General features: G+C 41.1%; 44 protein-coding genes and 2 tRNA genes (2 of these 46 cut by a window edge). 33 read left to right on the top strand and 13 right to left on the bottom strand.

What is annotated here, in order from left to right; genetic code table 11:
* On the top strand, window positions 1–760 hold the 3' portion of the coding sequence (locus GTQ38_RS09855; RefSeq protein WP_161435344.1) for an amidohydrolase family protein. Its footprint begins 68 nt before the window's first position; only the last 760 of its 828 coding nucleotides appear in the window; its start codon lies beyond the left edge, outside the window; its stop codon occupies window positions 758–760.
* 29 nt (window positions 761–789) lie between these two features.
* Here GTQ38_RS09855 and GTQ38_RS09850 read toward each other — a convergent pair whose 3' ends face one another.
* On the bottom strand, window positions 790–2,124 hold the full coding sequence (locus GTQ38_RS09850; RefSeq protein ID WP_161435343.1) for a Gfo/Idh/MocA family protein: 1,335 nt from the start codon (window positions 2,122–2,124) through the stop codon (window positions 790–792).
* Window positions 2,125–2,450: 326 nt separating this feature from the next.
* Here GTQ38_RS09850 and GTQ38_RS09845 point away from each other — a divergent pair.
* Window positions 2,451–2,534 (top strand) — tRNA-Ser (locus tag GTQ38_RS09845).
* A gap of 307 nt (window positions 2,535–2,841) precedes the next feature.
* Window positions 2,842–2,916 (top strand) — tRNA-Pro (locus GTQ38_RS09840).
* Window positions 2,917–3,224: 308 nt separating this feature from the next.
* On the opposite strand, the gene GTQ38_RS09835 is transcribed toward GTQ38_RS09840, so the two are convergent.
* The 7 genes from GTQ38_RS09835 to GTQ38_RS09805 form a co-directional block, all read right to left on the bottom strand.
* Window positions 3,225–5,090: a glycoside hydrolase family 13 protein gene (locus tag GTQ38_RS09835; RefSeq protein WP_161435342.1), complete on the bottom strand. Its 1,866-nt coding sequence runs from the start codon at window positions 5,088–5,090 to the stop codon at window positions 3,225–3,227.
* A 160-nt stretch (window positions 5,091–5,250) separates the two neighbouring features.
* Window positions 5,251–7,116 (bottom strand): helix-turn-helix domain-containing protein, encoded by a 1,866-nt coding sequence (locus GTQ38_RS09830; protein ID WP_161435341.1) that lies wholly within the window; start codon window positions 7,114–7,116, stop codon window positions 5,251–5,253.
* 320 nt (window positions 7,117–7,436) lie between these two features.
* Entirely contained in the window at window positions 7,437–8,909 is a 1,473-nt protein-coding gene (locus GTQ38_RS09825; protein WP_238857888.1) for an alpha-amylase, read from the bottom strand.
* Window positions 8,910–8,972: 63 nt separating this feature from the next.
* Complete coding sequence (locus GTQ38_RS09820; protein WP_161435340.1) at window positions 8,973–10,112, bottom strand: SusE domain-containing protein; 1,140 nt, start codon at window positions 10,110–10,112, stop codon at window positions 8,973–8,975.
* A gap of 19 nt (window positions 10,113–10,131) precedes the next feature.
* Window positions 10,132–11,745 (bottom strand): RagB/SusD family nutrient uptake outer membrane protein, encoded by a 1,614-nt coding sequence (locus GTQ38_RS09815; protein WP_161435339.1) that lies wholly within the window; start codon window positions 11,743–11,745, stop codon window positions 10,132–10,134.
* A 12-nt stretch (window positions 11,746–11,757) separates the two neighbouring features.
* Window positions 11,758–14,736 (bottom strand): SusC/RagA family TonB-linked outer membrane protein, encoded by a 2,979-nt coding sequence (locus GTQ38_RS09810; protein ID WP_161435338.1) that lies wholly within the window; start codon window positions 14,734–14,736, stop codon window positions 11,758–11,760.
* 484 nt (window positions 14,737–15,220) lie between these two features.
* Complete coding sequence (locus GTQ38_RS09805) at window positions 15,221–15,805, bottom strand: RNA polymerase sigma factor (protein WP_238857887.1); 585 nt, start codon at window positions 15,803–15,805, stop codon at window positions 15,221–15,223.
* Window positions 15,806–15,996: 191 nt separating this feature from the next.
* On the opposite strand from GTQ38_RS09805, the gene GTQ38_RS09800 reads away from it, so the two are divergent.
* The 17 genes from GTQ38_RS09800 (at window position 15,997) to GTQ38_RS09720 (ending at window position 38,251) form a co-directional block, all read left to right on the top strand.
* On the top strand, window positions 15,997–17,076 hold the full coding sequence (locus GTQ38_RS09800; protein WP_161435336.1) for a FecR family protein: 1,080 nt from the start codon (window positions 15,997–15,999) through the stop codon (window positions 17,074–17,076).
* Window positions 17,077–17,248: 172 nt separating this feature from the next.
* Window positions 17,249–20,638 (top strand): SusC/RagA family TonB-linked outer membrane protein, encoded by a 3,390-nt coding sequence (locus GTQ38_RS09795; protein ID WP_161435335.1) that lies wholly within the window; start codon window positions 17,249–17,251, stop codon window positions 20,636–20,638.
* Between the two features lie 5 nt (window positions 20,639–20,643).
* On the top strand, window positions 20,644–22,230 hold the full coding sequence (locus tag GTQ38_RS09790; RefSeq protein ID WP_161435334.1) for a RagB/SusD family nutrient uptake outer membrane protein: 1,587 nt from the start codon (window positions 20,644–20,646) through the stop codon (window positions 22,228–22,230).
* 365 nt (window positions 22,231–22,595) lie between these two features.
* On the top strand, window positions 22,596–22,808 hold the full coding sequence (locus GTQ38_RS09785) for a glycoside hydrolase domain-containing protein (protein WP_161435333.1): 213 nt from the start codon (window positions 22,596–22,598) through the stop codon (window positions 22,806–22,808).
* Entirely contained in the window at window positions 22,801–25,170 is a 2,370-nt protein-coding gene (locus GTQ38_RS09780) for a GH92 family glycosyl hydrolase (protein WP_161435332.1), read from the top strand. Before GTQ38_RS09785 ends, GTQ38_RS09780 begins: the two co-directional genes overlap by 8 nt.
* Before the next feature lie 26 nt (window positions 25,171–25,196).
* A complete protein-coding gene (locus GTQ38_RS09775) occupies window positions 25,197–26,300 on the top strand; it encodes an ROK family protein (protein ID WP_161435331.1) in 1,104 nt (367 codons plus the stop codon).
* Between the two features lie 231 nt (window positions 26,301–26,531).
* Window positions 26,532–28,442, top strand: coding sequence for an ATP-binding protein (locus GTQ38_RS09770; protein WP_161435330.1), 1,911 nt, complete (start codon window positions 26,532–26,534; stop codon window positions 28,440–28,442).
* Window position 28,443: 1 nt separating this feature from the next.
* Complete coding sequence (locus tag GTQ38_RS09765; protein WP_161435329.1) at window positions 28,444–29,070, top strand: response regulator transcription factor; 627 nt, start codon at window positions 28,444–28,446, stop codon at window positions 29,068–29,070.
* A 99-nt stretch (window positions 29,071–29,169) separates the two neighbouring features.
* Window positions 29,170–29,610 (top strand): nuclear transport factor 2 family protein, encoded by a 441-nt coding sequence (locus GTQ38_RS09760; protein WP_161435328.1) that lies wholly within the window; start codon window positions 29,170–29,172, stop codon window positions 29,608–29,610.
* Window positions 29,611–29,740: 130 nt separating this feature from the next.
* Window positions 29,741–31,096 carry an amidohydrolase family protein gene (locus GTQ38_RS09755; protein WP_161435327.1) on the top strand — a complete coding sequence of 452 codons (1,356 nt, stop codon included), beginning with the start codon at window positions 29,741–29,743 and terminating at the stop codon, window positions 31,094–31,096.
* A gap of 142 nt (window positions 31,097–31,238) precedes the next feature.
* Window positions 31,239–31,400, top strand: a complete 162-nt coding sequence (locus tag GTQ38_RS09750; RefSeq protein ID WP_161435326.1) for a hypothetical protein — start codon at window positions 31,239–31,241, stop codon at window positions 31,398–31,400.
* 66 nt (window positions 31,401–31,466) lie between these two features.
* Window positions 31,467–32,099, top strand: a complete 633-nt coding sequence (locus GTQ38_RS09745; RefSeq protein ID WP_161435325.1) for a peroxiredoxin — start codon at window positions 31,467–31,469, stop codon at window positions 32,097–32,099.
* A 508-nt stretch (window positions 32,100–32,607) separates the two neighbouring features.
* Entirely contained in the window at window positions 32,608–33,546 is a 939-nt protein-coding gene (locus tag GTQ38_RS09740; protein WP_161435324.1) for an SLATT domain-containing protein, read from the top strand.
* 134 nt (window positions 33,547–33,680) lie between these two features.
* Window positions 33,681–34,055 (top strand): hypothetical protein, encoded by a 375-nt coding sequence (locus GTQ38_RS09735; RefSeq protein ID WP_161435323.1) that lies wholly within the window; start codon window positions 33,681–33,683, stop codon window positions 34,053–34,055.
* On the top strand, window positions 34,052–34,975 hold the full coding sequence (locus GTQ38_RS09730) for a hypothetical protein (RefSeq protein WP_161435322.1): 924 nt from the start codon (window positions 34,052–34,054) through the stop codon (window positions 34,973–34,975). The genes GTQ38_RS09735 and GTQ38_RS09730 overlap by 4 nt, the downstream gene beginning before the upstream one ends.
* Before the next feature lie 24 nt (window positions 34,976–34,999).
* A complete protein-coding gene (locus GTQ38_RS09725; protein WP_161435321.1) occupies window positions 35,000–36,685 on the top strand; it encodes a hypothetical protein in 1,686 nt (561 codons plus the stop codon).
* A 603-nt stretch (window positions 36,686–37,288) separates the two neighbouring features.
* Entirely contained in the window at window positions 37,289–38,251 is a 963-nt protein-coding gene (locus GTQ38_RS09720; RefSeq protein ID WP_161435320.1) for a sugar phosphate isomerase/epimerase family protein, read from the top strand.
* A gap of 483 nt (window positions 38,252–38,734) precedes the next feature.
* On the opposite strand, the gene GTQ38_RS09715 is transcribed toward GTQ38_RS09720, so the two are convergent.
* Window positions 38,735–40,072, bottom strand: a complete 1,338-nt coding sequence (locus tag GTQ38_RS09715; RefSeq protein WP_161435319.1) for an MBL fold metallo-hydrolase — start codon at window positions 40,070–40,072, stop codon at window positions 38,735–38,737.
* 939 nt (window positions 40,073–41,011) lie between these two features.
* Window positions 41,012–41,980, bottom strand: coding sequence for a calcium/sodium antiporter (locus tag GTQ38_RS09710; protein WP_161435318.1), 969 nt, complete (start codon window positions 41,978–41,980; stop codon window positions 41,012–41,014).
* A gap of 243 nt (window positions 41,981–42,223) precedes the next feature.
* On the opposite strand from GTQ38_RS09710, the gene GTQ38_RS09705 reads away from it, so the two are divergent.
* The 8 genes from GTQ38_RS09705 to GTQ38_RS09670 all read left to right on the top strand — a co-directional run bounded on the left by GTQ38_RS09705 (window position 42,224) and on the right by GTQ38_RS09670 (window position 52,472).
* Window positions 42,224–42,691 (top strand): Hsp20/alpha crystallin family protein, encoded by a 468-nt coding sequence (locus GTQ38_RS09705; protein ID WP_161435317.1) that lies wholly within the window; start codon window positions 42,224–42,226, stop codon window positions 42,689–42,691.
* Between the two features lie 83 nt (window positions 42,692–42,774).
* Window positions 42,775–45,462 (top strand): cation-translocating P-type ATPase, encoded by a 2,688-nt coding sequence (locus GTQ38_RS09700; RefSeq protein WP_238857886.1) that lies wholly within the window; start codon window positions 42,775–42,777, stop codon window positions 45,460–45,462.
* A 277-nt stretch (window positions 45,463–45,739) separates the two neighbouring features.
* Entirely contained in the window at window positions 45,740–48,304 is a 2,565-nt protein-coding gene (locus tag GTQ38_RS09695; protein WP_161435316.1) for a PAS domain S-box protein, read from the top strand.
* Window positions 48,301–49,374, top strand: coding sequence for a response regulator (locus tag GTQ38_RS09690; RefSeq protein ID WP_161435315.1), 1,074 nt, complete (start codon window positions 48,301–48,303; stop codon window positions 49,372–49,374). The genes GTQ38_RS09695 and GTQ38_RS09690 overlap by 4 nt, the downstream gene beginning before the upstream one ends.
* Window positions 49,375–49,963: 589 nt before the next feature.
* A complete protein-coding gene (locus tag GTQ38_RS09685; RefSeq protein ID WP_161435314.1) occupies window positions 49,964–50,365 on the top strand; it encodes a hypothetical protein in 402 nt (133 codons plus the stop codon).
* Window positions 50,366–50,389: 24 nt separating this feature from the next.
* Window positions 50,390–50,875, top strand: a complete 486-nt coding sequence (locus GTQ38_RS09680; protein WP_161435313.1) for a hypothetical protein — start codon at window positions 50,390–50,392, stop codon at window positions 50,873–50,875.
* 29 nt (window positions 50,876–50,904) lie between these two features.
* Window positions 50,905–51,864 carry a hypothetical protein gene (locus GTQ38_RS09675; RefSeq protein ID WP_161435312.1) on the top strand — a complete coding sequence of 320 codons (960 nt, stop codon included), beginning with the start codon at window positions 50,905–50,907 and terminating at the stop codon, window positions 51,862–51,864.
* A gap of 101 nt (window positions 51,865–51,965) precedes the next feature.
* Window positions 51,966–52,472: a hydrolase gene (locus GTQ38_RS09670; protein WP_161435311.1), complete on the top strand. Its 507-nt coding sequence runs from the start codon at window positions 51,966–51,968 to the stop codon at window positions 52,470–52,472.
* Between the two features lie 13 nt (window positions 52,473–52,485).
* Here GTQ38_RS09670 and GTQ38_RS09665 read toward each other — a convergent pair whose 3' ends face one another.
* A complete protein-coding gene (locus GTQ38_RS09665) occupies window positions 52,486–53,136 on the bottom strand; it encodes a hypothetical protein (RefSeq protein ID WP_161435310.1) in 651 nt (216 codons plus the stop codon).
* 295 nt (window positions 53,137–53,431) lie between these two features.
* On the opposite strand from GTQ38_RS09665, the gene GTQ38_RS09660 reads away from it, so the two are divergent.
* The 5 genes from GTQ38_RS09660 to GTQ38_RS09640 all read left to right on the top strand — a co-directional run bounded on the left by GTQ38_RS09660 (window position 53,432) and on the right by GTQ38_RS09640 (window position 56,770).
* The gene (locus GTQ38_RS09660; RefSeq protein WP_161435309.1) at window positions 53,432–53,941 is read left to right on the top strand and encodes a nicotinate-nucleotide adenylyltransferase; all 510 of its coding nucleotides are present in this window, start codon (window positions 53,432–53,434) and stop codon (window positions 53,939–53,941) included.
* A 27-nt stretch (window positions 53,942–53,968) separates the two neighbouring features.
* Entirely contained in the window at window positions 53,969–54,184 is a 216-nt protein-coding gene (locus tag GTQ38_RS09655; RefSeq protein ID WP_161435308.1) for a dodecin family protein, read from the top strand.
* Window positions 54,185–54,267: 83 nt separating this feature from the next.
* Window positions 54,268–54,906 (top strand): class I SAM-dependent methyltransferase, encoded by a 639-nt coding sequence (locus tag GTQ38_RS09650; protein ID WP_161435307.1) that lies wholly within the window; start codon window positions 54,268–54,270, stop codon window positions 54,904–54,906.
* Entirely contained in the window at window positions 54,903–55,316 is a 414-nt protein-coding gene (locus GTQ38_RS09645; RefSeq protein WP_161435306.1) for an archease, read from the top strand. Before GTQ38_RS09650 ends, GTQ38_RS09645 begins: the two co-directional genes overlap by 4 nt.
* A complete protein-coding gene (locus GTQ38_RS09640; protein WP_238857885.1) occupies window positions 55,316–56,770 on the top strand; it encodes an RtcB family protein in 1,455 nt (484 codons plus the stop codon). The genes GTQ38_RS09645 and GTQ38_RS09640 overlap by 1 nt, the downstream gene beginning before the upstream one ends.
* Before the next feature lie 55 nt (window positions 56,771–56,825).
* On the opposite strand, the gene GTQ38_RS09635 is transcribed toward GTQ38_RS09640, so the two are convergent.
* Window positions 56,826–57,314 carry an AraC family transcriptional regulator gene (locus GTQ38_RS09635; RefSeq protein ID WP_161435305.1) on the bottom strand — a complete coding sequence of 163 codons (489 nt, stop codon included), beginning with the start codon at window positions 57,312–57,314 and terminating at the stop codon, window positions 56,826–56,828.
* A 31-nt stretch (window positions 57,315–57,345) separates the two neighbouring features.
* Window positions 57,346–57,671, bottom strand: the 3' portion of a protein-coding gene (locus GTQ38_RS09630; RefSeq protein WP_161435304.1) for a phosphoribosyltransferase. 319 nt of this gene lie beyond the right edge of the window; the window shows 326 of its 645 coding nt (coding positions 320–645); its start codon lies off the right edge, out of view; it ends in the stop codon at window positions 57,346–57,348.

The raw sequence follows: 57,671 nt of genomic DNA, 5'->3' as shown, positions 1-57,671 counted from the left end.
AATGGCCGTCATCAGAAAGAGTTTTATGCCTGAGGACCTGAAATTGGTGTATGCGGAGAACGGGGTTGACGGATGTGTTGCGGTTCAGGCGGATCAAAGTCTGGATGAAACCGATTTTCTCCTGGGTCTTGCCAAGGAAAACGAATTTATAAGAGGAGTTGTGGGTTGGGTAGACTTCCGGTCCGGCGATGTAGAAGAACAACTGGAAAAATACAATTCAGAGGAAAAAATCAAGGGATACCGGCACATTGTACAGGGAGAACCGGACCACAATTTTTTATTGAGATCCGATTTTCTGAGGGGAATTGGTATGCTGGAAAAGTTTAACAGCACTTATGATATCCTGATCTTTCCACATCAACTGGGGGCTTCATTGGAATTTGTAAGACGCTTTCCAAAACAAAAGTTTGTGATAGACCACCTGGCCAAACCTTACATCAAAGATGGTTATTTTGACGGATGGGCCGTGCTGATGAAGGAATTGGCGAAACACGAGAATGTGTATTGCAAACTTTCAGGCATGATCACCGAGGCGGACTACCACTCCTGGACCGCACAGCAGATTGAACCTTATATGAATTTGGTGTTGGAAGCGTTTGGGACAGACCGATTGCTCTATGGTTCTGATTGGCCGGTATGCCTCGTCGCCGGAGATTATGCCCGGGTAAAAAGCCTGGTTACTGACTTCATAGGCGATTTAAGCCAGGACGAACAATCCGACATCATGGGAAACAATGCCCAGGAATTCTACAATTTATAATATAGTCTGCTTGTAATTTGACAAGAGACTTAGCTGTAGTCCCTGTTTTTTCTGCTTAGCAGGGCGTTGGCCTCAGCGTCTTCCTTAAATTTCTCTGCTACAGGGTCCCAATTCAATTCTCTGCCGAGTTGATAGGCAATATTGGCAAGATTGCAAATTGTCGCAGATCGATGTCCGGTTTGAACGTCACAAATGGGCTTGGTTTTGTTTTTGATGGCATCCAACCAATCCTGATAGTGATTGCCTTTAGCATCGTACAAATGGGTATCCGAGTCTTTCAGTTGTACGCTTAATATACTGGCTGGGTTAGTCTCCAGATAATTTCTGCTGATATCAAGACTTCCCTCAGACCCGATAAACCGAACTCCCCATCCCCTATCAAAGTCCTGGTGTACCATTTCTATACCGTTTTCATAGTACATTCTCAGGCCACGAACCGCGGCTGGATTTTCCGGTGGCAGGTATTTTACAGGTCCTGTCCGGTCCATTCCCAGGGCCCATTGGGCTATATCGAACATATGTGCGCCCCAATCGCATAGGATACCACCTCCTGTTTCCTTGAATTTTCTCCAATCCGGCCAGAATTTCACCTTGTTTTTGGATGGAGCTAACCTATGGTTATAGGCCAACATAGGTGCCGGGCCGCACCAAAGGTTCCAGTCTACCTTTTTGGGTAGTTTTTCAGGTAGCAGGTCGTAGTCACGAGCGGGGTCTCCTACATTTACAAGTACTTTTTGGATCTCTCCCAGGTAGCCGTTTCTGACCAGTTCTGAGGCCTTCCGGAAATTCTCCCAGGATCGCTGCATACTACCGGTTTGCACAACGGCCCCGGTTTCCGCAGCGGTCTTTACCATGGCTATACCTTCGGATACTCTATGGGACAGGGGTTTTTCACAAAAAAGGTGCTTTCCCGCTTTCATGGCATCTATTGACTGTATAGCGTGCCAATGATCCGGCGTAGCAACAACAACTGCATCAATATCCTTTCTTTCCAGCAGCTCTTTATATTGGGCATAGGTGGTCACTCCTTCATAGCTTCCTTTTCCATATTTTTCAGCATATTGTTTCTGAACCTGTTTGCGGAACCATTTGTTCTTGGTACTCCAGACATCACTTCCCGCAATGATCTGGGCTGAAGTCTCATTGATAAATCTTCTTGCAAGTCCTTCGCTTTGTCTTCCGAGGCCTATGAAGCCCAGGTTGATCTTGTCGCTCGGTGCTACAAATCCCATTCCCAATACGTGCCTGGGTACAATGGTTACCGCTCCTAGCGCTAGCGTAGTTTTGAGCATAAAGCCTCTTCGGCTTAGGGGGTTCTTTGGATTTTGAGATGGGTTTTCAGTTGTTGTTAGTTGTTCTTTCATTCTTATAGGATTAAAACGCTTATTGAGGCTATAAACCGGACGCATTTTTAAGCAGACCTCAATATTTGGCAGCTTAAAATCACGGCAATATTCGGAATGGTATTAAGCTCGGTAGTAAGAGGCTATTGAAGATAAAAAAATTAGCTAAGTTGACTTCAATAAGTTCAAAAAAACAACAAAAAAGTTGCGTTCCTTCGGATATAGAATTACATTTGCACCCGCCTTTGCAGAACTTGATAAATCAAGCTTGCACGGGCAGGTTGGCCCGCTCGTTAGGCGATCTCAAATGATCACGGGTTTTACGGCCTTTGTTCATTGAATTACTTGGAGAGGTGCCAGAGTGGTAATGGAGCAGATTGCTAATCTGTCAACGCGTAAGTGTTGCCCGGGTTCGAATCCCGGTCTCTCCGCCTTCGCCTTTTTCCTTAGCGGAAAAAAGGCTTCGGCGGACATGTCCGCCAGACGTTCTTAACACCGTTTGGGGTGTAGCCCGCCTATGCTAAAGCTACGGCGGATGGACTCCGCCCGGTATCGCGCCAAGGCGCTGCTGAATTCTGCTATTTAGGGTTTGGCATTTGAAATATGAAATTTACACCATCGGGGTGTAGCCCGCCTATGCTAAAGCTATGGCGGATAAACTCCGCCCGGTATCGCGCCAAGGCGCTGCTGAATTCTGCTATTTAGGGTTTGGCATTTGAAATATGAAATTTACACCATCGGGGTGTAGCGTAGCCCGGTTATCGCGCCTGCTTTGGGAGCAGGAGGTCGCAGGTTCGAATCCTGCCACCCCGACTTCGCCCTCCAAAACTCGAGATTTTCGAGAGTGCCGGAGGGCTTTTTATTTTCTGATATTTACAAACAATTCTTATCTCGCCGGGCTACGTCGGGTGACACCCGACCTTTCAGCTTTTATGAGCAACGACACCATTTCAGGATCACGCGAACTAAGTGAGCGTAATCCTGGGAAGTTCAAGTCTAAGTTTAAGTACAAGTTCAAAGAGCACTGAAGTAAAAAACTCAAGACAAGCAAGTGCTAGCCATTATTAGAATCAACTCCACAAGCTATTGCAAGGACCACCAGCAGTGTAAGAGTTAAGATTTTATTCTTCCAGCTCAATAATCAAAGCATTCTTAGCTTTTACAAAAAGCTCACTGGAATTCTCAAATTCAGTTTCCGACAGTACATCTCTGCCAGAAAAACTTTGGCCCAATATCTCTTCGTATTGATTCAAACCAATTGTTATATCCTTTTCATCCTTGTTTAAGACGATCATAATTTTATTAGAATCATCGTATCTGAAAAAGACATAAATTTCATTGTCGTTCTTTGGGGAAAAGTGCATCAAATTACCCTTATGTATGGTTTTCGCGTTTTTTCTCCAATTGAATAGTTTTTTTGTGAATAGTTGGACATCCTTTTGCTTGTCTGTAAGGCCATTTCCAGTGAATGCATCTACTTTATCACCTTCCCAACCTCCGGGAAAATCAGATCTTATTATACCATGGTCCTCTGTTCCCGGGTTTTTCATAAGTATTTCGGTTCCATAATAGATTTGTGGGATACCTCGCACTGTAGCCGTATGTACCAGAGCAAGTTTTAAGAGATCCACATCTTCATTCAGTTGGGTGTATATTCTACTCATGTCGTGGTTGTCAGGAAAAATTACCAGATTCAATGGATCAGGATACAGATAATCTTGTCCTAACTCTTCGTATAGGTAGGTCCAGGAAGAAGTCCATGTTTTTTCATTGTTCAAAGAATTAACCAAGGCATTCTGAAGTGGAAAATCCATTAAACTCTTTAGATAGGAATTGTAGCCATTGGGATTTTCTTTTCCTTCCTGCCAATATGAGACGATCGCAGGACGCGTTACCCATTCTTCTCCGACAATATTGAAATCGGGATATTCAGTCATAATGGCTTTTGTCCAATCACTCATGAAGTACATATCAGGATAAGGGTAAGTATCCATTCGGATACCTGAAATACCAGAATATTCTATCCACCAAATACTATTTTGAATCAGGTATTTGGCCATTGAGCTGTTTCGTTGGTTCAAATCTGGCATACTCGGCACAAACCAACCGTCAAAAAATTGCCGGTAATCTATCTTTGAGGCATAGGGGTCCAGAATTACGGTTTTCCTATGATTTGTTCCTGTATACTCCGGCCATTGATTTATCCAATCTTCAGAGGGCAAGTCCTTCATCCACCAATGTTCCAGACCACAGTGATTAGCAATCATATCCATAATAACCTTTATCCCCTTTTCGGCCGCATCCATACACATTTCCTTGAACAATTCATTAGATCCATACCGGGGGTCTACCTTGTAAAAATCGGTAGTGGCGTATCCATGATAGCTGTTTTTTGGCATATCATTTTCCAAAACGGGATTGAGCCAAATCGCGGTAAAGCCCAGATCTTTGATATAATCAAGATTTTTCATAATGCCTTCTATATCTCCCCCATGTCTACCTCCTTTGTCAGATCGATTGGCTTTATCCATTAATCCGCTAACATTATCATTTCTTGTATTGCCATTGACGAACCTATCCGGGGTTATCAAATAAATGGCATCTGAAGAATCAAATCCTTTGAGTTTTTTCCTTGCCTCGTCCCTTTGAAGGAGAGGATAGGAATATGAAAAAGGTTGCTGGTTGTCTCTTGAAAAAGTAAAATTTAGTGTGCCAGACTGCGCCTCATCCGCAATTTCTAAAGTCAGAAACAAATAGTTCTTGTTAAGAACCGTTTTAGTTCCTTTTAGTTTTACGCCGGAATAGGTCTCTAAACGAGCGGAATACATACCTATCTCTTCGCCGTACACCAATAATTCTATTTCGTTAAAAGACATCCCGACCCACCAATTGGGCGGTTCTATCCTACTAATATGCTGTTTCTGGGTATATCCTGAGTATACCATCAAAAAAGAAAAAACGGATATTAAAAAGGGAATTCGTATCATAGTGAAGGTCTTATGTGGAAGATTATCTAGTTCCTGCAGTTATTTGATCTAAAAGTCTAAGTCAGCGTTAATCTATTGATTTATAGAAATCATTTCGCCCCAACTTATAAACTGACATGTTATTTATTTGCAGGAAAGATAATAAGACAAGTATTTCTTCTTATTTGGGGCTATTGAAATATTCACTTGGAGTTTTCCCAACAACTTTTTTAAACGATCTATTGAAAGAGGATTTGGAGTTAAAACCAACGTCAAGGGCTATGCCGAGAAAAGTATGATTTTTGTATCCCTCCTGCTCAACCCTTTCAATAAAATCCTGTACGCGGTACTGATTTACAAAGTCACGGAAATTTTTACCAAACCCTTCATTAATAGTCCTCGACATGATATGAACACTAGAATTCAATCGATCTGCTAATTCAGGTAAATTCAAGGTTGGATTCAAATAGAGCTTTTCAGTATCCATAACGGTTTTTAGTTGACTCTGTAGATGGATAATTTCCCGGTCGTTTGGAACTGATTTTGCATTTTCGAGGATCTCTATGGGCTGAATTTTAAAGATCTCCGGCTGTTTAATCGCAAAATACCCAAGAATATATACGGTTAAAGAGAATAGAATCCAATTGAAGTCTACCATTGCGTTAGTTATGTTGATGGTGTCAAAATTGAAAAGTATTCCAATTGCCCCTACAAGGTAGATGAGTAACCAAAAGACTAAACAGACCCATTTTACCACCATAATATTTTTCAAGTATGTAATGTTTTGATAATTCGAAATAGTGTTACCCATATTGCTAAAATAGGTTTTGACTATGGACCTGATCTTAAACCAATAAATTGCATTGAATAAAAGTGCTGCCGCACTAACCGCAACATAAATAGGCGGGTGCGATAGTCGAATTATTCCTCTTTCCACAAAAATGTGTGTGGGCTCTAAAAAAAACTGAATGTAGATAATAAGCTGAACAAAAAAGGGAATGAAATGAAACCAGGTCTTACGAGATAGCTTTTCGGAGGAATTTAATAGTTGATTGATGTAAAACAAAAATATGGGGGCATAGAGAAAATAGACTATGTCCGGAAATAATGCAAGTCTTGGAAAAGCTTCATAAACACTGCGATCATAGATGGAAACACGAGAAGCCAGGGCAAAGGAAATAAGGAAAATAAGCACGCTAAGAAATCTATTGGCCCTTTTGTTATTGTTTTCGAAAGAATTGATGATCAATACGAGAAGCAGCCCCTGCACTGCTGACAGCAGCAACACCAGGGTGTAAGGGTTGAAAAGGCCAAAAGATTGGTCCTCCCAATGAGAAATGGAAGCCTCTATAGTGGAAGTTTTCGGTTCTATTTTGGTCTTTCTATTCAATCGTGGTCTTCCGTAAGCCTTTCCTTCGACAGTGGGCCAGTTTCCCCTGGTGAATTTATATTCCAAAAGATCAAAAATTACGGGAACCTGCGTTTGCCAATGACCATTTGAAGTCTTGAGTAATTCATAACGCTTATCTCCCGGAACCCATCCATTAAAATTTCCAGTAACATAAATAGGAGCTTCCGGAGGTGTTCCTTCAGGGATCTTCACCACATTTACGGTTACCATCCTCGCATTTTTTACCTTTCCGATTATATCTGCCCAACCTGAAACTGTAAGGAATATGGTATCTCTGGAAGTTTTCTTCGGGGAGAATTTCCGAACCAAAGTCGGGTGTCCTTCGTGACCGACTTCAACTTTTTCCCAACTCCCCCTGGTAATTTTATAGGCCAGGATAGACTGATCGATGTATTCAGGTATTGTAAGGCCATACTTTCCATCAGCGTTCAATTTAAAGCTATAGTCAGGGTCGGAGGCATTCCAATTATTAAAAGAACCGGCTACATACAAAATGTCTGATTTGGGGGTGCTTGGCGGAATATCCTGGATAATAATGGTGGTTTGAGCAGCTACGGGAATCAGCGCAAGGAATACAATAAACTGTAACGCCTTTAAAAGCACTGATTGTTCACCACAAATTCTATTGGACAGCATAATTCAAACGCAGGTAAAGTCTACAATCTGACAATAATTTATTGATTTTTTAGGAAATTTCACCGTGTACAGCTGATTTTATATTATTTGTCTAAGTAGAAATCACATATTTCCATTGTAGGAAACTGAAAGACAATTCTTTTGTATGACCGTATAAAAATGTCAAGACCCTAGCCAGAATCTGACTAGGGTTTAAAACTAAAATTAACTAAACTCAAAAAATTACTTATAACCCTATGATCACGGGTTATACGAAATAAGAATAACTTTGATATCGATGGAAGGGTGATTCCATCAATTTTATCCCTTATAGGAGTTATTTATTTTATTGACCAAACTGCATATCCGTTGGCCGGGGCTTTTAGCAATACTGTTCCACTGTCATCTGTGGAAAGTCCGGTGGTTATACCACCTATATAATCATGCAGTTCTTGACCAGCCCAATGCGTTGTAACCTCTCTGCTTAATTCAAGTCCGTTCCTGTTAATATAAATTACGAGGCCAGGATTATCTCCATCGCCACTTCTTGAGGCGATGTATTCATCTCCATCCGAGTACAAAACCTCTAAATCTCCGGTAGCGATAGTCCTATTAATTAAAATAAGTTGATTTAGCTTTTCTTTGAACTCTTCATTCTCATAATCCAGATAAAAAAGGGTCGGATATCCAGGGTGCGTCAGGATAAATGCATAAGCAAAAAGTTTATATTCTTCCTCGATTACGGGTTCTCTGTCCGTGTCGTGATTTGCAACAAAGGTCACGGCATCGCCGGGATTCGTCTTCCAGAGCATGTCTCCATTTTGCAGGATGCTCAGGTCGTTTCGTTCAAATGCGTCCCTCATTTGAAACAGGCAGGGGAAATCAAAGGCATTGACTCCGGCAGCGGCCACCCACTCCCTAACCAAATTGGCGTTGCCATCGAAGAATTCACCAACGGACCACCCACCAACTTCATCCACCCAAGCGGATACAAACTCTGGGCTAAAACTTTTTACATAATCAAATCGCCAACCATCAAAACCAACAGTATTTTTATAGTATTTGGCAACTGAGTTATCGAATTTCCATAACCAGTTTTGAACATTATCCTGAAGATGACACAGGTCCTGCTCTTCAAAAAAGAGGGCTTCCTCATCGTTGTTGTGTATGCTATTTGGATGATAATCCTCAAAACTTCTGTTGAACAATCCTGAGGCATTCCCGTTCGTTTCGTTGAAGAGGGTAAACGTTTCCTTGCCGCGATACGGATTGAACTCTGGACCTCCGCCACTGTTATGTCCCATGACGATATCCGCGACTACTTCGATATTGTTCTCATGGGCCCTGGCGATTAAATTGTCCAATTCTTCACGAGAACCAAACCTTGTTTCGGTGGTACCATGTTGAAAATATTCTCCCAGGTCATAATAATCTGAAGGGTCGTAACCCATTGAGAAACCACCGGACTGTCCTTTTGAAGCAGGTGGCAACCAAATTCTGTCAATACCGGCGGCAGCCCATTCATCAGTCTTGTCAGCGATAAGGTCCCACCAATCAAAGCGAGGTTCCACATCCCAATAAAAAGCCTGCATCATTACCCCGTTACCATTTAAAAAAGAAGTAAGATCCTGACCCTCTAAAGGAGGTACTTCGATATTGGAAGCCTCTACAAGACCTGAAGGCTGATCAAAAACATCGGAACAGGATATTAGAACTATAGGTCCTGCCAGTAAAAGCCCGATAATCAGGAATCGTTTTACGATAGAAAAATTCATTGGCAAAGCGAAAAGTGAATTATATAATTTTTTCATCATGTCATTTAAAGATTACCCTTTAGTTAGAAAAGGCCATATAGACCGTCTTCTAACCTTAAAGATTTAATTCGGTGTAACGGAATAACTGTATTGCCTGGCATTGCTAAGGTCAAGTACTACTCTGTAGTTTCCACCGTTATCCACGCTTAAATTTGCGCCGCCAAAGTTCATGGAACCGTCTCCGTTGTCGTCGGCACCTAAATTAATGTCCCATGCATCGTTTGCCCTGAACTTAAATTCTCCGGCAGTTAAGTTAACGTCTATATACCATATCCGGTTATCAGGGTCGTAGGTCATATCCTGATCCGCTGTACCTACTGGATCCGCATCATCGGGCCATCCATTGGGTGTAGCTGCTCCAGTTAAAGCCCAATCTGCTTTTTGAAGGGAATAGGTAAGGTCTTCAGTGTTCATACGAACCAGATAATAGCCTGCAGTACCATCAGGGGTTCCGCAGTTTACCTCTCCATCCTGTTCTATGGTACCCGAAAATGTTCCGTCAGAATCTCCAGTGTCTCCATAATCACCATCAAAACTTTCGTTGGTGGGCAAGAACTTGTATTGTGCACCATCCACGGCCATATTTACAAAACCTTCAAAATCTTCCGGGTCGTCCAGAGTAGCTGCAATACGGACTGCATCTGAAGGAGTCCAATCATTGCCGTAACCGCTTGCAGCGAGAAAGCTTCCGACTACAAAGAATTCTTCGGGTTCGATCGGTGCGGAAGGTTCAAACGGTACCACACTAAAGGAAATAACATCGGATTCAATGGACAGCGAGCTGCCTAATGAGGCTATAACTTTAGCTTCCATTTGTACCGGAATGATGTTATCATCCGCATCCCTTGTTACTGTTTGAAGAAAAACTTCTTCTAACAGGTCGTTGAGTTCATCTACAGTCATGGAAACAAAAGTATTGGCGGTGTTTCCAAAACTATGTGGTGTTGCAAAGTCATTCCCCGCTATTCCCATTAAAAGTTCATAGCTTTCCACGGTGGTGACATCAAAATCTGCCGGGGACCACGTAAAGGTAACAGCTATATTGGACGCAGTCGCTTCGGTAAGCACGATAGTAGTTCCATTCAATTGAGAGGACAAGATCGGTGCCGCTACTACTGATGCTACTTCCACAGTATCATCCTCATCACAGGCAAGTAATGAGAACACCAGTACGAATGCTAATAGTTTTCCTAAATATTTCATCTTCATTAACAATTTTAAATTAATATCCTGGGTTTTGGTCTAAGTTGGGATTGGCATTGAGATCTCCTGACGGTAAGGGGAAAATGCTTAAATGATCCGGTAAGGAGGTTCCGTTTTCCACTCCTCCTTTCCAGTCCCATAAATAGGTGTTTCCGGTATATTGCTGGAAACGTATCAAGTCTGTTCTACGATAGCCTTCCCAGCCGAGTTCCCGTCCTCTCTCATCCAATATGAACTGAAGGTCGATGGCGGTAACGTTTCCGGAGGCATCTCCATAAGCTCGCTGTCTAATATCGTTTACGTAGCCTAATGCGGTGGCCTCATCACCACCTCCTCCTCTAAGGAATGCTTCTGCGTACATCAAAAACACATCTGCCAGGCGGAATAGGGGCAAATCGATATCCGGATAGGTATTGTCTTGTCCAGGCGAACCGCCGGAAGTCAAGTTCCTGAATTTTGTATAGCCAAATCCTTCTTGAAAATCGCTTCCCGTGGGAGGAGAAGTAAGTTCCAGCGAATGTCCATCTTTAAAGAAGAAAGAAGCTCTTACATCCGGGCTATCCTGAAAGGGATCATCACCCGGAAATTCGAATAAGCGCACAAAGTTTTCTTTGCATGTAAGTGCTGCGAATCCACCCGTGTTCGCCCCGAAATCGCCAGAGGAGTTGATGTTGGCATCCAATGTGCCATTCACCATAATGAACATGTAGCCAAAGGACTGTGTTTCTATTCCGTCGTGGGTGATGGGGAATATGATTCCCTGGGCGGTATTGTTATCTGCCAGGAACAATTCGTTGTAATTCGGGTGAAGCGAATAGCCTGCACCAATTACCCGGTCGCAAAAACTTAAGCAGTCACTATAACGATCTTCTCCTATATACACCTGTGCATTGAGGTAAAGTCGTGCCAGGAGTGTCCATGCAGCGGCCTGATCGGCACGTCCATATCCGTTTTGTCTGGCTGGCACCAACAAATCCGCAATTTCAAGCAGTTCGGATTCTATGTAACTAAATAAGGCACTGGCATTTGTTTGTTCTGGTAAAACCGCACCAGGCAAGTTGTCTTCAGTCACAAAGGGAACGTTTCCTCCAAAAATCTCGAGCGCATGGTAATAACTTAGAGCTCTGAGGAATCTTGCTTCGGCTCGATAGAAAGCTACATCAGTTTGAACATCGGCCGGAACATTTCTGCTATCCAAAACCGATTGCGTGGTCTGTCTTAAAAACTCATTAGCCTGTGTTACCTGAAAAATGATCCGGTTATATACAACAGAAATCACGTCATTGTCAGGTGTCCAGGTATTGATCAAAAGTTCTCCGACCCCGGCATCATCGTATCGCCACTTCACCGCATCTGCAGTGAGTTCGTTCAAATAGAAATAGGTTCTGATATATTGTGAATTACCTTCATCAAAACCGATAAGGTCTCCCTGTCCGGATGGTCCCTGTTGTCCGGTGACTGAATACCCCGCATATATTTTGGCCAAAAACTGTAGATAACTTTCAGGGTCGTCAAAAGCATTTACGGAGTTGACGTTATTTGTATCAATGTCATCCAAATCATCCGTGCAACCTAAAAGAGCCAGGCTGAATACCAGGATAAAAAGGAATTTATATATTTTATTGATCTTCATCTCTCTTTGTTTTTAAAAGTCTAATGACAATCCTGCTTGTATTGTAAAAGGTCTTGGGTAAATATTATTATCAATTCCGTTCGTTATCTCCGGGTCAAGACCATCATAATCGGTAATTACGAATACGTTCTGAAGCGTACTAAAAATTCGCATTCTTGCGTCTTCTTTCCATAGATTGTTAAAAGTATAGCCCAGGGTCATATTATCCATTCGAATGAAAGAGGCATCCCGAACATAGTAGTCTGAAAATGTTATCTGATTACTGGTACCTTCAAAGTTGGATTGCAAAACCGAAGTGGCCACATTTCTTAAATCCTGACCAACGTTCAGATTCCTATAGTTACCTCTGTTAAGGTCTATACCATTATAATTGTAATTGCCGTAATTGGCGCGCGCGGAAAAACTGAAGTCAAATTGTTTATAAGTAAATCTACTATTCAGTCCAAAGACAGCCAAGGGAGCAGCCTGTTTATATGGTCTTCTATCCAAATCATTGATGACCCCATCATTATTTAAATCCCTCACTACGCCTTCAATGGGTCGGCCTTGTTCATCGTATATTTGTTCAAATACAAAGTAACTTCTGGTGGGTTGGCCCACTAAATGCCATTGCGCTCCATCATCGCCTCCAATTCCAATCAATGATGTCCCACTCACAGGAATACCACTCCCTGGATCATTTCCTGTTTGGAAGAGACGATCAATTTCGTTTTCGTTATATGCAAAGTTGAAACCAAGATTCCAATTGAAATCTTGAGTATCGAAAACCGCGGCATCCAGAAAAAACTCCACCCCTTTATTGGTAAGGCTTCCGATATTGGTAGGAAGACGGTTGGTAAGGTTACTTCCGGCAGCTACATTGACGGTACTCAAAAGATCTTCAGTTTCACGATAGTACAATTCAATGGCGCCACTTATCCGGTTATCAAAAAGACCAAAATCCATACCAATATTATAGGTTGTCGTTTCTTCCCATTTGATGTTGGCATCGAAAGGCTGGGCCCTTATAGTTGTAACGAAGATGGGGTTACCGTTGGCATCTTGCCCTAATTGAGTGGATGCTCCATTTTCGCTTGGTGCAAACTGTGGTAAAAAGGGTTGCGTATCGGTACCTTGCAATACGTCTTGCTGCCCGGTAATACCCCAACCCAACCTGAGCTTTAGATTGGAAAGCGTATTGGAATTAGCCAGGAAACTTTCATCGCTTATGTTCCAGGCCAATGCCGCGGCCGGAAAATTACCCCAACGGTTATCACCTCCGAAACGTGAGGAACCATCCCTTCTGTAGGTCAAGGTCAACAGATACCTATCTTTGAAGGTGTAGTTGAAGCGCCCAAAGAACGATTGTAAGTTGCTTTCTAAAATAGTGTTGATGACCAAAGGATCTCCAACACCGTCCCCTCTTAGATCTACGCTCATTCGGTCTTCATAAAAATTTTGATAGGAATAACCCGCGGTAAAGTCAAGACGAGAGTTAATTTTTTCAAATTCTTTGGCATACTTTAAATAAACATCCATCAATTTATTCTCTTCGTCCTGCTCAAAGGTCCTTATCCTTCCATCTACGATGGCCTGGGCCGCTAAGGTAGCCGGCTGATTGTCCGTACCGTCTCCTATAGATTTATCAATACCCAGATTCAATGTCGCTGTGATATCCGGAAAGAAGTGTAAATTGTAATCGAATTTTGCATTTCCCACAAACCTTCTTGCAATGGCATTGTTATCCCGAAGTTCCAATAAGGCGAGTGGGTTATTTATGGTGTTGGTAGTCGCTGAGCCATCTGCTTCATAGTAGTCAAAGAAACCACCTGGAAGATCCGAGGCAAAAACCGGTTGAGTGGGGTCAAACTCCAATGCACTGCCAATAGCTCCTGTATCCGCGAAATTGTTCTCCACATAAGAGCCCCTACCATTGATTTCTATCTTCAGTTTATCATCGAAGAGTCTTGGTGTGACGTTAAGTGCCAAAGTGGTACGCTCCAAAGCTTCAGTTTTAAGAATGCCATCCAGCTGGGTATAACCTATAGATGCCCTGAAGGGAATTCCCTTGATTCCGCCACTTACGCTAAAATTGGTGTCGGTTCCTGTGGCCGATGAAAAAATCTGCTCTTGCCAATTTGTATTTGCCTGGCCCAAATCTTCAACACGGCCAGGCAGGCGTTGCCCAATAAGTTCACGATAATCTTCAGCACTGAATACTCCTACAACCTCCTTTAACGTATTTACCGAGACAGAAGAATTCAGAGAGAACTTAAGATCTCCGGTGGTTCCCTTTTTTGTAGTGATGATTATAACACCATTTGAAGCTCTTGATCCATAGATTGCCGTTGCCGAAGCATCCTTAAGAATAGAAAAGGAAGAAATGTCATTTGGGTTCACAAAATCAAAAACGTTTCGTGATCCAGAATTCCGTTGTTCATCCAGCCCCGGACTGTCCAGTGGAACCCCGTCAATAATGATCAAGGGGTCATTGCTTGCGTCCAGTGAAGATCCACCCCGAATCCTAATTTGGCTACCGCTACCTGGCGCACCTCCATTGGTGGTGATGTTAACACCAGCTGCCTTACCTACCAAAAGGTCTTGAGGCGAAGCTATGAAACCCTGGTTCAATTCTTCCTCCGTAACACCGATTACGGAACCTGTGGCATCTTTCTTCGTAGTGGTACCATAACCTATTACCACTACTTCTTCCAACGCCGCGGCATCTTCCGTCAATGAAATATCCAAATTTCCTGAAGTTACAGTGACTTCAACGGTTCTAAATCCGATATAGGAAAAGATGAGTATGTCGCCAATATTTGCCGAAATTTGATAAACGCCATCAAAATCGGTGGTGGTTCCGGTGGTAGTTCCTTTAATAATTACATTGACGCCCGGAAGGGGCTCGTTAGTGCCTTCTTCTGTTACCGTACCTGTTACCCCATCTTGGCTCAATACCCAGAGCGGAATTAGAAAGAGCATCAACAATAACCTTGAAGTTTTCTCATTCATATCAAGTGTAGTTTGATGTTAGCTTTGATTTAGAAATTGTAAAAATTTTGTTAAAAATATTATCGAAGCCATAAAATTTCGCTTCATTTTATAAAATGACCTGAATTTGCTTTTTGATTTTTGAAATAAGAATACCCTCCCTCGAATAAAATCATGCACTGTTCTTGGCCTATTACTTAGCAATAGCCTTGTTCCAATGATGTGTGGTGTGTGCTTTCATTTTTATCGATAAAACACCTATGAATTTTTCCGCTAAATACATGAATTTGAAAAATGGTTTGGACTTCAATAATTCATCTGTTCGATCTAATCGATAGCAAAAACTTCGGCTCGCATGAGCGTCCTACCCCCTTTAGGATCATGCGAGCAAAGCGAGGTTAATCCTGGGAAAAGTTCAAGATTAAATTTAAGTACAAGTTCAAGGCACTTCGAAGTAAAAAAGAAACAAGGCTAGCCAATTTCAGCTTTGGTGAAGGGTCAATTTTTATTGAATCTGCCGCTTATATCTTGTTCCAAAAAGTAGGAACAGCATCGCTTTGTAATTGTTCCCTAAATTTTCTCTGAGGATGCTGAAAGCTTTTGTTATCTGGGCTTCCACTGTCTTGATTGAAATGTCTAGGTATTCGGATATTTCCAGGTTCGTCAGGCCCTCCTTTCTGCTCAAAAGAAAAACCTCCTGGCACCTTGGAGGTAGCTTTTGAATTTCCTCCATGATCTTGGTCATGATCTTTTCCCAGGAAGTTTCATCGTGCAATGCTACTGTTTTTTCCAGGGCTTTGAAATATTTTTGCTCCAGTATCATCGTGGACCTTTTCTTTTTGTACTGATTGATGAACTCGTTATACACAGATTTGAATAAATAATTCTGAAGAGAGGATTCTATCCGAAGTTTTTTACGTTTTTCCCATGTCTTAAGAAAAACATTTTGAACAATGTCTTGCGCCATTTCATGATGGTTAGTCAAAGTAAGGGCATAACCAAACAACCGCTGACTGTAAGAATCTACCAGATATATAAAGGAGTTTTCGTCACCCCTTTTTAAACTGGATATTAACGTTATTTCATCCATGTCCATTTTACGATAAACAAAAAAAAAGGGCTTAGCAATGCAAATATGAAAAAAAAATTATAAAAAAGTTAGGGTATTGAAAATCTGCCCTGTCTTTCTATCGAAGAACAATTCTTAAGCGCATATTGGAAATAATACAAATAATACACAAGTATTTATTAAACGAAGCTTCATCAGAAGATCTTGATTTTTTGTCCGATTGGATTCTTAAAGAAGGTAATGAAACCATTTTTGAGAATGAAGTAAAAATCCATCTTGAAACTACAATGGCCATGAACCAACCAAATAAGGATGAAATTAAAAAAGAACTGTTTAAGCGGATTAAAAGGGACAAAAGTAGACGGCTTGTCAATACGGTAATTAAATATGCCGCTGCACTCACACTTCTACTAACCATAGGATACTTTTTCAACAAACAGAACCAAACGGAAGACATAATATCCAATAGACTTGTTCCCAAAGTGGAACAGGTCACTATAACATTGGATGACGGGACAGTCAAGGAATTGACCCCTACAGAAAATAAAAAAATAAGAAAAGCAGATGGGACTGTAGTAGGCTCACAGGAACATTCTAAATTAACGTATTCCAAGGGTACAAAAACAGAAGAACTGGTCTATAATACGCTACATGTGCCTCATGGAAAAAGATTCGATGTTGTGCTGTCAGACGGTACGCATATCTTCTTGAATTCAGGAACCACTCTGCGTTATCCGATTGCATTTGTTGACAAGCAACCCCGAACCGTTTTTTTGAATGGTGAGGCCTATTTTGATGTAGCCAAGAACACAGAACACCCTTTTGTGGTTAACGCAAATGGGATAGACGTCCAGGTATTGGGCACAAAATTCAATGTGTCTAATTATGCCGAGGAAATGGGTATCAATACGGTTCTGGTTGAAGGCTCTGTGGAACTGCAAAGGAAGGACGAACTACATGCAAAAGAAAAAAAACCATTGCTGCTCACACCAGGGTTTATGGCACATTGGGATAGGGCCAGTAATGAAATAGGGGTCGAAAATGTGGATACCAGGTTATACACCGCATGGATTGAAGGTAAGCTGGTTTTCAGAAATACTTCCTTTCTAAAGATTAGACATACCCTGGAACGAAAATACAGTGTAACCATTAAGAACCGCAACAAAGAGCTGGATGAACAACTTTTTGATGCCACATTTGATATAGAGACCATTGATGAAGTATTGGAGTCCTTCAGCAAGAGCTTTGCCATTGATTATTCCATCATTGACAATGAAGTAATTATAGAATGAACATTCTTCTTAGAATTTGCTATTTGAATAATCCAAAAACATAAAAAATATGATGAAACCTTTGAATTGATTGTAGCAAATCATGCATAAAAAAGAATCGGAAAATGCGGACACATTCTCCGATTCGGTGCAATGATTTAAATGAATTTAAACCAAATAACACAACTAAAATATGAAAAAACTCAGTAATTCAAGAGGTACTGAGCGATACCTCTTTAAACTATCTCTGAAAATGAAGCTTACTGTATTATTAACTATGGTTTCCCTTTTTCAGATTCAGGCTCATACCTATTCACAGACCAAAAAGGTGTCACTTGATATGTCAGATGCTACAGTGGCAGCCGTAATCTATGAAATTGAATCCCTTTCCGACTTTAAGTTCTTGTTGAACAGAAGGGATGTTGATGTAGATAGAAAGGTATCCATAAAGGTTAAGAAAAAGTCCATTGCATTCATTTTAAATAGAATATTTAAAGGGACAGATGTTGAGTATGAAGTATTGCAAAAACAGATTATTTTAAGAAGTAAAAAGGGCAATCTGAACTCCTTGAATGGGGACAAAAGTGATGATTCATCAGATAAAACAGTCCAAATCCAGGTGACCGGAACCGTGACGGACGAAGCAGGAGAGCCACTTTTGGGAGCCAATGTAATAGAAAAAGGAACAACAAACGGAACTCAAACTGATTTTGAAGGAAAATTTGTCCTTACCCTTTCAGATGAAAATGCAACCTTGCAGGTATCCTATATTGGCTTTGCCACCAAGGAAGTACCTCTCAATGGAGCAACAACGATTAATATCACTTTGGAGGAGAGTACCGCCGGATTGGATGAGGTTGTATTGGTAGGTTATGGGGTACAACGAAAGTCTGATGTAACAGGTGCTGTGGCCAGTGTGGACGGGAATGCTATTTTGCAAAGACCGGTTGCCAATGCCATTCAGGGCCTTCAGGGTCGTGTGGCCGGAGCCAATGTATATTTGAATTCCGGAAGCCCAACGGCCCAGCCCAGAATCATTATCAGAGGACTGGGCACTATCAACTCCAGTTCCAATCCCTTGTTTGTGGTGGACGGAGTGGTTATGGAGGACTTTCAGTTTCTTAATCCTAACAATATTGAGAGTATAGAAGTACTCAAGGATGCCTCCTCAACTGCCATTTATGGTGCCCGTGGGGCAAATGGCGTTATTTTGGTTACCACTAAACGGGGCGGCAAAACGGAGGGTATCTCCGTGTCCTATGACAGTTTTTTAAGTATAGGACGCTTGCGAAAAAAATTAGACCTCTTAAACGCGGAAGAGTTCCTGGAGGTAGTGGAAACCGGTTTTGCCAATACCCCTAAGTATCGGGACGATGTAACTGTGGCGCCTATATTGACAAGAAGTGATCCTCTACTCTTTGATGCCCAGGGTAATCCCCTCTACGATACAGATTGGCAGGAGGAAGCAACCCGCACGGCCATTACACATAATCACCAATTGGCAATACAGCAAAGCAAAGGAAATTCTTCAGTGGGAGCTTTTTTCAATTTTTCTGACATTGAAGGGATTATGCTCAACAACGATTTGGAACGCTGGAATGCAAAATTGACCTATGACACACAAATAAAGGATTGGCTGTCCTTTGGGGCCAACCTGTTAGTGAACTATACCAAGGAGAACTCTTTTCAGGAAGATGGGGGCAACCAAAATCCCCGACGAACCATGATAGAAATGCCTCCCATATTTCCGGTACGTTTTCCAGACGGTAGCTGGTCTAACAGCCGTACAATTACTGATAACTTTAATTTGGAGGCCATGGCCAATCCCGTACATGTTTTAGAAACCGAGGTACGGCGCAGGTTGCGGAACCAGGTTTTTGGAAATGTTTTTTTCGATTTCAAAATTGCGGAAGGCCTGACATTCAGGACCCAGTTTGGTGTTGACAGGCAGGACCGTACCTTTCAAAATTTTGAACCCAATGATCTGATCAACATCTCCGCACCCTTGGGTGATGCCAGTGTCTTAGAGCAAAAAGTGACCTTTTGGCAACAGGAGAATTTTCTTACCTATAACAAGTCATTTGAGAATTCCCGTATCAATGCAGTCTTAGGGGCCAGTTGGCAGGCACGTGATTTTTTTAGTTTCCAGGCGAGATCCGAAGGGTTCCCGGATAATTCCCTCTCTTTTTATCGTCTCCAATCGGGTAGTATCCCGGATGAGCCCGAATCCGGATTTAATGATTGGACTATCAATTCCTACTTTACACGTGTAGGCTATACCTATAAGGACAAATATTTGGTGACCCTGACGGGCCGTTTGGATGGCTCATCCCGTTTTGGGGCCAACAATAAATACGGCTTCTTTCCGTCTCTGGGACTGGGCTGGGTACTGTCAGAAGAAGATTTCCTTTCGGAATCTTCCTTTGTAGATCGATTAAAGTTAAGGGCAAGTTACGGGGTTACAGGGAATACGGAAATAGCACCCTATTCCACCTTGTCCACAGTTAACACGGGTACGGCCTTGATTAACGGGCAACGCGTCAACGATAGTTTCGTAAGCCGTATTCCCAATCCTGATGTGGGCTGGGAGACCACCACTCAATTCGATGTAGGTGTGGAGTTGAGCACAAACACCAATCCCAGGATTAGCATGGAACTGGATTATTATTACAAGCTTACGGAAGATCTATTGCTCAACAGGCCCATCCCGCGCTCCACTGGATTTAGTTCGATTCGTGATAACATCGGCTCCATTTCCAATAGAGGTACAGACATCTCCATTAGTTCGCTTTACTCTAAGGAGGATTTCTTTTGGGAGGCGATATTTAACCTGAACTACAATAAAAACCGTATAGAGGAATTGGGGGCCAATGATGAGGATATCTTTCCCGGTCCTAATTTTGTTTCCGGGAGCAATACCATTCTCCGTGTAGGGGAACCGGTGGCCTCTTTCTGGGGACTGGAACGCTTGGGGATCTGGGGTACGGACCAGGCCGCAGAAGCGGCCGCAGTCGGTGCCCTGCCTGGCGAGGCCAGGCGTTCTGCTGAACGGACCATTATCGGTAATGGCTTACCCGTGTGGACTGGAAGTTTTATTAACACCTTCCGTTTGGGCCAGTTTGATTTTACTGCAGATCTCCAGTTCGTCTTTGATGTGGATATTCTACAGCAGGCCCTGCATTCTACGGAAGATCGTTCAGGTATTGCCAATGGCCTGCAGACCATCCTGACTGAGGGCTGGACCCCGGAGAACCAAAACACCCAGGTACAGGAGATTCGAAACCAGGGTACTTCTGGCCAGAACAGCCAGGTGGACAGCCGCTGGGTCGCAGACGGGTCCTATCTGAGGGGAAATTTATTCACATTGGGCTACACCTTCCCCGATACATTTGTGGATTCCATTGGCCTTAAAATGCTCAGGGTCTATGGAAGTGTGGATAACGCCTTTGTGATTCAGTCCGATGATTTTCAGGGATTTGACCCCGAAGGTTCATCGAATAATAGTCAATTTGGACAAAACATTTTCTTTTTCCAGTATCCAAGGCCCAGAACCTTTACCCTTGGTTTTAACCTTAAATTTTAACAACTATGAAAAATATAAAGATAATAGGCTTTTTAGGGTTACTGCTCTTTACAGTTTCCTGTGACGATTTTTTGGAGGAGGAGCCACGGGATCAGCAGAGTGTTGACCAGTTTTTTGCCGAGCCTGGACAGGCCGAGAGTGCGGTAAATTTCCTGTATCAAAACGGCGTTCCTGAGATGTTCCTTTCCCAGGGCGTATTCAGGGGTTCCGATGCCATGTACCTCCAATACCTTTCCGGTTTTTTTGATAATGAGTTCAATGGTCAGGAACGCCAGGTAGACCTGGCCCAGCAATTGGCTATTTCACCCACAGAGATAGACCGTGAGTTGAATCGTATATGGCAAAATCTTTATCAGGGTATTTCAGGAGCCAATCTTGCTATTGCAAATATTCCGGATACCCCGGGACTATCAGATGACGAACGTAATGATTTGACTGCCCAAGCCAGCTTCTTTAGGGCCTTTGCTTATTTTTATTTGGTGCGCATGTTTGGTGATGTACCTCTGATTATTCAGCCCGTGGATGGCCTGGATGAGGTTTTTGTTCCCCGCGCCCCGGTTTCCGAGGTGTACGCCCAAATTGTTGCCGATTTGAATGTGGCTACTACTGCTGGAAGCCTTCCTAGTGGCAACATGGTGGAAAATGGTTTCCGAATCACTACGGAAACCGCTCAGATGCTCCTGTCTGAGGTGTATTTGACAATGAGCGGCTTTCCGCTGTCGGATGACAACTACGCCAATTCGGCTACAGCCATCCGGGCCGTAATCAATAGCGGGGATTTTTCACTGGTTCCTCATGATTTAGACGGTGGTGGAAATGTTATTCCGGAGAGCAGTGCCTATAACAAAATGCGCCAGGCGAAGACTTTGGCCAACGATTATATCTACCAAATCGAATATGAGGCAGGTATCCGTTCATCCCCATATCCGCAGTGGTCTTTTCCAGCGTCAGTAAGCGGTTCGGTGGGTTCTGCTTACGCCAATATTCAGAACGCCTATGGCCCCAGACCAGCGCTCTACGACCAATACGATCAAAATCTGGATCTGAGGGTGCAGGAAAAGCAATACTTCCACACTACTTTTACCACAGCCGACAATGAGGAAATTACTTTTCCAGTAACCCCTTATATCTGGTTGGATGAGGAACCCTTCTTTAATTCGGCACAATCTTCCCAGAATTTAAGGGTATATAGCTATCCGGAGGCCTTGTTAATTGCAGCAGAGGCCATAGCCAGATCTGAAGGAGTAACCGCGGAGGCGGTTGACTATCTAACCCAAGTTCGGGCCAGGGCCTACTGGACCACTGATCCCGAAACAATTCGTGCAGGTTTGGCAGTTCTTTCCGTTGGCGATTTTGTTGAGGAGGTGTGGAAAGAGCGAAATCGGGAACTGATATTTGACCAAAAACTTTGGTTTGATATGGTACGTACCCGATTGTATCCAGCCGGAGCCAATGGGGATGTTACCTTCATCAATCTGGTTGGGGCGCAGAATACATTTGGACAGACCTTTCAGGAAAAGCACCTTTTATTGCCTATTTCGATTTCCGAAATGCAAAGGAATCCAGAGTTGGTTCAGAACCCTGGATATTAGGTTCACACAACCTACAGAAGATTTATGTCCAATTATACGTGAATGGAAAATACATACAAGTAATAATAGTTTGTTTTAAGTTAGAGTTAGTTTTAAAACCGGTATACATTTCGTTGCCGGTTTTTTTTAAGCCTTGATGGATTGTTAAGCCCAAGAGGCCTCTACTCTAGCAAAAAACGACACCCAATAAATAGATGAATGTATACGGTACTTCAAGATGGAAGCCATGAAATAAGTGTAGCTACCCGCTTACATATCAATAGAATCACAAAAAAAGTAAAGAAACCAATTGCTGGTTTTTAGAAGCTTATGGCAGAAAGGCTTCCTGCTTTGTATCACATAACCTACAAGACCTGGCGAGCTCAATGGGAAGAAATGAAGCAGTTGTTGCGAAATGGAACAGGCAATTTGAAGAAAACAAGTATATTAAGGAAGCAAGCCTGAACGGTGAGGATTTATTCAACTTGAATTTAACTCATACCCAGATAATTGACGGTGGCGAACTGGAACTGAAAATGTATAACAGAAAAGCTTCCAATACTCCAAAAAACACCCTTATAAACAAAAAAAATGAATAGATTAAATTCACACATTAAAAGACTGGAAATACAAAAAAGAGGAAAATTATTTAGCCTTCTGGTCGCATTTTTCTTATCATATAGTTCCATCACCTCTGCACAAAAAGTTGGTAATCAAGTACCCAAACAAAGCCTGATTCAGTATGTAAACCCATTGATGGGAACAGATTCAAAATACAGTTTGTCTAACGGCAATACGTATCCAGCCATTGCGACTCCCTGGGGTATGAATTTCTGGACGCCCATGACCAGTAAGATGGGAGATGGCTGGACCTATAAGTACAACGAGAACAAAATTAGAGGTATAAAGCAAACACATCAGCCCAGCCCCTGGATAAATGACTATGCAGCCTTCTCCCTAATGGCGGTAACAGGTGAATTAAAGTACCAGGAAGATGAACGGGAATCCTGGTTTTCTCACAAGGCAGAAGTATCTAAGCCTCATTATTACAGTGTTTATCTGGCAGACTATGATGTGACCATGGAAGTCTCCCCGACCGAAAGAGCGGCTCATTTCAGGTTTACCTTTCCTGAGGAAAATTCTTCCTATATCCTATTGGATGCTTTTGAAATGGGCTCTAAAGTTGAGATTATACCTGAGCAAAGAAGAATTGTGGGTTATTCACGCAACAACCACGGAGGTGTTCCGGAGAACTTTCACAATTATTGGGTGGCCGAATTTGATCGTGATTTTGAAATAACCCACAGTTGGAATAACAATTGGCAACTGCAAAAAGACAATCTAGAATCAGAAGGAAACCATGTAGGGGCAATCATTGGTTTCAAGACCCAAAAAGGTGAACAGGTACATGTGAAAGTAGCTTCATCATTCATCAGTGCTGAGCAGGCTCAGATCAACCTCAACAGGGAAATAGGGAATGATTCATTTGAAAAAACGAAACAAAAAGCCCTTGAGGAGTGGGAAAAAGAGTTGGGCAGGATCACCATAGAAGATGATAACATCGATCACATCAGAACCTTCTATTCCTGTCTTTACAGGGTATTGTTGTTCCCGAGAAAGTTCCATGAAATTGATGCCGATGGTCAGCTGGTTCACTATAGCCCTTATAATGGGAAAGTGCTTCCCGGGCGCATGTTCACAGATAATGGCTTTTGGGATACCTTTAGGGCAGTATTCCCCTTTTTCACCCTCATGTATCCGGAACTCAATGCCCGGATCATGGAAGGTCTGGCCAATACTTATAAAGAGTCTGGCTGGTTACCGGAGTGGGCAAGTCCCGGCCACCGTCGTTCGATGATCGGATCCAATTCAGCCGTAAACATAGCTGACTCCTACTTAAAGGGGATTACCGACTATGACGCAGAACTGCTCTATGAAGCAATGATCAAGAACGCCACTACTGAAGAGGGAAGGCCTACTGACAGCGGAGGGGTAATCGAATCCGTTGGACGTGAAGGAGTAGGCTATTACAATTCCTTGGGATATGTTCCTTATGATGTGGATATTAGGGAGAATGCTGCCCGTACCTTGGAATACGCCTTCGCAGATTTCAACATAGCCCAAATGGCCAAAAAATTAGGTAAACAAGAAGATGCCAAATTGTATTTCAAGAGGGCTCAGAACTACAAAATGGTCTTTGACAAGGAATCCGGCTGGATGCGCGGAAGAAACAAAGACGGCACTTTCCAATCACCCTTCAATTTGCTGAAATGGGGAGATGCCTTTACGGAAGGAAACAGTATGCATTACACCTGGTCTGTCTTTCATGATGTTCAGGGGCTCATCAATTTGATGGGCGGAGATGAGGCCTTTGTGTCAAAACTGGATAATGTATTCAGCATGCCTCCTGATTATGACGATTCCTACTATGGACATACCATACACGAGATCAGGGAAATGCAAATTGTGAATATGGGTAATTACGCCCATGGCAACCAGCCGATACAGCATATGATCTATCTCTATAACTATGCGAACCAACCCTGGAAAACTCAGCAGCGTGCACGAGAGGTTTTGACTAAACTATATTCCGCAACCCCTGATGGATATTGTGGAGACGAAGACAACGGACAGACTTCTGCATGGTACGTTTTCAGTTCGATGGGCTTTTATCCGGTAACTCCCGGCACAGATCAGTACGTATTCGGTAGTCCTTTGTTCAAAAAAGTGACGCTCAACTTTGAAAACGGCAATCAACTCACCATAGATGCGCCCAACAACAGCCCCACGAACTATTACATAAACGGAATAAGGCTAAACGGTCAAAGCCATGACCAAACCTGGATAAGCCACGTGCAACTGCAGGCCGGAGGAAGGTTGGAATTTGATATGGTCAATCAAGCGGACTCCGGATGGGGAACGACTAACGCTTCAGTACCTTTTTCAATGACTAAAAAATAAGGTAAATTATGGGATCTTAAGGAATAATGCAAAACCCGAATAGCATAGATAACCGTATTGTAATGACCTTGGATGCCGGAGGGACCAATTTCATTTTTTCTGCAATTAAGGAGAATGAACCAATAATTGACCCCATTCGGTTTGAGCCACATGCCAATAAGCTCGAGAAATGTCTCAAAACCATCATAAAGGGCTTTGAAGTTGTCAAAGAAAAGCTGATTGAAGCACCTGCGGCCATAAGTTTCGCTTTTCCGGGGCCGGCTGATTATCCCAATGGCATTATAGGTAATCTACCTAATTTCCCTGCATTTTCAGGAGGTGTTGCACTTGGTCCAATGCTTGAACATCATTTCAAGATCCCGGTATTTATCAATAATGACGGCAATCTCTTTGCCTATGGGGAATCTAAAAAAGGATTTCTTCGAGAGCTTAACCAGGATCTGGAAAGGGCGAAAAGTCTCAAAAAATTTAAAAATCTAATTGGTATTACTTTAGGAACCGGTTTTGGTGTTGGCATAATAAATAATGGCCAACTTATTATAGGAGATAATTCAAATGGCGGGGAAGGATGGCCAATGCGCGATATTCTTAACACAAATAGTTATGTAGAAGAACATATAAGCAGAGAAGGTATAAGAAGAAGCTATGCCAATAAATCGGGACTGGATTTAAAAGAGGTAGGTTCTCCGGTAGATATTTATCTCATTGCAAAAGGAGCACAGGAAGGTAACAAACAAGCTGCGCTTGAAACATTTGAGGATTTTGGAACCGTTTTAGGAGAGGCGATTGCCAATTTAATCGCGATTGTGGATGGTATAGTAGTGTTTGGAGGAGGCATTTCTAAAGCCTTTGATCTTTTTTCACCTTCTATGTTCAAACAGTTGAGGTCTTCTTATATCCTACCGAACGGGAATGCTATAGATCGATTACCTCAACAAATTTTCAACCTTCAAGATCCGAATGAAAGAAACTCTTTTTTAAAAGGAGTTAAAAAGGAAATAGAGGTGCCCGGGGCTGATAAAAAATTGACCTACGAACCCTATTTTAAAATAGGTATTGGCGTATCAAAATACGATACGGCCCAGATGATCGCTATTGGAGCATATAATTTGGCCTTAAATAGGCTGTAATGTATAAACACCATCAGGACGACTCGGCAGAGCAATGGCAATCCTGGGGAGGTTTAAGTCCATGATTAAGCTTAAGTCTAAAGTGGATTGGAAAAATTATACGGGTCTAAATGTCATCCATACATTATTTTAAACCATTTATACGGCATCTCCATTGGTCGCTACAGTTTTGTAAAAGCCTCACTTTCCTAGTAGCTATTTTTGCAAAATTATATTGTATTTTAAGAAGTTATGCACCAGCTTTTTCCCTATCTCTTCGCTGCCCTGTTAAGCTTACCACTGCAGTTAGTGCAACCCCAGCGTCAAGAACAGGTGGACAGCTTGAGAATAGCGCTCTCGAAAGCTAAAAGTCCGGAAAAAGTTGCCAGCTTAAACTTAACTCTCTACAAGAAGTTAAGAAAACAGGATTCAGATTTAGCTCAGTTACACCTTGATAAAGCCCTTTCCCTTAGCAATGGTACATTGTCTGATTCCCTATATGGAAGAATACTTTTAGCTCAGGTTGAACAGCATTTGATTGCCAATAACTACGACAGTGTATTCCACTATGCAAATAAGGTTGAAGATTTACGGAAACACCTAGATCCCAAGTTATTGGTGGACCTCTATTCCATGGTAGGTACCGCACACTATTACAAGAGTGGTTATGCCGAAGCAATTTTAGCACATAGAAGAGCCGAAAAGATCAGCGATGCTAACAATCTAGAAGCAGGAAAAGCCAAGGTGTTTAACAACATTGGGATTACTTATATTAAAATGGAAAATTGGCCTGAGGCCAAAAAGTATATGACCAAATCCTTTGACTTGTGTGAAAAATACGGTATTAAAAGAGGGATGGCCTTTACACTGGGCAATCTGGGAATTATTAATAAAAATCAGCATGACTATTATGCTTCTATTGAAGCCTACGAAAAATCCAATGTTCTACTGACTGAGTTGCGGGATGAAAGGGGCCTGGCAAGAAATTACGACAACTTGGGTGTGCTGTACCAAGAACTGGGTAATTATAACAAGGCTTTTTATTATTACGACAAAAGCCTTTCTAAAGCTAATGAAATCAATGATGAATCAACCGCCACCAGCGCGTTGCATAATCTTGCTGGCCTTTACATGGCAAAGGGTGAGTTTGCGTCCGCTTTAGCCAATTTTAAAAAAAGTCTCGCAATTGCGGTAAAGTTAGACAACAAGGATGTTATAAGGGACAATCACTTGGGGTTGTCCCAATTATACGAACAAATAGGCAAACCTTCACTCGCACTGCTACATCAAAAATCATATACCCATTGGAAAGACAGTATTATCAACCAAGAACATTTAAAGAATATAAGTGAACTTGAAATTAAATACGAATCGGAGAAAAAGGAAAAGGAAATCTTATTTCTCTCTAAGCAGAAATTGATAGCCGATGACAAACTTTCCAAGCAAAGAACAAGAATTAAGCGACTGTCATATAGCATATTAGGTATTACACTAGCCCTTAGTGCCGGGATTCTGCTCATCATTCAATATCTAAAAAATCGAAAGCAAAAGGAATTAATAGAAACTATGGTAGAGGCTCAAATGTCTGAAAGAGCTCGAATCGCAAGAGACCTTCATGACAGTGTAGGGGGTTCCTTGGCCATGACCAAGAATGTACTACAGGAGATCGGTGAAAAACTAAGGGAAGAGCATCCAAGCATTCAGAAATCTATTCGAACTATTTCTGAAACCTCAGATCAAGTAAGGCAAATTTCGCATAACTTAATGCCTGGTGAATTGGTCAAATTTGGGTTGGTAACGGCGATAAACGCTACGTTAGAACATCTGCCAAAAACCTCACTTGCTACTCAGCTCTATACCTTTAATATGGAAGAACGCATTCATCCTACTAAGGAAATTCATTTGTTCAGAATTGTTCAGGAGGCCATTCAAAATGTAATCAAACATGCTCAGGCCAGTAAATTAGACATTTCACTTAACAAACATCGCAAATATCTTAGTCTAATGGTCGAGGACAATGGTGTAGGTATAGATATAGACAGCTTACAGGCCGGCATTGGCCTCGAAAATATAAAATCCAGGGTCTCACAGCTTAAAGGAACCTTCAATATAGATACCAACAAGGGCAGAGGTACCGCAATAAGCATTCAAATACCAATTTAATATGATCAGAATTGCAATAGCAGATGACCATACCGTGTTCAGAGAAGGGCTGGTATCCTTGTTATCGGAGGACAACAATGTTTCAATCGTAGCCCAAGCCAAAAATGGCAAAGAGGTTTTGGAAATTCTAGAAAATGAGTCTATAGATGTCCTCATTCTTGATATTGAAATGCCGGAAATGGATGGTTTTGATACGATTCGTGAAATAAGACAATTAGATATAGAAGTTAGAGTTTTAGTCCTTACCATGCATTCTTCACTGCAGTTCATCAAGAACATTTTAAAGGCTGGAGCTCATGGCTATCTTCCAAAGGACGTAGGAAAAACTACTTTACTCAATGCTCTTGATACCATTCATAGAACAGGACAATTCCATTCTCCCGAAACTGCGAAAATGATTATGGATGACTTAAGGGAAGACACACATACAACGGCGATATCCCCAAGAGAAAAAGAGGTCATTCAACTTATTGCGGATGGTTACACCACTCAGGAAATTGCTGAAAAATTGTATTTAAGCAGGCATACCATAGAATCTCATCGCAAGAACATCTTACTTAAATTGGGCCTAAAAAATTCCGCTGGCCTGGTAAAGTACGCTATCCGTAAAGGAATAGTCTACTGTTAAAATAATTAGTCCGACTACCTGTTTTCTGCCAATTCGCCTAATGGCCTTTTTGGGTGATCCCTCCTAATTTCGGTGCAATTAGTTTTGTAAAAACAAATTATGGGATCTTTCAAGAGAACACTCTGCATTTTCATGATGGGAATTACCCCCTTAATTCATGCACAAACCGAAAGCCAGGAGCATACCAATCTGGTTAAAACACTTTCAGACGCTTATCACAGAGCCGTCATGGAAGAGAACACCAAAGAGCTTATCAGGATGTTACATCCGGAGGTGGTGTTCCATCCCCCATCAGGAGAACCCTATTCTGGAAAGGATATTGTCGGTCAGTTAATCAAATCATTTTTGGAAAAGAATGACGTCACCTCCTGGGCCGTGACTATTGATAGCTATACCGATCTAGGGAATAGTTTGGTGGAATTTGGTCGTTTCGAAATGGTTGAAAACAAAGAAACCACCAGTAAGCGAAAGTACATCAATATTTGGGTCAGGAATAAGGAGAACTACAGGCTTTTCTACAGGGGATGGTCCTCTTTATAATGCCCTGAGATTTAATTTTGATCAGATCAATTGTTTTCCTAACTGCTTTCAGGTATGCTGATTTTTGCAGATTCCAGGTTAAAATTTAAGGTGTCCGCAAGCCTAATTTTGCACTATAATTATTAAGAACATGAAAAAAACTCTGTCCATATGGATGCTCATGATTTTGGGGATGTCCTTTTTTTTCTGCACCTCAACCCCAATAGTGGAAGTAGATCTACTAATAAAGGCAGGGACTTTGTTTGATGCTCAAAGTGGTGAAGTTGTTCATAATAAAGCCATTATTGTGGATCAAGGAAGAATTATAGCCATAGAAGATCTAAATAAAGATCTCAGTGGCTATAAAGCTCTAAGCAAAATTGATGCAACTGACAAATTTGTAATGCCCGCGCTTTTTGACACTCACAGTCATGTTACCGCATTTGTCGATACAATAGGAACAAAATACCGGGTGCCAACGATAAAAGTGTTTGCTGATGAACAACTCTCAAAATGGCATCTTAGGGCAATGCTCTATCAGGGTATAACCAATATAAGAGAGCTTGGCGGATTTCCGAAGATTGCGGTTAACTTAAAAAAACAGGAAAGAATTGGAGAAATTAAGTCTCCAAGAATCCTGGCCTGTAGCAAGCTAATGTCGGAGTCTCCTTTAATATTTCCGGAAATCGTGGAGCAAATCCATGATGTTGAGGATGCCAGAAACTATGTAAAAGAAATGAAGAAGCTTGGAGTTGATTATATAAAACTACTCTTCAATTTAAGACCTGAATTCAGTAAGGCCGCCATAGACGAAGCGCACAAACTGAACTTAAAGGTCGCAGGCCATATTAAGGCTACAACCTGGCGTGAAGCCATTGATATGAAGATTGACGCCCTTGTACACACACCTTATGGAAACGATCCCATGATGGACTTGTCCTCAAAACATGTGAGCAAGGTTTTAAATGAAATGGCCAAAAAAGGCATACCGAATGATCCTACTTTGGCTATGAGGTACGGATACTTTGAAGACCCTTTTTTTGAACAACGTACCCAACTAAAGGAAGTTTATGATTCAGCACCTCAAAAATTAAAGGCAATGTGGCAGATGCTCTCATCCTATAAGAGTATTACATTTAGTAAAAATCCGGCTATGGCCGAATATCACTTCAGTTACGTCCAAAAAGCTCATGATGCGGGAGTTGTACTATCCACAAGCTCCGATACCTGGACCTCATGGGCAGATTACGGCAATACTATTCACAATGAAATGTTTCTCCTTTCAAAAGCTGGTATCCCGAATAAAGATGTCTTAATGATAGCGACCAAGAATGGAGCCTATCAACTTCATATTCAAAATGATTATGGCACTGTTGAAAAAGGTAAGGTTGCTGACTTGTTGATCCTTAGAAAGAATCCTTTAACAGCTATGGAAAATACAAGGACAATCGATGCTGTAATCAAGAATGGCAAAATTGTGGATAGGAAAAAACTACTCAAACCATAGGTTTAACTAAATGGGGTTGCCGAACCAGCCCAGAGCATAAAAATTTCCCTACCTGTTTTCCGGTATTTAGGCTTTTGCCGATTTCCGGTTAAAAATTCTGCTTATCACGGTCCTAGTTTTGCACTATAAAATTTTAGAAATCATGAAAAATGTATTAGTCCTTTCAGTTTCAGTGTTATTGAGTGCATTGCTGTATTCTTGTGACAAAGACGGCGACAATTGTTACGAAATCGGTGATCATAGTGAATTAGCAATTGACCTCGATATTACTGAAGATCAAGTTCAGAAAACATTGGCAAAGTAATGCCATGGGATTTGAAATGAAATTCAAATTATTTAAAACTTTTTTTTAATCTATAATTACATCAAAATGAATACAATAAGATTAGGTGACATAGCACCAAATTTTACGGCTGAGACAACTCAGGGACCAATTAATTTTCACGATTGGCTTGGAGATAGTTGGGGAATGTTGGTTTCACATCCCGCAGACTTTACTCCGGTTTGTACCACAGAACTAGGAACCATGGCCAATTATTCAGAAGCATTTACGAATCGAAATGTCAAGACAGCCGCTATTAGCGTTGATCCACTCTCCTCGCATACTGAATGGATCAAAGACATTGAAGAAACTCAAAATGCCGTGGTGAATTTCCCTTTAATAGCTGATGCTGACCGTAAGGTCTCTGAACTTTATGGGATGATTCATCCCAATGATTCTGCTACTATGACGGTAAGATCGGTATTTATTATCGCACCTGATAAGAAAGTGAAACTGATTTTGACCTATCCGGCGTCAACCGGGAGGAATTTCGATGAGCTTTTGCGGGTAATCGATTCTTTGCAATTAACTCAATATGAGATGTTAGCCACTCCCGCCAACTGGAGAAAGGGGGAAGAATGCGTCATATTGCCATCGGTCAGCAATCAGGAAGCAGAAAGAATGTTTCCGAAGGGGTTCACTGAAGTTAAGCCTTATCTCCGATTAACACCACAGGTTTAATCGACAGGCTCTTATGCTGTACCAGGTCGTCTTCCGACGATAAATCGACCTAATTGGTTTAGGGGTTTAACAGGGCTAAAGATGTCTTCCGGGCACCTTTGGTCCTGTTATTTGATTATTCAGGATCAAGTGAGTAATTTGAGAGTAATCTTGAGGAAGTTAAAGTCTAACTGAATAAAGTAAGAGGTATGCCAAAACAATGGCTAATTGAGCTTCCGACCTTTTACAACAGTAGATGAAACAATTTCTAAAATAGTCTCGAGTAATAACTAAAGGGCATTTTCCACAAAAAAATTTCCATTATCTACAATTCCGGGTCATTAAAATTGCTTAAAACCCCTAGTTTTTTTAAGGTTTTTATGCAATCAATTGTCTGTCGTTTATCTTAAATTTCTAAACAAATATCTCCCCAAAAATATTTACCTGTTTTTGTTTTTGTGTCTCAATGCTTTGGAATACAAGCTATACTTATCGCTGTTTTAATTCTTAATAAGCAAGTAAACCAATTATGGGTAAAGACAAAACGACTGAAAGGGATTGGTTTATTGACCAAATTGAAGATAAGATGGTCAAAAATTACCTAACACTTTTTATTGAATACGTCGATGAAAAAATTACTTGGTACAAGAGGCATCGCAAAATAAAAGGAGTCTTATCTAATGTTTTGGTTTCAGTTGCGGTGGTTTCCTTTTCTATGAGTTTAATTCTAATTGTGCTGAAAAGTCCTAATGATGATATAAGCATTTTTGGAAAATGTTTCAATGTTTATTCCTCTGGATATGTTTGTTTAATGATTGCGAGTACAGTTCTCCTGATAGATCGGCTGTTTGGTCATTCATCTGGTTGGATAAGATATATGATGGCTCAGTTAGAAATTGAGAATTCCATTAGTGAATATCATGCCCAGTGGCTTAATTCTATATCCAAAGCGAATCTTGGACAGCTAACCAGTGAGGATAAGGTTAGTCTAATTACACTACTCAGCAACTTTGATAACACAATAAAATCAATTGTAATAAAAGAGACTTTAGAATGGAAAACAAACTTCACAGTGCAATTAGAGAAATTCCGAAGTAACGTAGATGCCAATTTAAGAAAAGCTAAGACCAACTTAGAAAAATACCAATCTGAGCTAAAAGAAAAACTTAAAAAGGATTTAGAAGACGAAAAAGCTTCATTGGAAAAAGGGAATCTCATTTTACAAATTAGTAGACCCGAAAAATCAATAGTCGAAATCACCGTAAGCGGGGAAGATCTAGAGAAGCCGATTGTTAAGAAGGTAGAAGAGCATCAACTTTCAACCAGTTTTTTAAAGCTTAGGCAAGGAGTTTATCAATTCCATTTTAATCTTATTAAAGAGAGTAAAACAGTTGCGATTTCTGAAAAAATCCTTACGGTTAATCCGAACAAAACAACTGAAGAAAAGATTTCTCTTAAAGCCCCTTAATAGAATAAACTATAAACAAGTATTGTTACATGCCAGGTTTTACTTGGATATCCAAAAATACCCTTAATTGGGTGTTCTATTAATTAACTGTAAGACATATCATTTGAAACATCGATAATCATTAAAACAGTCTTATGAATCAAAAAATAGTCCTCTCTATGACCCAAAATGAACTACAAGAATTCAGCACACTTGTAGAAAGCAGTGAAATCAAAGATTTGAAAGAACTAGTAAAACTTGTGGTTTCTAAAGATGACCCTGACACTTTTATTAAACGAAAAGTATATGAAGCTCTTTCAGACCTTAGCGGATTCGACATTGATGATATTAATGATGATCAAGAACTAAAAAGTGATTTAGGCCTTACCAACTATCACAAAAAATCATTGAAAAGGTATTTTCAAAGAATTGTAAATGATTTAGATTCTGATAAGATTATTACGGTAGCGGAATGTGAAAAATTAGATAAAGTTTCAGATTGTATAAAATTGGTAAAGTCTAAACTATGAAATATCCAATCTTAGTATTTACTGTTTTGTTTGTTCTTGGTACAATGAATGGGCAGGATTCAATTAAGAAGGTAGGGCAAGATTCGGATCAAGATGATAGTTTTTTTAATCGAATTACTCTAAGAAAGTCTTTCCAAAGCAAAAATGACAAAGCTGAACCGGCAGTTGTAACATATTCAAATGCTGAGAACAAAGAAGAATCATGGATATTGAATGCAGCTGTTGGGGTGAGTATTTTGAATAATATAGAAGAAGGTTTAACTCTTTCTCCTTATCTGGAATACCATCGAAACACCCTTGTCGATAAAGAGCAGGACAATTTTCAGACTGGATTAGCAACTGAGTGGCAGCTTAGAGATATGTCAAGGAAAAAATGGACTCCTATTTTGATTGCATCCTTGAAATATAATGAGGACAACACTAAGGATATTTCTTCTTTTCAAGGAAATTATTATTTCACTCCCCTTTTTAAAGGTAAAGCCAAAAATCCCGAATTCTTTTACATACCAAATAATATTTCTGATTTTGGTAAATTATTTCAATTTGTTTATTCCCCTTATTTAGGACTAGAAAATGAAAATAGGTTTTCGACTGAAATGATTACCGATGAAGGAGATATCTATCGTACATATTTTCGAATAACTGCAAACTTTTCACTTTTCCCCGGACTAAAAAAGCTTGAAAAAAAATTTGAGTTCAGTATAGATTGGCAGTACCGATATAATATTGAAGAGAATGTGGAGGGCCTTGATAAATCTGATCACAATTATTTCAGTGCAAGTTTTAATTATATCCTATTCACAGCTCAAGAAGGAAAAAGATCAGCCAAAGTCGGTGTCGATTATGTAAATGGTGATGACCCATCAAGGAACTTTGAAGAACAGTCCTTTTTTGCGGTGAGTTTAAAAATAAATTTATAAATCAGGGACTGGCCCATAGTTAAGATGAAAAGAGTTTTAAACAACACCTGGGATAAAATTGTGGATTGGTTTTTAAGAAGAAAAAACTTAAACCACATACTTTATGTCCTATCAGCATTTCTAATTAAGGAATTGGCTGCAATAAGCGCTGGAAGTGATATCAAAAATTTTGCGGAAAACTTCAAAGGGAATTATCCTGATTCCGCTTTAATAGAAGTTTTTGCCGATTTAGTAATTGTATTTTTTTCGTCTGGTAGTCAACCAGTACTGATAATAACGTTAGCAACAATTATATTGATCCTTTACGTGCGGTTTTTTGACGACTCGAATCTAAGCCCTGTTCTGAAGGCATTGGGTTTTTTAGGGTTATCAGCCGTAGTACTGTTGACAATTATAAACTTAGACTTTAATAGTGTAAAAGTTGATATAATTAAATATCAACGAGTTCTAAAGGAGGTGCAAAGAAATATTGCTAATGAAACACCAACTGTCATAAAGACCAACTCATATTTAGATCATATAAAAAAATCAAATTCAGATTTCACTTCCTTTCTTAAGGAATTTAATGACTCCTTGACCAAAAACCCCAACTACACAGGTGTGGCATATGTAACTGCACCAGCAGGATTTGGAAAATCATATTTTACCAAAAAATGGATAGAACAGGAACTTAAGGACAAAAAGGTTGGAAAAATTAAAGTTCGTGAAGATTTTGTATGCGGGGAACAAGAATCAAGATGTTTTGCAGATTCTCTTGGATATATTGTAACTAAACAACCTGATTTAATATCAGAATCCAAAAACGGGGAATCAAAATCTTTGGGCCATCTGTATAAGTACACTTTTAGCTTAGACTCTATATTACATCAATATAAATTTGAAAACAATACCGATGTTATAATGGTTGATGATTTAGATGAAGTGTCAGATTCAACCATGAATAAATATTTAAAAGACTTTGAAAATATTATCGAAAAGGGAACTTATCCAGATTTAAACTTAATTGTATTCTTGTCACGCCCTGAAGCATTAGTTAATTATCTATCTAATACGTACAGAAAAAATCCAAAGGTTGACAAAATTTATGGTTTAGAACAGAAAACACTCCAAAAACCGATTTTCTCAACACGTGAACAAATTCTAGACAGAATTAATGATTGGGCAAATTGGTACCAAAAAGAAAAGTTGGGACGTTTAATTGATGATACCGAACGGAATCATATTCTTACACAAGTCTTTAACTTATACAATAAGTATGATTTCATCAAACTTCAGTTACAAATTCAATCAAACAGCGATTTTCTGTTCCGTGGAACCATAAAGAACAGAATCAATCAAAATACCGAAGAAAATGAAATCAAAACAATTCTGTTTAACACAATGGTTGGCAGAAATTCTGATACGCATTTAAGGCCAATGTTAGATTCTAACGAAGGCGTGATTTATATGGAATTTCTGAAAGAGGTTGTCTTAAACGAAATAAACATAAAAGAAATTTCCGAAAATGAGGGTTGGTTTATAGTAAACAATAATGAAAAGGTAAGTATTGACCTGGATGGAGCTACTTATACCACAACTGTTAAATCATTACTAAACAGAAGCGGTTTAATAACAATTGACCCAATTGATAGTAAGCTTTCGAAATACCGATTTGAACCGTTTTGGATTCATGAATATCTTTTGAACAAGACAAAAAAAGACTCACCTTAACAAGCTTCTTAAACCAAATAAAAGGGCATTTAAAAAGCGTTTCTTGTTTATAGGATTGACAAATTCTCAATCAATTTTCCCTACTAAAGAATAAGAAAAGGCAATAATTGAGTTGATGTCAAAAGATTCAAAACCGGAGGTGATTGGATAGAGGTAGAAGTCTAGAGACATTTTACTTAATAAATATAACTTGAGAGAAAACCAGAGTAAATCTATTAAGTTGTTAGTTGATAAAAAAGAACAATAGACTTCTACGATGAAATCAAAAAACTAAATCTGAACAGACTAAGCATTGAGTCTTTGTGCCTAACGGATTTAAGGCTTTTATACCTAATAATAGTCATAATTTACAATTTAAATGAATTTTATTAATACAAAACGGTGTTATTCGCCCGCTTTAGGAGCAGGAGGTCGTAGGTTCGACCCCTTTCAGAACCACGCGAACAAAGCGAACGTAATCCTGCGAAAGTTTAAGTATAAGTACAAGTTCAAAGTGCAAGGCGGTTTAGGATAGGTAGGAATTGTGCATCATTCTGATTGGAATGCCTATTATAACAGGAATGGGTTAATCACTATCTTTAAGAGATACTTAATCCAATCAAAATGACAGACCGTAGAAAATTCATCCAAAATGCCTCAGCTTTGGGTATGGCCACAGTCCTTGGAGCCTGCGACTCTCCCAAACCTAAAGAAGAGCCAAAACCCAAAAAACAAAGCAATATCAGAAGAAACCCAATCGGGGTATCTACCTATTCCTTTTGGCAGTTTAACGGCCCAAAGGAAGACGTACCCATCGAAATGTGTATAGATAAGGCAGCAGCTATGGGTTTTGATGGCATAGAACTTTTGTTGGTACAGATGACTTCTGAAGAGAACAGCTATTTGCAAAACCTCAAAAAGCGAGCCTACCACGCAGGATTAGACCTGATGGGTTTCAGCACACACCAGGGCTATGTTTATCCTGAAAAAGAAAAACGCGACGAGAACATTGCTAAAACGATCAGGCAGATAGAACTAGCCTACGCCCTGGGTATACCCACAATGCGATTGAATACCGGGCGCTGGGGAACCTCAAAGAATTTTGACGATCTTATGGCCAATAAGGGTATTGAACCAACCTTAGAGGGTTATACGGATGAAGATGGCTTTGAATGGGTGATCGATTCCATTGCAGCATGCATGCCAACTGCGGAAAAGTGTGGAGTGGTCCTGGGCTTAGAAAATCATTGGGGGCTCGGACGTACGGCTGAAGGCGTAAAGAGGATTGTTGACGCTATTGACAGTCCATGGTTGCAAATGACTTTGGATACGGGCAACTTTTTAGACAACCGTGAGGCACAGATGAAGCTTATGGCTCCCCAAACATTCCTCGTTCAAGCCAAAACCTATTATGGTGGTGGTAAATGGTATTCACTGGACATAGATTATCCCGCAATAGGTCAAATGATGCGGGATGTAGGATACAAGGGATGGATTTCGCTGGAGTTTGAAGGTGTTGAATCGCCAGATACGGCTGTTCCCAAGAGTTTGGAAGTTTTGAGGGATGCTTTTTATTATGAAATTTAGCTGTGATTAACACCTGATGTGGTTATAAATTTTAAATGTTAAATGTTAGGTTGACTAGTTATAAAACTTAACACTTAACACTTAACACTTAACATCCAACCCCCATTTTCTTATGCTACCGCGAGATTGTATCTCGTGGTTATTGAATTTTCTTCATTTCAACACCAGGTTTTTTGAACCACCAGTCTAAGACTGGCGGTAGCGGGGCCTAATTGAGTTATGAGTGTGGGATGGTAAAACCTTAAAGTCAGGATGGCACGGATTGCACTTGTCTGTCTCTAATGGAAATCAGCGCTAACTAGTGGCACGAGCGTGACGCTCGCGCCAGCGGGGGCTTAACAGCTGATGTGGTTATAAATGTTAAATGTTAAATGTTAGGTGGACTAGTTATAAAACTTAACACTTAGCACTTAAAACTTAACATCCAACACTCAACCGGTAGACTGAAAAGTTTAAGTTAAAAATCAGGTTCAAAGTGAATTTTCAGCCATGAAAAAAATTCATGGAATAGTACAAGGCCCTTTCATAGTTATTTGGTACCCGCTTTAAATTTACATGAGAACCAATTACCGCGTTATTCCAATGTGCGAATTTTGGGCCTTTTAATATCTTGTAAAGCAATCTTGGGTCCAGGGAATAGGAAACATAGCATTCATTTTCTGGAATACGATCTACCAATTGCATGGGCTGGCCATTCATTGGGATCTTTGCAAAAGAATCCCCTTCTAAAGTAATGTATACGTTAGTGGCACTACTGAAATTTATTTCCTCCCGCTTTTTGTTCATTCGCTCAAAAGCAGCTGGCAACAGATCCACCAGTTCATCCATTTTAGGGATTTCTTCCAGCTCATAGTCGAGCTTTTTATGTGCCAGCACATCATTGATATACTCCTCTTTTGCTTTCAAATCGACTGGGATATAAGGGTTTGATGACTTACCGCATTCCAAATCGAAATAGTCATAGGTATTTAAAAGTATTCCCTGGGACTGGTCCTGATTTATCTGCTCTGATTTATTGAAATATTCAATAGCCTCTTCCGTTTCCGGTACCCCTCTTTTATGCTGAAGAGATGCCAGTTTACCCGCCAGGGTATAGGTGCCGGCAAAAGGCATATAGTATTTTGGTTTTACCTGTTTAATATAATTTATACCCTGTTGAAGGAATTGCTTCTTTTTCTTATTTTCCGCAATGATCCTTTCATTTTCTTCAAGGTCAAAACATTGAGGATATGGGCCTGCACCGCCATATCCAACCAGTAAGAAATCTATTTGCTTGTGCTTTTTTAATACTTCATTTACCGCGACGTGCGCTAGATCATACGGACAATCATTTAGGTTTAAAACGGTATAATTTTCATCGTCAATTAAGGCCAGGGAATCAATTTGGGTAAACTTGAATTTTGTCTCAATAAAGCCACATCCCATGAATTTAGCACAGAGTTCCGGATTGCAGTTGTCTGCAGCGAGGATTTTAATACCTACCCCGTTCTTAAGGGATACCCTTTCATTATGAGGTAACTCTATCGCCTTAAAACCCAGCCGCTCAATATTCGCTTTTAAAAAAGTGGTGGTGTACGTATGAATGAGTACCGGAATCTCCTTCGGAAGTAATTTTAAGGTTTTGGTGCTGAAATGATCTGGATGTATATGGCTGACATATATGAAATCAATATCCGCAAAGTACTCCTCATTAAGTTCAAGAGGTGGGTAATGACACCAGGATCCATAGTATTCTCCATCTACCAGCCACGGATCACATAAGATCTTAACACCCTTAGATTCTATTACAACACAAGCGGATTTAATATAATGTATTTTCATTTTCTTGTTTACCCAATTACCGTTTTACCTAAATTTTGCAGAAATGAATACCAGCCTGAGAGGCTTTCAATCCCCTGCAGCCGGTCAATTCAGATGGTTTCTGCTTATAAACTTGGGTAAATCCCGGGACCTAAAAAATTGAGCAGTAATAAGTGGACATTTGAAGCTATAAGTGGAGAAAATTTGAGCTATACAGCTCGGTGGGAGTAATCATATTCCGTCTGATATAATGATTTCACCTTTTTGTTTTCAGAAGTAGTCCTTATGGTTATTCACTATGCATAGTGGAGTTCCAATCCGATTCCCTAGGGTTATGGATTTTAAATGTTAAATGTTAGGTTGACTAGTTATAAAACTTAGCATCCAACAATCATCTCGCCTAGATGAACCTAAAGCCCAAGGTGGTTATAGATTTTAGGTGTTAAGCGTTAGGTTGACATTTATTGGAAAACTTAGCCCTTAAAACTTAACATCCAACATTCATTTTCTTATGCTACCGCGAGATTGTATCGCGTGGTTATTCCAAACTTACATAAAACAAAACCACAACGTTGCTGCCGTGGTTATTGAATATTCTTCATTACAACACCAGGTTTTTTGAACCACCAGTCTAAGACTGGCGGTAGCGGGTGTTATAAATTTTAGGTGTTAAGCGTTAGGTTGATATTTATTGGAAAACTTAGCACTTAAACTTAACATCTAACATTCATTTTCTTAAGCTACCGCGAGATTGTATCTCGTGGTTATTCCAAACTTACATAAAACAAAACCACAACTTTGCTGCCGTGGTTATTGAATATTCTTCATTACAACACCAGGTTTTTTGAACCACCAGTCTAAGACTGGCGGTAGCGGGGGAAAATGAAAGGACAGTTATAAGGATTATGCATGTGCTAAATACTAGTATGGGTAGCACGCGGAGTAGGTTTAAACTGTTTATTATAAGATCTGAAGAAGCTCATTAGAGAAAAGTTTCAACATGGCATACCCGAAGTAAACCAGGACCAAAACAAGGCCTTCGCTTTTCTGAAGCCCCTTTTTCCTTCTAAGGAATCCTATAAATACGAGACTTGCGATCAACAAAAAGGGGAGGTCAAACCACAAAAAAATGTTGTTCACCTCAATTGGGGAAATAAGTGAGCCTATGCCTAACGGAATGAGCAAATCAAATATATTGCTGCCTACCACATTTCCAATAGACAGCCCTGGTTTGTGTTTCGTAATGGCATTTATGGAGATGGCCAATTCCGGCAGGCTTGTTCCCAAACCAATTAACACCGCGCCAATTACCGATTGGTGAAGGTTCCAGGTTTTGGCCAAATGCAGTGCATTTTCAATGGTGTATTCAGAACTCAGAATAACAATAAATAGTCCGGCCAATAAAGTGAACCCTTGTAACAGTAATGGTTTTGATTTCTTTTTTTCTTTTGCTTCTTGATTTCCAGCGGACTTTTTTTCGCGCTGTAATAATGTGAAAATGTAAATTAAAAAAGCAATAACGAGGATCGCCCCATCGTTCCAACTGATCAAATTGTCGAAGGCTACCAGAGATAATAGGATGATGGACCCCATAAGCTCAATGGCAAAGTAGCGTACCTGCACCTTACCAACAGTCATAAAGTGAAAAAGTGATACCGTGCCGATAATCAGGGTGATCTGGCAAATAGAACTGCCCAGGGCATTCCCCATGATCACATTTGAAACGTCTACTCCTTTAGCACTGTGTATGGATCCGTCTATGGCCAATACCAGTTCCGGCAGGTCCGTTCCAAATGCCAAAATCGTCAGTCCGATGAACAATTCGGATACGTGGTATCCCTTGGCAATTTTAATGGCAGATCTTACCGTGAACTCAGTACCTATCCATAATCCCAAAATGCCGATAAGAAGAAGGAAAATGGAATCCATAGGCTCTGTTTTTAATCAAAGGCGGTGCGGGTATCAGTAAATGAGGGTGAGCTGACATCCCCACAAAACTAGCCCAGAGCGAAAACCTCAGAAATGATTTGAGTCAGGAGTGTATTTTAATTCTGTTGTTCACACCCAGGGGCTGTTCCAAAATTATGGTCATAATGATCTGCATCATTTCCAAAAAATGTCCTGGTTTCTACTTTAGCGATGCAAAAAAGTTTAACCTAAAAAACTATAGTTATGTCATTAGTAAAATTTAAAAGAAGAAGACCTTTTGGAAGTCTAATGAAGTCAGACTTCTTTGACATGGACGATTTCTTCGACAATCGTTTTTGGGGTGACGATTTCATAAGGGGACGTTTCTGGAACGGCAAGACCATTGCCCCTGCTATGAATATCAAAGAGACCGAAGACGATTTTGAGATAGAACTGGCTGCCCCAGGCTTTGCCAAAAAAGACTTCAATGTGACCCTTGAAAACGGATGTCTTAACATCTCAGCCGAGAAAACCGTTTCCGAAGAGGAGAAAGAGGAAAACTATACCCGAAGAGAGTTTAGCTATGACGCTTTTGAGCGTTCGTTACAATTGCCCGAAAGTGTAAAAGAAGAAGCTGTAAAAGCGAAATACAACGATGGTATATTAAGCTTTAAACTGGCAAAAAAAGAAGAATCTAAAAAACAAAAGCCCAAGGTGATAGAGGTCGCCTAGGCACCCCTCTTTTTAATTAGGTAGATCCCTGTTATCAAATTTCAATTGTAGACCGTTGACAGATTTGGTAACGGGGATCGGTTATGTATAACCTCCCAGGGCTAAACCAATGTGATGGCACCATGATACAAAAGCCCTTTTCCCTTTCCGTTAAAATTCTGCTGGAGAAGATGAGCTCCAATGCGGAGATCGGGTTAAGCCCTTCAGAAGTAAAACAACGTTTGACGCAATATGGGGAGAACACGGTTCCCGACAGTATGCAAAAGGGAAAACTCGAAATCCTTAAAGACCAATTTCTAGACCCCATCATCTTTATACTATTTTTTGCAGCCACGCTCGCCTTGATTTTCGGCGACTGGGCAGAAGGCGTGGCAGTCTGCATTGTTATCTTAATTACTGTACTTATTGGCTACTTTATGGAACTCAGTGCATTTCGTTCCCTGGAGTCCCTTCGCAAAATCGGCCGGGTGGAATGCAGTGTGCTCAGGCGAGGTGTGATCACAAGAATAAAAGCCTCACAACTCGTACCTGGTGATCTGCTGCTCCTTGAAGCCGGAGACGTAGTCGCTGCGGATGCACGCCTGATAGAGACGGAAAGCCTGGCCATTAGAGAAGCACAGCTGACGGGTGAAAGTGTCGCGGTTGAAAAAAACCAACAGATACTGCATCCTGAAACTCCCATCACTGAACAGAAGAATATGGTCTTTAAGGGTACAGTGGTAACCAGGGGACGCGGCAAAGGATTAGTGGTCGCAACCGGATCTGAAACCGAATTGGGCAAAATACAGCTATTGGGGGAACAGACCGAACGGCAAAAGACCCCTTTACAAAAAGAACTGGGTAAACTGGGCAGATGGCTCATATGGTTGATGCTGGCCTTTGTCTTACCTATTATCGTTTCGGGCTATCTCAGTGGTAAAGAGCTGTTGCTGATGATAGAGACTGGAATTGCTTTGGCGGTTGCGGCAATCCCTGAAGGCCTGCCCGTAGTCACTACCATTGCGCTTGCCAGAGGAATGATAAGACTTTCCAAAAGAAAGGTGATCATCAAACAGATGGAAGCCGTTGAAGCACTTGGTTCTACCACCATAATAGCCACGGATAAAACAGGTACGCTTACCGAAGACAATATGACGGTGCACAGCATTGCATTTGAGGGTGAACTGCACCAAGGTTTGCATTTACAGGAAGCAGAGTTATTTGGCATCAAAGCGGACCAAAAATCCATGGAGTTATTGATCTTGAATAGTATTCTCTGTAATGATGTTGTTCTGGACCCAAAAAGGTGGCGAGGTGATACCATAGACCTGGGATTACTCCGATTTGCAAAAAAATTGGGTAAAAATCCCAGCTACATTCGGTCACAGTTTCCCAGGGTAATGGAACTGCCATTTGACAATGAATTGAAACTCATGGCTACGGTTAACCAGACAGCCGAAGATGAATTCACCGTATTTGCAAAGGGTGCTTTTGAAAACATTGCCCAACATTGTAGCAAAATACTGGAAAAAGGACAGCACAGAACTTTTGACAATTTTGAGGAATGGAATGGTTTGATAGACGAATTGTCATCAAAAGGGCTGCGCACCCTGGCAATGGCCTACAAAAAACAAACTAATCTTCCCGCTAAAAACGAAATACTGAGTGAATTGGTGTTTATCGGGGCCATTGGCTTTATAGACCCTGCACGCAAAGATGTAAAAGACCTGATAGCGACTTATAACAAGGCGGGAATAAAAGTAGTGATGATAACCGGTGACCATCCCAAAACTGCAGAAAAAATTGCAGAGGATATGGGTCTCTGGCCTGATACGGCCGAAAGAAGATCTTCCTTAACAGGGACTGATTTGGATCGGCTTGATTTTACCTCAAAGAAAGCGAAAGAAGTTCTGTTGAATACTACCGTTTTTAGCAGGGCGACACCAAAACAGAAACTGGACCTGGTAAACTTCTACCAAAGGCAAAAGAACATCATTGGAATGTTTGGTGATGGTATTAATGATGTCCCAGCACTGGTAAAGGCGGATATTGGTATTGCCATGGGGCTAAGGGGAACAGAAGCCGCAAGGGAAGCTGCTGATGTCATTCTCAAAGACGACCGCTTTGGCGCCGTTGAGCTGGCCATACGACAGGGGCGAATCATCTATGAACATATCAGGCAATTCGTGGTATACCTACTTTCTTGTAATTTGGCTGAAATTATTTCGGTAGGTATTGCTGCCTCCTTTAATCTACCCTCACCACTACTACCCTTGCAGATCCTGTTTCTGAATTTGGTAACCGACGTTTTCCCGGCCCTGGCATTAGGCTTTGGAGAAGGGGAACAAGACGTTATGGCACGACCTCCAAGAAAATATAAGGAACCCATCATGACCGCAAAGCTTTGGGCTTCTACGGTAATCTATGGTATTTCAATTACCGCCGCCATATTGGGGATCACTATGTTTTCGCATTTTGAGCTGGAACTGCCCCCGGAAAAAATAAACAATATGGCCTTTTATACCCTTATCGTAGCCCAGTTGCTCAATATATTCAATATGCCCAAGAGGCATTTGTCCTTTTTCAAAAATGAAGTTACCAAAAACCCCTGGGTATGGGGTGCCATTGTGCTAAGTCTGGGTATTACCTTTTGTGCCTATGCTATTCCGGTGTCAGCCAGAGCACTTTCGTTAGTTTCTATAGGTTGGGAAGAACTCAAATGGACCATTTTGTTCGGTTTTAGCACTTTACTGCTAGCGCAATTAATGAAAAGAATAGGATTAACAACATGATTCAGGGCGGCTTTCAAAATGAAGATCTACAATATCTTGAGGGTGCCGTGATGGTATCCAATTAAAAAGGAATATGACCTTTATCATATTCAAGTAGTAGTTTACATTATAACTTTGAAAGACTCATAAGACCCTGCTAACCAGCTAAACCACGCAAGGGGCATGAAACCCTGCCACGCTTCATTATTAGTTTCATAACGCCCTTGAATTGTAGGAGTACCTAAAAGGAACCGCTAAGGCGGCGCCTTGAAAACAACATCAATCTAACAGCAATGTTATGAAAGCTGAGGACGACTTTAATGGCAATGCTATCTATGAAAGTCTTTTTGAACGAGACAGAAGACTCCGGACCCTGGTAAGCAATCTTCCAGGGGTAGTCTATCGTTGCAAGAACAACAGGAACTGGGACATGCAATTCATCAGTGACGGTTGCCTGAAGATAACAGGCTATACGGCAGAACAATTCTGCAATCCGAAAAGCGGTATTACATGGGGTGAAATCATACACCCGGAGGACAGGGAAAACGTTTGGGATACGATCCAAAAAGCGAACCAAAATAAAGAGCAGTTTCATGTAAACTATCGGATCTTAAACATTGACAAAGAAATTCGATGGATAAGTGAAACAGGGATTGGGATCAAAAAGGGTAACAAAAAAATTCAGTACGTAGAAGGCTTTATACAAGATATCACTGCCCAAATGGAGGCAGGCAATACCCTTGAAATCAGAAAAAGGGCCTTGGACGCTACGGCAAGCGGATTAATTATTGCTGACGCCAAATTAAACAGATTCCCTATCATCTATGTAAACAACGCCTTTGAACAAATAACAGGCTATACGAGCCAGGAAGTAATGGGCCTGAATTGTGATTTCCTGCAAAACGATGACAGGCATCAGAAAGAAATTGAGACCATAAGCAAGGCTTTAAGGTCTGGTAAATCGTGTCATGTTGTACTTCGCAATTACAAAAAAGACGGTAGCATGTTCTGGAATGAACTTTCTATCACCCCTGTAAGGAACAAAGTAGGTGAATTGACACATTTCATCGGGACCCAAAATGATATTACTACCAAAAAGAATCTTGAATTATTGCACCAGGCCAAGAGTGATTTGCTGGAAATGGTAATCAAACGAAGGCCGCTGCAGGAGACCACAAAGCGCATCCAGCAGATCCTGGAACAACAAATTCCCAATGCGAATATCGCCTTGATGATATTCAATAAGCAGAAGAACTCCCTGGAAAAAGTCACCTCACCTAATCTGCCTAAGGAATTTAGTGAGATGCTGGAAAATGTATCCGTTGAACCCAATTCTTGTTCTTGTGCCGTATCCGCTTACTTCAAACGAAAAGAAATCGCGGAAAATATTCTGGAAGATCCTTCATGGTTAAAATTCCGGGATCCGCTAGTTAAAAGTGGAATGAATTCGTGCTGGTCTTACCCAATGCTGGATGCCGAAGATAAAATTCTTGGAGTTTTGTCTGTCTTCCATCAACATCCCGGTATACCTGGTAAGGCAAATGAAGCATTGATAGAAGAACTGGCCAGCCTCGCAAGTGTGGCCATTGAACAAACTAATATCCGTGAGCAATTGCAGGATAATATTGAACAGCTGGCATTGTATTCTAAGGGTTTAGAGAAGGAGGTAGCAGAACGGACTAAGGACTTAAAAGAGGCCTTTAAAGAATTGGAGGTATCGAACTTTGAGCTCATTGGTCAGACTAAAGAGGCAAAAGCAGCTGAAATTCGAGCCGAAACCAGCGAGGCTATGCTTATGGAAATCGCAAAAAAGTTTCCTAAGGGGGTAATCTTATTGGTTGATGACAATATGTGCATCAACTTCATGGAGGGAACCGAACTAAGAGGTCTGCAAGAGCAGGTCTCCAGAACTGAAAATAAAAAGATCGATGAACTCAAGAGCTTTTCTGACAAGCGAAAAACACTTTTAAAAAAATACGTTCAGCGTACCCTTGCAGGTGAGCACCTGAGTTTTGAAACGAAATACCGCAATAACATCTATGGTGTTAACACTACTCCCCTATCCGTGGATAACGGCAACATCACCCATGCATTATTAGTCTTGCTGAATATATCCAAACGAAAGGAAAATGAGCGAAAGATCTTTGAGAACCTCAAAAAGGAAAGAGAATTGAGTGAACTCAAGTCGCGTTTTATAACCACTGCATCCCACGAGTTCAGAACCCCTCTTAGTGTTATTCTCTCCTCCGCCACCTTAATAGAAAAGCTAAATATGCCGGGTAAAGAAGAGAGACGTTTGGTGCACTTGCATCGAATACGGTCTAATGTACAGCATTTGGGGGTGGTGTTGAACGACTTCTTATCCCTGAGCAAACTGGAAGAGGGAAAGACCACCGCGGAGTTTAAAAAGTTTGATTTGGTGGCGTTTTCCAGGTCTGTAATAGAAGAAATTGAGACACACAAAAAACACGGGCAGGTCATTATTTTCGAGCACAACCTACCCAAAACAGAAGTGCTGCTTGATAGTAAATTAATGCATCATATTCTTTTAAACCTGCTTAGCAACGCTGTAAAATATTCTCCAAAGAACAAGCAAATCACCCTTAAAATTGAAAGCGAAGCCCAAAAGATCTCCATTTGGGTTATCGACGAAGGGATAGGTATCCCAGAGAGCGAACAACAGCACCTTTTTCAGCGTTTTTTCAGGGCCAAAAACAGCCTGAACATCAGCGGAACTGGCTTAGGGTTACATATTGTTAAACAATATGTTGAGCTCATGAACGGAGAACTAAGTTTTGAAAGTAAAGAAAATGTAGGCAGCACCTTTAAAATGGTGTTTCCCCAAAAACACTGGAAACTATGAAAAAAATACTAGTCATTGAAGACCACAAAGATGTTCGTGAGAACACCGTAGAAATTCTTGAATTGGCGGATTATGACGTAATTGCCGCGGAAAACGGGAGAACAGGGATTGAAATGGCCAAGGAGCAACTACCAGATCTTATCGTTAGCGATATCATGATGCCGGAAATGGACGGGTATATGGTACTGGAGGCCCTGAGTCAGGACATTAAAACCGCAGGTATTCCGTTCATTTTTTTGACAGCAAAAGACGGGAAAAGTGATATGAGAAAAGGCATGAACCTGGGAGCAGATGACTATTTGTACAAACCCTACGACCCACAGGAGTTGTTGGATGCGGTGAAAATACGGCTGAAAAAAAATGACTTTCTTCAACAGCAATTCTCAAAGACAGCCATGGGGATGAACAGTTTCTTCAAAGAGGCTTCCAACTATCTCGGTATGGAATTGCTTTCCAAAAACAGAGCATCCAGGGAATACGGTAACAGGGAGGTAATTTATCAGGAAGGCGATGCCGCACACCATCTTTATTTTATTCAGGAAGGTAATGTAAAGACCTTTAGAGTAACCGAATCCGGAAAGGAAATGGTGACCGGTATGTACGGGAAGGGGGATTTTATTGCGCAACTTTCACTTCTGAACAGTTGCGGAACATACCTGGAAACGGCTACCGCTTTAGAACATGCCAGGGTGTTTAGTATTCCGAAGGAAGACTTTACAAAACTGGTGTATAAGGACAGGGCGGTGTCCAATAAATTTCTGGATATCATATCGAATGATATGGTGCAACTGCAGGAGCAATTGGTAGCCATCGCCTACTCATCCGTAAAGCAGCGTGCCGCTAAGGCTTTGCTTGAACTTCATGAAAAGGGTTTCATTGAAGATGAGCATCATAAGGGTGTTGATATTCTTAGAGAGGACCTGGCGGGAATGATTGGTACTGCCAAAGAAACTGCAATTAGGGCCCTCACTGAGTTCAGGGAAGAGGGATTGGTAGGTATCGGAAAAAAAAGAAGGTTAATACTTTTAGATAAGAATCGCCTGCGCTCCATTGCTGATTTTGGTATATAACCCGCCTGGTTGCTACAGGGTAAAAACAAGAACAGGGAGCGGATGCTCCCTGTTCTCTATGAAAAAACTAATTCTATCAAACACAAACAATCAATTGTCTACAGAAACTTACTGCTAAGAATCAATAATCAATAGATTTTCATGAGTGAATGAATCGGTTCTTTCACTATGGCATTATCATTTTTCAATGACAATAACCATTTATTTATAAAAGACCAGGGATACCGAAGTAACCCTGGTCTCCGCGAACATTACATCTATTTCATAGCTACTAACATTCATTCTCTTCGACCTGCCGCAAGACAGATCTCAAAAAACGAAACGACCTATGTAATAATTGGGATGTTCACTCGAGCCATGGCCATATTGCTATGACCTAGGCGTATGACTTCAATATTTTAAAGAACTTCTTGATTTAATTATAGCGCTAATATATGTTGAACATAATGGCTGCAAAATGATCTGGATCAATGCGGCTTAATTTTTATGTTAAAAACAGAAATCATCCAACGCCCGGGTTCCGAATGATGCTAATCATTTTCAATTGCATAAGCATGGGTTTACTTTGTCCTGATAAACTGCCCCCGACATGAAGAACACTATTGCGCTACTTTTTGCAATCTCCGCCATACTGTGTGTTAGCAGTTGTGGTCCGGTGATCGTTTCCCACCGGTTAAGCGATCCTCCACCACCCTGGTTTTATCCCAACAGAATAGAAACCGTAAGGTATGTTTATTTCCCGGAGCATCTGGTCTATTACGACCTGTCTTTGAGAACCTATCTTTATTTGGAAGGGGGCGTTTGGGTATCGGTCAATGTATTGCCCAGAAGATTCAATAACATAAACCTCAGGCGGAGCAGGTATATACGCATAAGGGATTACCACGGTGACGATATCAAAAGGTATCATCAGGAAAATCATTTAAACAGAGGTCGAAGTAACAAAAGTAACAGGCTAAAGAGAAGCAATGACAGAAGAAGAACGAATTGAGTTAAGAATAAAAAACACAATCCCATGAAGACGCCACTACTAATGTTAGCCATGCTTTTGTTTTTTGGATGTAATTTCCAGGAAAAAGAAAGTAAAATTGAAGACGCCAGTGAACAAGAAAAAACCGGTATTCAGCCCAAAGAACGTTCACAAGTTCATAAAGAGTACGATGAACACGGCAATCTTATCCGCTATGATTCTATTTACAGCTGGTCTTACTCCAACATTGATGGAGACTCTGTTGTCGTAAACCTGGATAGCATTATGGATGCATTCAGAAACTATTTCAACAATTCCTCTCCTTTTGAATGGAACGACGATTTTTCCTATTTCCCCAGGCCTGACTCCCTGTTTTTAAAAGACTTTTTCAAGGATGATTATTTCTTACAACATTGGGAAGATCAGGATTTCAATGTGGAAGAAATGATAAAGAAAATGGATTCAACCCGAAACGCGTTCCTGCGCAGATTTCACCCTGGGCTGTTGGAGTCCTCTAAAGACAGTATCTAGAACCTAAAGTTTATTCATAATCCTTGTTCATGCAGAACGAAAACATCATAAAATGGCTTTTGAAAGGAGATGTCTCCATACAATATCAGGTTTATAAAGACCTGCTGGGAGAGGAGCGCAAAGATTTAAGGGATAGGATCGCAACAGAAGGTTGGGGTGCCGAATTTCTCGCTAAAAGAAACGACAATGGACATTGGGGGCAAAAATTCTATCAACCGAAATGGACTTCCACGCACTATACACTATTGGATCTTAAAAACCTCTGTATCTCCCCTGCCAATGAAATCATTCAGGAATCCGTCGAGCTTATTGCAGATACGGAGAAAGGCATTGATGGCGGCATTAATCCATCCCCGAATATTCCATTTAGCGACCTCTGTATTAACGGTATGTTTTTGAATTATGCCTCTTATTTTCTTTTGGATGAAACCAAGCTTGAATCCATTATCGATTGCATACTGTTGCAAAAGATGGCAGACGGCGGTTTTAATTGCAGATTTAACCGTTTTGGGGCAAGACACGGATCTATGCATACCACGATCTCTGTGTTAGAAGGTATCGCAGAATACCGATTGAATGGTTATCAATATCGCCTGGAGGAGCTAAAAGAGTCAGAACTGTCAGCACGAGAATTTCTTCTGATGCACCAACTTTATTTGTCTGATAGAACAGGCAAAGTTATTAATCCGGATTTTTTACGGTTGTCGTTTCCGGGTCGATGGCGCTACGATATTCTAAGGGCTCTGGACTACTTTCAATACTCCCAAACGCCATGGGACTGCAGAATGCAACCGGCAATTGACCTGCTCTTGAAGAAACGCCGAAAAGACAATCGCTGGCGTTTACAAGCCAAACATCCGGGTAGGGTACATTTTGAAATGGAAAAAGCAGGTCGGCCAAGCAGATGGAATACCCTGCGAGCCATGCGCGTTCTGCAGCATTACGGCATAGGTGCCAAAAAGGAAGAACAAGTCCTCTATTTTAAATGAGACGAAGAATAATTCTACTGTTTTGGATGTAATGAAACTGCAACCCTATGGAAAGATCTTATCGTCCAGAATAAAAATTTAAACAAATAATATAGAAAGCCATGAGCAATACCATAGAAACACAAAAAGATGAATGTTGCCCTACTTTCCATCCTGAAAAATGGGATGAAAAGACATTTGATTGGGAAAACAAACCCTTTATTGAAGAGTCGGTTCCTTCATTTTTGCACATACCGTCAAAAAAAATGCTTGGAAAGAAGATAAGAAAGATGATGAAGTTGGCTGAGGATTCGGATAAAATAGCTGAGGACAAAACGGAGGTTTTACTATTGTTTATGGACCCTCACGCCTTTAAATCGAATATCTATTTATCGGTAAAGGACGCTGTTCCCAATGCCAAAAACACCACCCTAACGGGTAAATTTATGACTAAGGTATTCGATGGCCCTTTTAAGGCAATTCCAAAGTTTATCAAACAAATGGATGTCTACTTAAAAGACAAAATGAGACGTGCGGAAGATTATTATGTACACTACGCCTATTGTCCCAAATGCTCAGAGGAAAGAGGAAAGAACTATATGGTTTTTTTCGCCAAAGTAAATTCCTAGCACTTAAACCTGATTATATAGGCGTATTTCGGTTCCTGGATTTTTCGATCTGATAAATGGAGATATCTAATGAAATGAACCAAAGAATAAAGCTCGCAAACGTAATTTTCTGAATAACCGGAAGTGCCTTTATATAGATGCCGGTTTCGTAGATATAGTAATTGACAAAAAAGATCAAAAGGCAAAAAACACCCAGATAAAACAGTCCGCGGTACCTGATCCTGTACAATTCAATAAAAGAGCTGATCAATGCCACTACCCCTAATGCCCCGGCGATCCGTACGATAATATCATGATTTCCGGCAGCCAAAAAGAGGATTATGATCGAAGCGAGCATTCCTGAAGACTGCATGATACGTTGGTTAATATTCTTTAGTTCAAACAGCCTTGGCAGATTATACCAGAATACTACAAGGCTAAGGCAAAGCACCAACAGGGCGAGGCGTGCAAAAACTCTTGCCGAATTCAAGACGCCTCCAACACTATAAGTATCCAAAAGATCACAGAGGTAATTGTGCCAAAAACTAAAGCCCTCGTGATAGGGGTTTGAATGTGATCCACCCGGATAGCGTATAGCGGCAATAATATAAAGAAGAATAAACAGCAGCATACCCGTTAAGGGCAAAAGCGCCAAAGAAACCCGATTTTTTCTAAAAACAAGCATTTTATGTCTCCTTTTCCCGGATCTAATGCACAAACTGACAAGAACTCAGGCGGAGTTGTTAGAGTAATGTCGTGAAGTATCTTAAGAAAAGGAATGATAGCCGTCAGTAAACGCCACATGCCCTGCCCGGCATTATTTGCAGGTTTGTATTAACTGCAGGGCCTTGCAGCCTGCCATAAATGGCCATCCGGCACGAATGATCCACGTCATTGCCAATGGAGCCCCAACAAAATAATTTTACCGGGAGAATGAATAACATTCAAAAATCTGATTATTAATTCAAGTATTATACGTTATGAAAAAATTACTGTTAGGTATACTCGCTATTGGACTTACCATCCAATCGTATTCACAGGTAGTAAAAACTGAAAAACTATCAGAGGTGGTTGTTTATGCGACCAACTATAAATACCTCAACAATGTGAATACCCAGGAAGTTGCTTCCATACCCGTTCAAATGCTGGAAAGAAAGGTGGCTTCTTATGACATTAAGAACTCAGACATTTATCACGACGAATATGACTACTACGAAGTAGCCTTCTATATTCCGGAGGGTAAAATCCTGGCAGCTTACGACAAGGATGGCCAGCTGATGAGAACGGCCGAGAAGTTCAGGGATATCAACTTACCCAATACTGTGAAGAAAGCTGTTTTGGATCGATTCCCGGGGTGGACTATTACCAAAGATATCTACCTGGTAAATTATCACGACAAAAAAGGTGTAACCAAAAAATACAAGCTTAAGCTTGTAAATGGTGACAAGGTCTTGCGGGTAAAAACAGATGCCAGTGGCAACTTCCTCTAATACGACTTATTAAAAAACACATTAGTCATGTCAGTTTTAAAAGTAATAGAGATATTAGGAAACTCCACCGAGAGTTTTGAAGATGCCGTTCAGAACATTTTAAATGAGGTTTCAAAAACGGTAAGAGACATTAAGTCTGTATATATTAAAGATATGCAGGTCACTGTTGAAAACAACCAAATTGCCCAGTACAGGGTAAACGCCAAAGTGTGTTTTGGTATTCTTGAAACCGAGAACACCTAGATAAATAAAGGGCATCTCAACCTAGCCGGGGTGCCCTTGAATATTTGTTACATCAACTATAATATTTCCCTAAACTATTAATTATGAACACACTAGAGCTATTCGACAGTCATGTGGAGGACTACGAGGCCTGGTATGACAATTATCCTGCCGTTTACGAATCAGAAATCAACGCCCTGCGGGAACATTTTCAGAAATTGCCCGAAAACATCAGGGGCATTGAGGTAGGACTGGGCACGGGACGGTTTGCTAAACCTCTGGGGATCAAAGAAGGGGCAGAACCCTCTCAGGCCATGGCCGCTGTTGCAACAAAACGGGGGATCCAGGTTGTTGATGGGGTTGCCGAAAATCTACCTTATGGCGATCTGCAATTTGATTTCGTGCTATTTGTAACGATCTGCCACTTCAATAACGTAAAGTCTGCCATTGAGCAGGCATATCGCGTACTCAAACATGGCGGTAGCCTGATTATTGGATTTTTAGACAAAGACCAGGCCATCGCCCAACAATATATCGCAAAAAAACAACGCAGCGTATTTTATCGCAAAGCCAGATTCTACCGTACTGCCCATGTGGTTAAAATGCTGGAGGATGTTGGCTTTAAGAACCTGGAATTCAATCAGACACTCTTTGATGATCTGGAAAAAATTGGCAGCCCGCAAATCCCAAAATCAGGATATGGAAAGGGCTCCTTTGTAGTGGTTAAAACAACCAAAAGATGATTATTGAACACTTATCACATACCGCGGATGAAGCCATAAAAGTAGAAGGCTTTGGATTGGACGATCTATTTAGAAACGCTCTGAAAGGCATGAACAATATCCTGAAAAAAGGCTTTTGTGACACAGTGAAAAGGTTTGACTGCCAAATGCAGATAGAAGTAGAATCTACAAGCAAAACCTGTTTACTAATTGACTTTCTCTCAGAGATCCTGACACTTTCTTATGTCCAAAAAGCCATCTTCTGTGGGGTATACTTCTCACACTTTTCCAAAAACAAGCTCGTTGCCACGGTCTATGGTACCTGGTTCGATCAATTTGAAGAGGAAATAAAGGCCATCACTTATCACGAAGCCCATATTCGGCGTACTGAGAAAGGTCTCTGGGAAACCTGTATCATTTTCGATGTTTAATGATGCAAAAGGTAGCCAAAGAACATATCATTAAGCTGGAGGATTACTTTTGGGAGATCCCAAAATCGTTTAGGGCTGATATGTTGGTACCGGCCCAGATCCTGGCATTCGAAGAACTGCTGGACGACATAATTGAGGACAGGTCCCTGAATCAACTGGTAAATGTGGCCACCTTACCGGGAATCAAAAAGGCAGCACTGGTCATGCCGGATGTGCATGAGGGCTATGGCTTTCCTATTGGCGGAGTGGCCGCTACTTCACATCCTGATGGCGTGATCTCACCTGGAGGCATAGGCTATGACATCAACTGTGGGGTAAGACTACTCCGATCAGAATTGCAACTGGAGGATATCCGGGAACAACTCGGACCATTGTCCAAAGAACTATATGAACAGATCCCCTCAGGGATGGGTCAGGGTGGGAACATCCGGCTTTCCCTGGAGGAATTAGACCAGGTGCTGAGCCAGGGTGCGGCTTGGGCTATTGAAAACAATTATGGCATTGAAGAAGATCTCAAATTCACCGAGAACAAGGGAAAAATGGAATTCTCAGACGAACAATTCGTTTCGGTAATGGCAAAGAACAGAGGTAGTGACCAATTAGGCACTATTGGCTCAGGTAATCATTTTGTAGAGGTAGATTATGTCAGTGAAATATATGACCAGGAGGTTGCCCGGGCTTTTGGCCTGGAAAAGGGTCAAATCGTTGTGCTCATTCATACCGGCTCACGGGGTCTCGGCCACCAGGTGGCTACAGATTACATTAGAAAAATGATGAGTGCTATGGCTGACTATGATATCAAACTTCGGGACCGGGAGTTGGCCTGCGTACCGTTCAACTCTGAGGAAGGACAGGAGTATTTTAAGGCCATGTGCGCGGCGGCGAATTATGCCTGGTGCAATAGACAAATTATCACCTGGGAAGTAAGAAAGGCATGGGAAAACGTTTTTGGCAAAAAGGGTGGCTTTTTAAAAGTCTTATACGATGTGGCTCATAACATTGCTAAAATCGAGGAACACACTATAGCGGGAAAGGAACAAAAGGTCATCGTTCACCGAAAAGGTGCCACAAGGGCCTTTGGTCCCGGATCCAGGGAACTTCCTGAAGCATATCGCGATTTCGGGCAGCCTGTGATCATCCCCGGTAGCATGGGTACCTGTTCTTATGTACTGGCAGGAAGCCACAGAAGTAAGGAAATTACCTTTGGTTCCTGTTGTCATGGTGCAGGCAGGCGCCTCTCAAGACGGGAAGCTAAAAGACAGGTAAATGCCCCCAACCTTAAAGAAGAATTGCAGGAAAGGGGCATACATATTAAGGCAGGATCTTTTAGAGGCATTGCGGAAGAAGCTCCGGTGGCCTACAAGGATGTCAATATGGTCGTAGAAACCGTGCATACTTCAGGTGTAGCCAAAAAAGTGGCCAAACTGAACCCGGTTGCTGTGATTAAGGGTTAAATCGGATCAACATTAAATCGAACTCTGGAGCCCTGCCAACATCATTTATTCTTCATCAATCTTTAAGTGCAATACAAATTTCTACGATATGCTTTCCTTCGGGATGCTTATCTGGTTCATTCTGATAAGATTCATACATCATTCCCGTGTATTCCAGGTTTTCTTCGTTAATGTGGTCTAGCATGCTTTCCCAGGCCATGCCGTATTCCGTGGGAAGAATTTCAAATGAACCCACCAAATAATTGGCTTTGGGTAATTTCAAAATCTTCATATTGCCTTCTGCCATAATATTTTCAGGCACTGTAACTCCCACGCTAATACGTTGTTCTTCTTCCGGAACGGTATGCGGGTCATGGTACACGGTTATGGCTTCCATTTCTGGCCGGGCCAGAACGCCTTTAGGGCCAGCCCATGCATAAACTTCACCGAATAATCTTCCAAAGAGTTCGGTATCGCCTTTGTAGGGTCCAATATGCCGTATATAAGCCAGATTTCGCTCAGGTAATGCTTTGATTTGAATTTTGGATTCTTCTATAGTTTTCATCGTATTTGGATTTAATTGTTCTCTTATTGAATTACTGTTCTTGTTGAACATTGGTGTTCTGGCATTCTTGCAGTAATCGGATGGCCTCCTGATCGCTTATTTGTTCAAACTTTTGATAAAACTGTCCGACCGCGTGAAAATTAGGCGGAGTAAGCAGGCAGATCACCTCATCGACCTGTGGATTATCCTTTAATTTCTGAATGGTTTCCCGGGGCGCTACAGGCACCGCTACGACAATCTTTTTGGGTTTTTGCCTTCGTACCATTTCTATGGTTACCAATAGGGTATTGCCTGTGGCAATTCCGTCGTCAATAATTAATATGGTTTTATCCTTTAGATCTTCAGATTGCCTGTTTT

The organism is Poritiphilus flavus, assembly GCF_009901585.1.
GTDB classification, from domain to species: Bacteria; Bacteroidota; Bacteroidia; order Flavobacteriales; family Flavobacteriaceae; genus Poritiphilus; species Poritiphilus flavus.
The sequence above is the reverse complement of the archived record's forward strand: the minus strand, read 5'-3'. Positions and strand labels throughout refer to the sequence as shown.

What these genes read in the sequence shown, in the direction of transcription:
- GTQ38_RS09850 (WP_161435343.1), bottom strand. Translation starts at nt 2,124, where the DNA reads ATGAAAGAACAACTAACAACAACTGAAAACCCATCTCAAAATCCAAAG.
- GTQ38_RS09835 (WP_161435342.1), bottom strand. Translation starts at nt 5,090, where the DNA reads ATGATACGAATTCCCTTTTTAATATCCGTTTTTTCTTTTTTGATGGTA.
- GTQ38_RS09830 (WP_161435341.1), bottom strand. Translation starts at nt 7,116, where the DNA reads ATGCTGTCCAATAGAATTTGTGGTGAACAATCAGTGCTTTTAAAGGCG.
- GTQ38_RS09825 (WP_238857888.1), bottom strand. Translation starts at nt 8,909, where the DNA reads ATGATGAAAAAATTATATAATTCACTTTTCGCTTTGCCAATGAATTTT.
- GTQ38_RS09820 (WP_161435340.1), bottom strand. Translation starts at nt 10,112, where the DNA reads ATGAAATATTTAGGAAAACTATTAGCATTCGTACTGGTGTTCTCATTA.
- GTQ38_RS09815 (WP_161435339.1), bottom strand. Translation starts at nt 11,745, where the DNA reads ATGAAGATCAATAAAATATATAAATTCCTTTTTATCCTGGTATTCAGC.
- GTQ38_RS09810 (WP_161435338.1), bottom strand. Translation starts at nt 14,736, where the DNA reads ATGAATGAGAAAACTTCAAGGTTATTGTTGATGCTCTTTCTAATTCCG.
- GTQ38_RS09805 (WP_238857887.1), bottom strand. Translation starts at nt 15,805, where the DNA reads ATGGATGAAATAACGTTAATATCCAGTTTAAAAAGGGGTGACGAAAAC.
- GTQ38_RS09795 (WP_161435335.1), top strand. Translation starts at nt 17,249, where the DNA reads ATGAAAAAACTCAGTAATTCAAGAGGTACTGAGCGATACCTCTTTAAA.
- GTQ38_RS09790 (WP_161435334.1), top strand. Translation starts at nt 20,644, where the DNA reads ATGAAAAATATAAAGATAATAGGCTTTTTAGGGTTACTGCTCTTTACA.
- GTQ38_RS09785 (WP_161435333.1), top strand. Translation starts at nt 22,596, where the DNA reads ATGGGAAGAAATGAAGCAGTTGTTGCGAAATGGAACAGGCAATTTGAA.
- GTQ38_RS09780 (WP_161435332.1), top strand. Translation starts at nt 22,801, where the DNA reads ATGAATAGATTAAATTCACACATTAAAAGACTGGAAATACAAAAAAGA.
- GTQ38_RS09775 (WP_161435331.1), top strand. Translation starts at nt 25,197, where the DNA reads ATGCAAAACCCGAATAGCATAGATAACCGTATTGTAATGACCTTGGAT.
- GTQ38_RS09770 (WP_161435330.1), top strand. Translation starts at nt 26,532, where the DNA reads ATGCACCAGCTTTTTCCCTATCTCTTCGCTGCCCTGTTAAGCTTACCA.
- GTQ38_RS09765 (WP_161435329.1), top strand. Translation starts at nt 28,444, where the DNA reads ATGATCAGAATTGCAATAGCAGATGACCATACCGTGTTCAGAGAAGGG.
- GTQ38_RS09760 (WP_161435328.1), top strand. Translation starts at nt 29,170, where the DNA reads ATGGGATCTTTCAAGAGAACACTCTGCATTTTCATGATGGGAATTACC.
- GTQ38_RS09755 (WP_161435327.1), top strand. Translation starts at nt 29,741, where the DNA reads ATGAAAAAAACTCTGTCCATATGGATGCTCATGATTTTGGGGATGTCC.
- GTQ38_RS09750 (WP_161435326.1), top strand. Translation starts at nt 31,239, where the DNA reads ATGAAAAATGTATTAGTCCTTTCAGTTTCAGTGTTATTGAGTGCATTG.
- GTQ38_RS09745 (WP_161435325.1), top strand. Translation starts at nt 31,467, where the DNA reads ATGAATACAATAAGATTAGGTGACATAGCACCAAATTTTACGGCTGAG.
- GTQ38_RS09740 (WP_161435324.1), top strand. Translation starts at nt 32,608, where the DNA reads ATGGGTAAAGACAAAACGACTGAAAGGGATTGGTTTATTGACCAAATT.
- GTQ38_RS09735 (WP_161435323.1), top strand. Translation starts at nt 33,681, where the DNA reads ATGAATCAAAAAATAGTCCTCTCTATGACCCAAAATGAACTACAAGAA.
- GTQ38_RS09730 (WP_161435322.1), top strand. Translation starts at nt 34,052, where the DNA reads ATGAAATATCCAATCTTAGTATTTACTGTTTTGTTTGTTCTTGGTACA.
- GTQ38_RS09725 (WP_161435321.1), top strand. Translation starts at nt 35,000, where the DNA reads ATGAAAAGAGTTTTAAACAACACCTGGGATAAAATTGTGGATTGGTTT.
- GTQ38_RS09720 (WP_161435320.1), top strand. Translation starts at nt 37,289, where the DNA reads ATGACAGACCGTAGAAAATTCATCCAAAATGCCTCAGCTTTGGGTATG.
- GTQ38_RS09715 (WP_161435319.1), bottom strand. Translation starts at nt 40,072, where the DNA reads ATGAAAATACATTATATTAAATCCGCTTGTGTTGTAATAGAATCTAAG.
- GTQ38_RS09710 (WP_161435318.1), bottom strand. Translation starts at nt 41,980, where the DNA reads ATGGATTCCATTTTCCTTCTTCTTATCGGCATTTTGGGATTATGGATA.
- GTQ38_RS09705 (WP_161435317.1), top strand. Translation starts at nt 42,224, where the DNA reads ATGTCATTAGTAAAATTTAAAAGAAGAAGACCTTTTGGAAGTCTAATG.
- GTQ38_RS09700 (WP_238857886.1), top strand. Translation starts at nt 42,775, where the DNA reads ATGTATAACCTCCCAGGGCTAAACCAATGTGATGGCACCATGATACAA.
- GTQ38_RS09695 (WP_161435316.1), top strand. Translation starts at nt 45,740, where the DNA reads ATGAAAGCTGAGGACGACTTTAATGGCAATGCTATCTATGAAAGTCTT.
- GTQ38_RS09690 (WP_161435315.1), top strand. Translation starts at nt 48,301, where the DNA reads ATGAAAAAAATACTAGTCATTGAAGACCACAAAGATGTTCGTGAGAAC.
- GTQ38_RS09685 (WP_161435314.1), top strand. Translation starts at nt 49,964, where the DNA reads ATGAAGAACACTATTGCGCTACTTTTTGCAATCTCCGCCATACTGTGT.
- GTQ38_RS09680 (WP_161435313.1), top strand. Translation starts at nt 50,390, where the DNA reads ATGAAGACGCCACTACTAATGTTAGCCATGCTTTTGTTTTTTGGATGT.
- GTQ38_RS09675 (WP_161435312.1), top strand. Translation starts at nt 50,905, where the DNA reads ATGCAGAACGAAAACATCATAAAATGGCTTTTGAAAGGAGATGTCTCC.
- GTQ38_RS09670 (WP_161435311.1), top strand. Translation starts at nt 51,966, where the DNA reads ATGAGCAATACCATAGAAACACAAAAAGATGAATGTTGCCCTACTTTC.
- GTQ38_RS09665 (WP_161435310.1), bottom strand. Translation starts at nt 53,136, where the DNA reads ATGCTTGTTTTTAGAAAAAATCGGGTTTCTTTGGCGCTTTTGCCCTTA.
- GTQ38_RS09660 (WP_161435309.1), top strand. Translation starts at nt 53,432, where the DNA reads ATGAAAAAATTACTGTTAGGTATACTCGCTATTGGACTTACCATCCAA.
- GTQ38_RS09655 (WP_161435308.1), top strand. Translation starts at nt 53,969, where the DNA reads ATGTCAGTTTTAAAAGTAATAGAGATATTAGGAAACTCCACCGAGAGT.
- GTQ38_RS09650 (WP_161435307.1), top strand. Translation starts at nt 54,268, where the DNA reads ATGAACACACTAGAGCTATTCGACAGTCATGTGGAGGACTACGAGGCC.
- GTQ38_RS09645 (WP_161435306.1), top strand. Translation starts at nt 54,903, where the DNA reads ATGATTATTGAACACTTATCACATACCGCGGATGAAGCCATAAAAGTA.
- GTQ38_RS09640 (WP_238857885.1), top strand. Translation starts at nt 55,316, where the DNA reads ATGATGCAAAAGGTAGCCAAAGAACATATCATTAAGCTGGAGGATTAC.
- GTQ38_RS09635 (WP_161435305.1), bottom strand. Translation starts at nt 57,314, where the DNA reads ATGAAAACTATAGAAGAATCCAAAATTCAAATCAAAGCATTACCTGAG.